Here is a 55,634-nt window from a genome sequence, read left to right as displayed (position 1 = left end):
CAGCAGCGAAATCACCACCATCGCGCCGATAGCCCACAGCCACGGCCAGCCGCTGGCGGGCGGCAGCGCGGCGGGCAGCACCGGTTTAAGCATCAGCAGCAGGGCTTTTTCCAGCAGCAGCCCCATCGCGCCCCCCGCCGCAACCGCCAGCATCAGCAACATTAGCCACTGACCGACGATAAGTTTACGCAGCTGCGCCCGCCCGGCGCCTAAGGTTTTGAGAATAGCGACCAGATCGTAGCGGCTGCGGCAGTAATGCCCCATCGCGACCGCCACCGCGGCGACCGCCAGCAGCAACGTTAGTAACGCGGACAGCAGTAAAAATTGCTGCGAGCGCTCCAGCGATTTACCCAACGCGCTATCATCCTGCTCCAGGCCAATCCAGCGATGTTCCGCACCGAGCTTCGGCAATAGCCACCGCTCGTAGGCCGCCAGCTGCTGCGCGCTACCGGCGAACTTATAGCGCCAGGAGACGCGGCTGCCGGGCTGTACCGCGCCGGTTTTCGCCACATCGGCGATATTCATCATTAGCCGCGGCGCCATCTGGAAGGGGTTGAAGCCGGCGTCAGGCTCCTGAATGACCTCGCCGGCGATGCGCAAGGTAGCGTCGCCAACATCAATGTTATCGCCGGTTTTTAGATTCAGCAGCGCCATCAGCCTCGGCGCCAGCAGGACGCTGCCGCGCTGCGGTTTTAATCCCGCCGGAGAGGTCTCCAGCGTGCCGTACAGCGGATAAGTATCATCAACCGCTTTGACATCCGCCAGTTGCGGAGTATCTACAGCGAAAGTCATGGTGGCGAAGCTCAGCTGTTCGCCCACGGTTAACCCGAGCGCGCGCGCCTCAGCGATCCACTCGGCGGGCACTTCGCGTGAACTGCGCAAGGTGCGATCCCCGGCCATAAATTCGCGGCTTTGCTGGCTCAACCCTTTTTCCATACGGTCGCTGATTGAGCCCAGCGCCAGCACGCAGGCCACCGCCATGCTCAATGCCAGCCAGACGATGAGCAGTGAAGGCGAGCGCCATTCGCGCCAGAACCAGCGGGCTATCATGCTTCCTCCTGCAACTTGCCATCCACCAGGCGTAAGCGACGATCGCAACGCGCCGCCAGCAGCGGATCGTGGGTCACCAGAATTAGGGTGGTGCCGTGTTCGCGGTTGAGTGAGAACAACAGATCGGCGATTTTATCGCCGGTGTGACGGTCGAGATTACCGGTCGGCTCATCGGCAAATAGCAGCGCCGGACGGCCGTTAAAGGCGCGGGCCAGCGCCACTCGCTGCTGCTCGCCGCCGGAAAGCTGCGCCGGCAAATGGTGCAGGCGTTTGCCAAGTCCCAGCTGTTCAAGCAGCGCGCGCGCATCGCCACGGCTTTGGCTATCGCTGGCGCCGCGCAGCAAGGCCGGCAGCTCGACGTTCTCCAGGGCATTTAGCGTCGGAATCAACATAAACGATTGAAAGACAAAGCCTACGTGCTTCGCGCGTAACGTCGCCCTCGCCTCTTCATCCATCTGATGCAGCGGCTGCCCCAAAAGAAACACTTCGCCGCTGCTGCCGTCGTCGAGCCCGGCAAGTATCGCCAGCAGCGTGGATTTCCCGGAACCGGACTCGCCAATCAGGGCGATGGTTTGCCCCGGTTTGACAACCAGCTCAACTCCGGTAAGGATGGACAACTGATGCTCTCCCTGACCGACGGATTTCTTAAGATGATGAACTTCAAGTATGTTTTCCGCTGGCATTTGCCTTTCCTGTTTATGGTTCTGTTTACCTGCCGCGCGATGGCGGCGGATACGCTGTTAGTGCTTGGCGATAGCCTGAGCGCCGGCTATCGAATGGCGGCCAATACGGCCTGGCCTGCTCTGCTCAACGACAAGTGGCAGGCCAAAACGACGGTGGTCAACGCCAGCATCAGCGGCGATACATCGCAGCAGGGCCTGGCGCGCTTGCCGGCGCTACTGAAGCAACACCAGCCGCGCTGGGTGCTGGTGGAACTGGGCGGCAACGACGGGCTGCGTGGTTTCCCGCCGCAGCAAACGGAGCAGACGCTGCGCACCGTTATTCAGGATATCAAAGCGGCGAAGGCCCAGCCGCTGCTGATGCAAATACGCCTGCCCGCCAACTATGGGCGCCGTTATAATGAAGCCTTTAGCGCGATATATCCGCAACTGGCCAAAGAGTTCGATATTCCTCTGCTGCCCTTTTTTATGGAAGAGGTTTATCTCAAGCCACAATGGATGCAGGACGACGGCATTCATCCTAATCGCGATGCGCAACCGTTTATTGCCGACTGGATGGCAACCCGGTTGGCTCCCTTAGTTAATCATGACTCCTGAACGCCGGGAGTCATTCACAGGTAAAGTTATGCAAAAATCGGTTTTAGTTACAGGATGTTCCAGCGGAATTGGCCTCGAAAGCGCGCTCGATTTAAAACGCCAGGGCTTTCGGGTACTGGCCGCCTGCCGTAAGGGGGAGGATGTCGCCCGTATGCAGGAACTGGGTCTGACCGGTATTTTGCTGGATCTCGATGACCCGCAAAGCGTCGAAAACGCCGCCGCCGAGGTCATCGCGCTGACCGGGAACCGCCTGTATGGCCTGTTCAATAATGCTGGCTACGGCGTCTACGGTCCGCTCACCACCATCAGCCGTCAGCAAATGGAACAGCAGTTTTCCGCCAACTTTTTCGGCGCCCACCAGCTCACCATGCTGCTGCTGCCCGCTATGCAGCCGCACGGCGAGGGCCGCATCGTGATGACCTCTTCGGTGATGGGGCTGATTTCCAGCCCCGGCCGCGGCGCCTATGCCGCCAGTAAATACGCGCTGGAGGCGTGGTCCGATGCCCTGCGCATGGAGCTCCGCCACAGCGGCATTAAAGTCAGCCTGATTGAACCTGGGCCGATACGCACCCGCTTTACCAACAACGTTAACCAGACCGGCGACAAGACGGTAGAGAACCCAGGCATTGCCGCGCGCTTTACGCTCGGCCCGGAGGCGGTGGTGGAAAAAGTGCGTCACGCCTTCGTCAGCGACAAGCCGAAACTGCGCTATCCGGTGACGCTGGTCACCCACGCGGTAGGCTGGTTAAAACGCCTGCTGCCGGCCCGTGCGATGGACAAAATTATCCAGGGCTGAGTTGAAGCGCTGAATGTCGCCCCCATCTAAAACAGAAATCGACTAACGAGATACGCCCATGTCCGAACAGAATATTGTCAATATTACCGAAGCCAACCTGCAGCAGACGCTGCAGCAATCCATGAACGCGCCGGTGCTGTTTTATTTCTGGTCCGCCCGCAGCCAGCACTGCGAACAGCTGACGCCGGTGCTTGAGCGCCTGGCCGCCCAATACCACGGTCAGTTTACGCTGGCGAAGGTAGATTGCGACGCGGAGCAAATGCTGGCTTCGCAGTTTGGTCTGCGCGCGATACCGACGGTGTATCTGTTCCAGAACGGCCAGCCGGTAGATGGTTTTGAAGGCCCGCAGCCGGAAGAAGCCATCCGCGCCCTGCTGGATAAAGTACTGCCGCGCGAAGAAGAATTGAAAGCGCAAGAAGCGCTGGCGCTGATGCAGGAAGAAAAATACGCCGACGCGCTGCCGCTGCTGAAAGACGCCTGGCAGTTGTCTAACCAGGATAGCCAGATTGGCCTGTTGCTGGCGGAAACGCTCATTGCCCTGCAGCGTTCCGATGAGGCTGAAAGCGTGCTGAAAACCGTGCCGCTGCAGGATCAGGACACCCGTTATCAGGGGCTGGTGGCGCAGATTGAGCTGCTTAAACAAGCGGCTGATACCCCGGAAATCCAGCAACTGCAGCAGCAGGTCGAGCAGAACCCGGACGACGCGGCGCTGGCGTCTCAGCTGGCGTTGCAGTTGCACCAGGTCGGGCGCAACGAAGAAGCGCTGGCGCTGCTGTTCACGCATCTGCAAAAAGATTTAGGCGCTGGCGATGGCCAGGTTCGCAAAATGCTGCAGGAGATTCTCGCGGCGCTCGGTACCGGAGACGCCCTGGCGGCGAAATACCGCCGCCAGCTGTATTCATTGCTGTACTAATCAGAGGCGCTGACCCGGATAGCGCTACGCTTATCCGGGCTACAGATTACGCCGTGGTAGCCCGGGTAAGGCGTAAGCCGCTACCCGGGAATGCTTACAGGATTAACACAAAGCACATGTTTTTCCCCAAGCAAAACAGTTGCATACCGATAACAGTATCTGCAGCCCTGTGGTAGCCCGGGTAAGGCGTAAGCCGCTACCCGGGAATGCTTACGGGCGCTTTTTCAACTGCGTCACCACCAGTTGATGACGGGTATTGAAGAACTTCCGGTAGGTCAGATAGCCGGCAATAATCGTCGACAGGCTGGCGGTCGACAGCAACATAAACGTGACCATAATCTGATACTTAATCGCCTTCACCGGGTCAATGCCGGCGAAAATCAGTCCCGACATCATCCCCGGCAAACTCACCAGTCCGACCGTTTTCGCTGAATCTACCGTGGGAATCAACGAAGCGCGTATGCTGTCGCGGATCAGCCGCGCGGAGGCCATCTTCGGCGTAGCGCCGAGGCTTAGCTTCTCCTGAATCTGCTGCTGTTCGCTATTAAAGCGCTGACCCATATTGTTGTAGCACAGCCCTACCGCCACCATAGCGTTACCGGCCACCATGCCGGCAATCGGAATAACCTGCATCGGCACAAAGGCGATCGACCCCGAGAAGACCAGCACCGCCAGGGTTAGTCCGGCGCCGGTGGTAATAGCGATAAACGATGAGACAAAAGCTTTGTCGATATATTTACTGCGCTTCTTCGCATTCCACGCCGCGTTAAAGCAGATGAACAGCACCATCAATAGCGTTAACACCGCATGGTTAACATTAAAGATATATTTCAGCACGTAGCCGACGATGATGAGTTGCACTATCGCCCGGCAAATGCTCCAGATAATATCTTTTTCCAGCGCCAGCTTTTCCCGATAGCTCACAACGATCGCCACCAGCACCAGCACCATCGAGAGCGCCAGCGATTCGTTAGTAATATTATGCCCGTTCATTTTTCCCCTCCTGCATTTTCCCGCCAGCAGGCTGTAGCGTAATCACTTCATCAGCGTGGGCAATTTCGTTCTGGTCGTGAGTGACCCACAGAATGGCTATTCCTTTTTCCGTCGCGTAGCGATGAATAATCTCGTTAACGTTGCGCTTATTGCTCTCATCCAGCGCGCTGGTAATTTCATCCAGCAGCAGCACCTGCGGCAGAAACTGCAGATTACGAATGAGCGAGACCCGCTGTTTTTCGCCGCCGGACAATTCGTTAATCGATTTCTCCAGCGTATTATCCGCCAGCCCGAAGCGTTCGAGATCGGCAATCAGCGCTTTAGGATCCGGCTGTTTGTTGCGGATCTGCCATGGGAAAACCAGGTTGTCGTAGACCGAATCGCCGAATAGCGCCGGAGTTTGCGCGCAATAAGAGACCTGCTGGCGATAGTTTTCCGGCGACAGCGTAGTGATATCGGTATCGTTGAAAAAAATCTCTCCGCTGGTCGGGCTCAGCAGAGAGGCGATGATTTTCAGTAACGTACTTTTGCCGCATCCGGATGGCCCGGTAATTAACTTAAACTCTCCAGCCCTAATCCGGAGATCGATATTATTCAGGATGACCGCGTCGTCGGTTTTAAAACCAACGCCCTCGAGGCGCAAAATCGCGTTATTTTCCTTCATTATATGTCCAATTAATTTCCTAAAACGCAGACAGTTTACTCCAGTTTTCTTTCACCGGAACAAGGAGAAAGTTATACTCTGTTTAAATCTGCGCCATTTCGCTGCGGCGCCCATCAGGCAACAAGACAGGAGGTTTTTGATGCTGATTTTTATCCCCGTTCTTATTTTTGTCGCACTGGTCATTGTGGGGGCGGCAGTAAAAATCGTGCCGCAGGGTTATCAATGGACCGTCGAACGCTTTGGCCGCTACACGCAGACGCTGCAGCCGGGCTTAAGTTTAGTGGTACCGTTTATGGATCGCATCGGCCGCAAAGTGAACATGATGGAGCAGGTACTGGATATCCCTTCGCAGGAAGTCATCTCCCGCGATAACGCCAACGTCACCATTGACGCCGTCTGCTTCATCCAGGTGATCGATGCGCCAAAAGCCGCCTATGAAGTCAGTAATCTTGAGCTGGCGATCGTCAATCTGACGATGACCAATATTCGTACCGTACTCGGCTCGATGGAGCTGGATGAAATGCTCTCCCAGCGCGATAGCATTAACACTCGCCTGCTGCATATCGTCGACGATGCCACCAATCCGTGGGGGGTGAAAATCACCCGTGTCGAAATCCGCGACGTTCGCCCGCCGGCGGAGCTTATCTCCTCGATGAACGCCCAGATGAAAGCTGAGCGAACCAAACGCGCTTATATCCTCGAGGCGGAAGGGGTGCGTCAGGCGGAAATCCTCAAAGCCGAAGGTGAAAAGCAGTCGCAGATCCTCAAAGCCGAAGGCGAACGGCAGTCGGCCTTCCTGCAGGCGGAAGCCCGCGAACGTTCCGCCGAAGCGGAAGCCCGTGCCACCCAGATGGTCTCATCGGCGATTGCGTCAGGCGACATTCAGGCGATTAACTACTTCGTGGCGCAGAAATATACCGACGCGCTGCAGCAGATTGGCGCCGCCAACAACAGTAAAGTGGTGCTGATGCCGCTGGATGCCAGCAGTCTGATGGGCTCGATCGCCGGGATCGGCGAACTGCTGAAAGAGAGTAGCGCCGAGCGGAAAAAATCATGATCGCCCTGATCCTCGCCCATCCGCATATTTTCTGGCTGACCCTTGGCGGGCTGTTGCTGGCGGCAGAGATGCTCGGCAGCAATGGCTACCTGCTGTGGAGCGGCGTAGCTGGCGTGGTTACCGGCCTGCTGACCTGGGTTATTCCATTTAGTTGGGAATGGCAAGGGACGCTGTTTGCCGTCCTTACCCTGCTGGCGGCGTGGCTGTGGTCAAAATGGCTGCGTAAACGCATGAGGCAGCAGCGCCCCGCCGACGCGCAGCTTAACCAGCGCGGCCAGCAGCTGGTTGGCCGTCGTTTCACACTCGACAACGCGCTGGAAAACGGTCGCGGCCACGTCCGCGTCGGCGATAGCTCCTGGCCGGTGATTGCCGATGAAGACCTCGCGGCGGGCAGCAAGGTTGAAGTGGTCGCCGTCGAAGGCATTACCTTGCGGATAAGAGCCGCCGTCCGCTAAGCCTGCGCTTTGCGGTGACAACAGCCGGAAAGATTATCAATAATCGGGCAATCCGCGCTCTCATCGCCGGGGCAGGCGTCCGCCAGCGCCAGCAGATGCGCGCGCATGTTTTGCAACTCGCGGATATGGTTCTCAATATCCGCGACTTTCTCCAGCGTTCTTTTTTTCACATCGGCGCTGTGCCGCGACGGATCGTTGAATAACGCCACCAGCTCGCGGCACTCCTCCAGATTAAATCCCACCTGCCGCGCCTGGCGCAGCAGCGTCAGTTCATCCAGATGCTTTTGACTATAGGTACGGTAGCCGTTATCGCTACGCAGCGGCGCCGTCACCAGCCCTTTCTCTTCGTAAAAACGAATCGCTTTGCTGGTTAAGCCGGTTTTTTTCGCCACATCGCTAATATTCATTTTTCCCCCTTGACCTTCCCCTTGCTGGAAGGTTTAACCTTCTTAATACTCGATGAAAGAGTGTGTTCGGTCAATCATTAACCGGAAATTATTCAGGAGTTATTTATGTCTAACACTATCGACCTGACGCTTGATGGCCTCTCCTGCGGCCACTGCGTTAAACGCGTGAAAGAGAGCCTCGAACAGCGTCCCGACGTTGAACAGGCGGAGGTTACCGTTACCGAAGCCCACGTTACGGGCAGCGCCAGCGCTGAAGCCCTGATTGAGACCATCAAACAAGCCGGATACGGCGCGGAGCTCAGCCACCCAAAGGCTAAACCGCTGGCAGAATCATCAATCCCGTCGGAAGCACTGACAGCGGCCACTCCCGAGCTTCCGGCAGCCCATGACGAGGATGACAGTCAACAGCTGCTGATCAACGGCATGAGCTGCGCCAGCTGCGTTTCCCGGGTACAAAACGCGCTTGCCGCGGTGCCGGGAGTCTCACAGGCGCGGGTAAACCTGGCGGAACGCACTGCGCTGGTGATGGGCAGCGCGTCCGCCGCAGAATTAGTGCAGGCGGTGGAAAAAGCCGGCTACGGCGCGGAGGCTATCGAAGACGATCTGGAACGCCGCGAACGGCAGCAGGAAACCGCCATCGCCACCATGAAACGTTTTCGCTGGCAGGCGATTGTCGCCCTGCTGGTCGGCGTGCCGGTCATGGTCTGGGGCATGATTGGCGATAACATGATGGTCAGCGACGACAATCGATCGCTGTGGCTGGTCATCGGCCTCATCACCCTCGCGGTGATGGTCTTCGCTGGCGGTCACTTCTACCGCAGCGCCTGGAAAAGCCTGAAAAACGGCACCGCCACCATGGATACGCTGGTGGCGCTGGGAACCGGGGTGGCCTGGCTGTACTCCATGAGCGTCAACCTGTGGCCGCAGTGGTTCCCGATGGAAGCGCGCCACCTGTATTACGAAGCCAGCGCGATGATCATTGGTCTTATCAACCTCGGCCATATGCTGGAAGCCCGCGCGCGCCAGCGCTCCTCGAAAGCGCTGGAAAAACTGCTCGACCTGACGCCGCCTTCGGCACGCGTCGTGACGGCTGAAGGCGAGAAAGATCTGCCGCTCGCGGAAGTTGAGGCGGGGATGACGCTGCGTCTGACCACTGGCGATCGCGTTCCGGTTGACGGCGTGATAAGCCAGGGCGAAGCCTGGTTTGATGAAGCCATGCTCACCGGCGAACCGGTACCGCAGCAAAAAGGCGATGGCGACGCCATTCATGCCGGTACCGTGGTGCAGGACGGCAGCGTGCTGTTTACCGCCAGCGCCGTCGGCAGCCAGACCACGCTGGCGCGGATTATTCGCATGGTGCGCCAGGCGCAAAGTAGCAAACCGGAAATCGGCCAACTAGCAGATAAAATCTCTGCGGTATTTGTTCCGGCAGTGGTAGCCATTGCGCTGATTAGCGCCGGTATCTGGTACTTCTTCGGCCCGGCGCCGCAAATCGTCTATACCCTGGTCATTGCCACCACGGTACTGATTATCGCCTGTCCATGCGCATTGGGCCTGGCGACGCCGATGTCGATTATTTCCGGCGTCGGCCGGGCGGCGGAATACGGCGTGCTGGTGCGTGACGCCGATGCTCTGCAGCGCGCCAGTGAACTCGACACCCTGGTGTTCGATAAAACCGGTACCCTGACCGAAGGCAAGCCGCAGGTGGTGGCCGTGAAAACCTTCGCAGGGTTTGATGAAAAAACCGCGGTGCGTCTTGCCGCCGCGCTCGAGCAAGGCTCAAGCCATCCGCTGGCGCGGGCGATCCTCGATAAAGCCGCCGACAGCACTTTACCGGAAGTAAGCGGCTTCCGTACCCTGCGCGGGCTTGGCGTCAGCGGTGAAGCGGAAGGTCATCGACTGCTGCTCGGCAACCAGGCGCTGCTTAACGAGCAGCATATCGCCACCGCGGAACTGGAAAGCGAGATGACGACACAGGCCTCGCGCGGCGCCACGCCGGTACTGCTGGCGATCGATGGTCAGGCCGCGGCGCTGTTCGCCATCCGCGACCCGCTACGTGAAGATAGCGTCGACGCGCTGGCGCGCCTGCATCGGCAGGGCTATCGTCTGGTAATGCTCACCGGGGATAACCCGACCACCGCCAATGCCATCGCCAAAGAAGCGGGCATTGATGAAGTGATCGCCGGCGTGCTGCCGGACGGTAAAGCCGACGCCATTAAACGCCTGCAGAGTCAGGGACACAAAGTGGCGATGGTCGGCGACGGTATTAATGACGCCCCGGCGCTGGCGCAGGCGGATGTTGGTATCGCCATGGGCGGCGGCAGCGATGTCGCCATTGAGACCGCGGCGATCACCCTGATGCGCCATAGCCTTAACGGCGTGGCCGATGCTTTAGCGATTTCGAAAGCGACGTTACGCAACATGAAACAGAACCTGCTGGGCGCATTTGTTTACAACTCACTGGGCATCCCGATTGCCGCCGGGATCCTCTGGCCGCTGACCGGTACCCTGCTGAACCCGGTAGTCGCCGGCGCGGCAATGGCGCTGTCGTCAATCACCGTGGTCAGTAACGCTAACCGCCTGCTGCGCTTTAAACCGAAAGATTAGCGCAGTCACCGGAAAACGGGCGCTGAGGTTACTCAGCGCCCGTTTATTTCCTGGCGACAATAAAAAACCGCGGGAAAGATGACGGCCACCACCATATGCGCTAGCATGAATGCCTCACACTTCGGAGCGCGTATGGGCCTGTTAAACCGAATAAAAATGCTGTGGCGAGCCGCCGTCGGCTCGTCTTATTCCTGGCCTGCAATGGATATCGTCCTGCCCGGCGAACGTTATTTACACCTCGTCGGCAGCATCCATATGGGCACCCGCGACATGGCGCCGCCGCCGGCTAAGCTACTGAAAAAAATACGTCAGGCCGACGCCTTAATCGTCGAAGCGGACATCACCGGTAATGAAACGCCTTTCAGTAATCTCCCCTCTTATCCACCGCTGGCTGAACGTCTGAGCGAAACACAATTAGCAGAATTACGCTCACGCGCCGGCGAGCTGGGTTTATCGGTCGATCTTTTCGATAGCCAGCCGCTATGGCAGGTAGCGATGGTGCTACAAGCTACTCAGGCGCAAAAGCTAGGGTTACGCCCCGATTACGGTATTGATTACCAGTTGCTGATGGTCGCTCGCGAGAGCAACATAAGGGTGATGGAGCTGGAAGGCGCCGATAGCCAAATCGCGCTCCTGCGCAATCTGCCAGACGGCGGTAAGGCGCTGCTGGAAGATACGCTGACCCACTGGCGCACCAACGCCCGTTTACTGCAGGTCATGATTGGCTGGTGGCTGGAGCAACCGCCGTCGCGCGGCGCGGAAACGCTGCCGACGACCTTCAGCCAGTCCTTATATGATGTGTTGATGCATCAGCGCAATGTGGCCTGGCGCGACACGCTGCTTGCCCTGCCGCCGGGGCGTTACGTGGTCGCCGTCGGCGCGCTGCATCTGTATGGCGAAGGGAACCTGCCGGATATGTTGACGTAAAAAAATGGCCAATATTGCTATTGGCCCGTCAAAGAGGAATTTCATCATTATTATTATCCCGGGATATACATCCCGGATCGTCTGATTGTCGCTCAAAGTGACCATCACTGCCAATACTATTGCGCAAGATGGTACTATTTTTTATACAACCCTCACGCGTATGCTGGTCATACGTTAGGTCGGTTGGTAAGAAGGATTACTATGACTCCCGCCGTTAAATTACTCGAAAAAAACAAAATTACCTTTCAGATCCACAGCTACGAACACGATCCTCAAGAGACCAATTTTGGCGATGAAGTGGTTCGCAAGCTGGGGCTCAATGCGGATCAGGTTTACAAGACGCTATTAGTGGCCGTTAACGGCGATATGAAACATCTGGCGGTCGCCGTCACCCCGGTTGCCGGACAGTTGGATTTGAAGAAAGTGGCCAAAGCGCTGGGCGCCAAGAAGGTAGATATGGCCGACCCAATGGTCGCGCAGCGGATCACCGGATACCTGGTCGGCGGCCTCAGCCCGCTTGGGCAGAAAAAGCGCCTGCCGACGGTGATTGATGCCCCGGCGCAGGAGTTTGCCACCATCTATATTTCCGGCGGCAAACGCGGGCTCGATATCGAACTGGCGGCAAGCGATCTGGCGAAGCTTCTGGACGCGAAGTTCGCCGATATCGCCCGCCGCGATTGAGCACACTATCCCGGATAGCGGCGCACGCGCCTTATCCGGGCTACCCAACGGGTAGCCACGGTATGAATAGCCAACCTGAAGCCCAGGCTTACTGCCAGCTGACCTCGCCTTTCGGCTCGTAGGCTGCCGCATCCAGAGGCGAGTTCTTCTCGATGTACTCTTTCAGCACCTCGGCATCGATAAAGCCGGTATTTACGTATCCCGGTTTATTATCGATGTGCGGGTAGCCGTCACCGCCGGTGGCGTTAAAGCTCAGCGTCGCCATACGGTAAGTTTTCGCCGGATCCACCGGTTCGCCTTTAATTTTCAGATCGTTAAGCTTGCCATCTTTGGCAACGAAACTAACGTTGGCGAACTGCGGATAAGCGCCGGAATCCGGCTTCATCTGCGCGACGGCGGTCAGGTACTCAATCACCTCTTTACCGCTCATATCGACGTAAGTCAGCACGTTGCCGAACGGCTGCACTTTCATCACGTCTTTATAGGTAATATCACCCGCTTCGATAGAGTCGCGAATACCGCCGCCGCTCATCACCGCGAAATCAGCATTGCTGCGCGCCATCTGCGCCGCCAGCAGCAGGCGTCCCATATTGGTTTGTACGAAGCGAACTTTGCTGCGATCGCCTTCAAGATGGCCGTTGACGCTGCCTATTTTCACCTGTAACTGCGCCTTGCCTTTATTCTGGAACGGCGTTAACAGCGAGAGCATCTGCGGGTTTTCGGCAATCTGCGGCGTATACAACACGCGCTCGCTCTGACCGTTATCCCAGGTGACTTTTTTCTTCAGGTTGACCGGGATCAGCTGATAGTGCACCAGCTTCATCTCACCGTTGCGGAATTCAAAATCGGCGCGGCCGACATATTTCCCCCACTCGTGAGCCTGCACGATCCAGATGCCATTCTGGCGATCCGGCGCGCACGGGGTACCGGGGACATAATCGACCTGCTTTTTATTCTCCGACGCCATGCAGACCGGATCCTGCGAATGGCCGCCGACGATCATCGCCAGCGATCCCGCTGGTAAACTCCGCGCCATTTCAACGTCTCCCGGCGCGTTAGAGCCATGATTACCGTTGTCATAGTGGCCCATGTGGGTGGTCGCCAGAATCACGTCCGGCTTTTCATTTTGCTGCAGTTCCTGAATCACCAGCTTGGCTTCCGCCGCCGGATTACGGAATTCGATATCGGTGAAATATTCCGGGTTGCCGATTTTCGCCGTATCGTCGGTGGTTAAGCCAATCACCGCAATGTTCAGCCCGCCGCGCTTAAACAGCGCCCAGGGTTTAAACAGGCGCTCGCCGGTGCTTTTCTGATAGATATTGGCCGACAGGAACGGGAACTTCGACCACTTCTCCTGCTGGCGCAGCACGCTGAGCGGGTTATCAAACTCATGGTTGCCCACCGCCATGGCATCGTAGCCAATCAGATTCATGCCGCGAAAATCGGGTTCAGCATCCTGTAAATCGGATTCTGGCACCCCGGTATTGATATCGCCGCCGGACAGCAGCAGGACGCTACCGCCTTCGGCCGCCACCTCTTTGCGAATACCGTCCACCAGCGTCTTCTGCGCCGCAAGGCCATATTCGCCGTAGTCGTTGCGCCAGAAATGACCGTGGTGGTCGTTGGTGTGCAGGATGGTGATTTTATAGGTTTTGTCCTGCTCATAGGCCTGCGCTGACAGGCTTCCCAGCGATAAGGCGGCGAATAACGCCAGCGCCACGCCGCGTTTTAAATAATGCATGTTTCACTCCCTGACTTAATAACAAGTGCCGAAAGTATAGCGAGTCAGCCGCTTTGACAAATATGTTTTCAGAATTGCGACTTCCTTCAAACCTTGGGGACAGGTATGTTAGTCTGATAATAATTCTACCCGTCATACTTCAAGTTGCATGTGCGTTGGCTTTCCTCGCTCACCCCAGTCACTTACTAGAGTAAGCTCCTGGGGATTCTCTGTGTCGCCGCCTTCTTGCAACTCGAATTATTTAGGGTATCAACCTGCATTCTCTACAACAAATAGAACTCGCTGAAGTGAACCTATGACAACCAACCAATCCGCTCAATCCTTACCCGGTACCGGCGCGCCGCCGCAAAAAGCGCGCACCTCATTTGGCATCCTGGGGGCAATCAGCCTCTCCCATCTGCTAAACGATATGATCCAATCGCTCATCCTGGCGATTTATCCGCTACTGCAGGCGGAGTTCTCGTTAACCTTCGTGCAGATCGGCATGATCACCCTCACCTTCCAGCTGACGTCATCGCTATTCCAGCCGGTGATTGGTTACATCACCGATAAACGCTCGATGCCGTGGTCATTACCGGTAGGGATGTGTTTCACCCTCTGCGGCTTAATTCTGTTAGCGCTGGCCGGTAGCTTCGGCATGGTGCTGCTGGCCGCCGCGCTTGTCGGCACCGGCTCTTCGGTCTTCCATCCGGAATCCTCGCGCGTGGCGCGGATGGCCTCCGGCGGCCGTCACGGTCTGGCGCAATCGCTATTCCAGGTTGGCGGCAACTTCGGCAGCTCGCTGGGGCCGCTGCTGGCGGCGGTGATTATCGCCCCCTACGGCAAAGGCAACGTCGCCTGGTTCGTGCTGGCCGCGCTGCTGGCGATCGTCGTGCTGTCGCAAATCAGCCGCTGGTACGCCGCGCAACATCGGATGAATAAAGGCAAGCCGAAGCCGGTTATCGTTAATCCTCTGCCGCGTAACAAGGTCATCCTGGCCGTTTGCATCCTGTTAATGCTGATTTTCTCCAAATACTTCTACATGGCGAGTATTAGCAGCTATTACACCTTTTATCTGATGCACAAGTTCGGATTATCGGTGCAAAACGCCCAGCTTCACTTGTTCGCTTTCCTGTTCGCGGTGGCCGCAGGAACGGTGATTGGCGGGCCTGTTGGCGATAAAATTGGTCGTAAATATGTAATTTGGGGCTCTATCCTCGGCGTGGCGCCATTTACCCTCATTTTACCGTACGCATCGCTCGAATGGACCGGGATCCTGACGGTGATAATTGGTTTTATCCTCGCATCAGCCTTTTCCGCTATTCTGGTCTATGCCCAGGAGCTGTTGCCGGGGAGAATCGGTATGGTTTCCGGCCTGTTCTTCGGATTCGCGTTTGGCATGGGCGGCCTTGGCGCCGCGGTGTTGGGGTTGTTAGCCGACCATACCAGCATCGATCTGGTCTATAAAATCTGTGCTTTCCTGCCGCTTCTCGGCATTCTGACGATATTCCTGCCTAATAACCATCAAAAAGCCTGAGTATCTGGCGGCCAAAGTGAAAGTTTGGCCGCCGCAATCCCTTATCCCATCAGCATTACCTCACCATGACCTGCCGCCATTTTCCTGTCTGTGCTTTTTTCTGCCGTAATTCCAATTTTTCGCAAATTTCAATAATTATTCATAAACAAAACGAGCAAAAGTGTCATAAACTATTAATCGGTTTTTTGCTTTAAGTAGCGAAAATGGATCGGCTCACCACACGCAAGGAGACGGAATGCATCACGCAACACCGCTAATCACCACCATTGTCGGCGGCCTTGTGCTCGCCTTTATCCTCGGCATGATTGCCAATAAGCTACGTATTTCACCACTGGTAGGATATTTATTAGCGGGCGTGCTGGCCGGTCCATTTACTCCTGGTTTTGTTGCTGATACTAAACTTGCGCCTGAACTGGCCGAACTCGGCGTCATCTTGCTGATGTTTGGCGTCGGGCTGCACTTTTCGCTGAAAGATCTCATGGCGGTAAAGTCGATAGCCATTCCCGGCGCCATCGCCCAGATAGCCGTGGCGACGCTGCTCGGGATGGCGCTCTCTTCCCTGCTCGGCTGGTCGCTGATGACCGGCATCGTCTTTGGCCTGTGTCTTTCCACCGCCAGTACCGTGGTGCTGCTGCGCGCGCTGGAGGAACGGCAGCTTATTGATAGCCAGCGTGGGCAAATCGCCATCGGCTGGCTGATCGTTGAAGATTTAGTGATGGTACTGACGCTGGTGCTGCTGCCCGCTATCGCCGGGATGGTCGAAAAAGGCGATGTCGGGCTGGCGTCGTTGGCGCTCGACATGGGCATTACCATCGGTAAAGTGGTCGCCTTTATCGCCATTATGATGCTGGTGGGACGCCGTCTGGTGCCGTGGATCATGTCGCGCAGCGCGGCAACCGGCTCCCGCGAACTGTTTACCCTGTCGGTGCTGGCGCTAGCGCTCGGCATCGCCTTCGGCGCCGTTGAGCTGTTCGACGTGTCCTTCGCCCTCGGCGCATTCTTCGCCGGGATGGTGCTTAACGAATCCGAACTCAGCCACCGCGCCGCTCACGATACGCTGCCGCTACGCGACGCTTTCGCGGTGCTATTCTTCGTCTCCGTCGGGATGCTGTTTGACCCGATGATTCTGGTCGAACAGCCGCTGGCGGTGCTGGCAACGCTGGCGATTATCATTTTTGGTAAATCCGCCGCCGCCTTCTTCCTGGTACGTATGTTCGGCCACTCGCCGCGTACCGCCCTGACCATCGCCGCCAGCCTGGCGCAAATCGGGGAATTCGCCTTTATCCTTGCCGGTCTCGGCATGGCGCTGGATCTGCTGCCGCAGGCCGGGCAGAACCTGGTGCTGGCCGGGGCGATAATTTCGATTATGCTCAACCCGGTGCTGTTTACCCTGCTGGAAAAATATCTCGATAAAACCGAAACCCTCGACGAACAGACGCTGGAAGAGGTGCTGGAAGACGAAAAACAGGTGCCTGTGGATATCTGCAACCATGCGCTGCTGGTCGGCTTTGGCCGCGTCGGCAGCCTGCTTGGCGAGAAACTGATGGCCCAGGGGATCCCGCTGGTAGTAATTGAAACCTCCCGCACCCGCGTGGATGAGCTACGCGAACGCGGCATCAGCGCCGTGTTGGGCAATGCCGCCAACGAAGAAATCATGAATCTGGCGCATCTCGACTGCGCCCGCTGGCTGCTGCTGACCATTCCTAACGGCTATGAAGCCGGTGAAATTGTCGCCTCGGCGCGGGAAAAATGCCCGAACATTGAGATTATCGCCCGCGCCCATTACGACGATGAGGTCGATTATATTACCGAACGCGGAGCCAATCAGGTGGTGATGGGGGAACGCGAAATCGCGCGGGCGATGTTACGTCTGCTGGAAACGCCGCCAGCTGGCGAGATTGTTACCGGTTGATACGACGCCCCGCTCGCGGGGCGTACTCTTATCGCGGGATTAACGGTCCCAGTAGGCCTCTTCCAGGCTATCTTCCCGCTCCGGCAGGCCGCGGGTTAAACGCGGTGAATGCTGATTCAGCACCTGATAGCTGACGCGGTTGGCGTATTTGCACACCTGCGCCAGCGATGAGTAGGTCAGCCATTTGCACTTATGTTTGCTGGAGTTCGGCACGTTATTACGATGGTAGTTATTGGCGGTGATATCATGCAACAACGCCGCCAGCGCGCCGTCCCCTGCGCCATTGGTGTTCATGATCTTCTCCGGGCCGCCCATATAAGGCGCGATGTGCGAATAGATACGCAGCGGATTAACGCAATCCTGATGGCGCATCGCACGGCTGAATTCATACTGGTTGAACTCGGCAATCGCCCCCGGCAGGAGCGGATGCTGCGTTTTACGCTTCGCTTCCTCTTCGGTGAAGCTCGCCATATACAGGCCCGCCGGACCTGCGGTGCACAGCACCAGGTCGACCCAGTCCAGCGCTTTATCCGCCGCGGTGAGCGGGTCGGCGATACCGGTCAGCGCTTCCGCTTCCTCTTCATTCATCGCCAGAATCGAAACGTGTTCCTTGAGGAACTGCTGCCACCATTGCGGGTTGTCGGCAATCACGTATTTCGTGCCCAGCGTCAGCACCACCGGCACGTCATGCTTTTTGGCATACTCAATGGCTTTCATCGTCGCGTCCGGCATCGGCTCGCCCGGCTTACAGCGCACCAGGTAGGAGGTCAGCACCAGCGCGGAAGCGCCGGCGATCACCTCTTCCGGAATGCTTTCCGGACGCAGTTTGTTCATGTGGCCAGGACTGATGGCAAAGGTACGTTCGCCGCTATCGCTAATCAGCGTAAAACAGCGGCCAATAGCGCCATCGACGCCCTGCAGGTAGTTGAGATCGGTACGGCTGGAGGTATTGCACAGGTAGCGATAAGCGTAGCCGCCGATCTCAATATTGCTGCACATCACGCCGAGCAGCACCGAGCGGTCGTCAGCCAGTACCGAGTAGTTGTGCATGGTATTGCCAATGGTGCCACCGGCAAATTGATGGGTGATCAGGCCGTCGCGTACCAGTTCCTGATACAAAGCTTCGGCGACATCATCTTCAATCACCAGCGAATGACCGGCGCTCAGACCGTAGCGTACGATAAACGCCTCATCCACTTTCGCTTCGATATCCACCAACGTCTGGTCGATGCCAACCACCCAGGAGACGTTGGACTCATTTTCTGGCTGAATTTGTTGCAGCAGCGGATCGCGAGCGCTAACGGGGAAATAGTGTTTAGATTTGCGTTTACCGGGAAATTTCATAGTGGCGATTTAATGACAGGGAACAAGCGGGGAATAGTAGCATATTCCCCGCTACGCGCGCGATCAGCGATACGACGCGGTCAGGTTCACCATCATTTCAATATGCGCCTGATCGGCATTAAGCGCCGGAATATACTCATATTGCTTACCGCCAGCCTCAAGGAAAATTTCCCGGTTTTGCACCGCGATTTCTTCCAGCGTTTCCAGACAGTCAGCGGAGAAGCCCGGACAGATAACCTGAACGTGCTGTGTGCCCTTTTCGCCAAGCATTTTTAGCGTTTCGTCGGTGTACGGCGTCAACCAGGGTTCGCGGCCAAAGCGCGACTGGAAGGTCATCATCACCCGCTCCGGCGGCAGCCCGAGCACTGAGACCAGCTCGCGAGTGGTTACCCGGCAGCGCTGCGGGTAATCATCGCCCTCATGGGCGTAGCGTTGCGGAATACCGTGATAGGACAGCAGCAGCACATCCGGTTCGCCGTGAACGGCGAACGAAGCGCGCACGCTGGCCGCCAGGGCGTGGATATAGTCAGCGTTATCGGCATAGTCGCGGATAAACGAAACGCCCGGAATAGCGCGCTTTTTCGCGAGGATCCGCGCCAGCTCATCCCATACCGCCGCCACGGTAGAACACGAATATTGCGGATACAGCGGCAATACCACGATATGGTCAACATCCTGGGCCAGTAGCTCATCGACAGCGCTTGCCAGTGATGGCGAGCCGTAGCTCATCCCCAGGGCCACCGGGACATCCGGTAATCTGGCCGCCAGCGCCTGCTGCTGCTGACGGCTATACACCATCAACGGCGAGCCTTCCGCCATCCATACGGACTGATAGAGCTTCGCCACGCGGGGAGCGCGAATCGGCAGTATGATGCCGCGCAGCAGCGGCCACCACAGCAGACGAGGCGTATCCACTACCCGTTTGTCGCTAAGAAATTGTCGCAGATAGCGCTTCACCGCGTCGGGCGTGGGCGCATCGGGAGTGCCTAAATTGGCTAGCAAAATACCTGTTTTCGTCTGATGCATTACCGCCTCTTAACCATTTGAATCGCTGACAATTGTAGCGTAAATGGCGTTAAACGGAACCAATCATAGCAAAAGGTAGAAATGAGAGGTGTTCTCATCCTGCCGCAGCAGGATGAGAAAGGGCTTAATTAGCCGAGGATTTTTTCCAGATCGGCGCGCACGTCAGCCACCGCTTTAGTGCCGTCGACTTTCGCGTACTGGGTGTTACCCGCCTGCGCTTCTTTCTGATAGTAGCCGATCAGCGGCGCAGTCATCTGATGGTATTCCACCAGACGCTTACGTACGGTTTCTTCCTGATCGTCTTTACGGGTGGTCAGCTCTTCGCCGGTCACGTCGTCTTTACCTTCCACCTTCGGCGGGTTGAATTTGATGTGATAGACGCGGCCGGAAGCGGCGTGTACGCGGCGGCCCACGATACGATCGACGATCAGTTCGTCCGGTACCGCGAACTCCAGAACGTAGTCAACGGCGATGCCGGCTTCTTTCATAGCGTCAGCCTGCGGGATAGTGCGCGGGAAGCCGTCCAGCAGGAAACCGTTACGGCAATCTTCCTGGGCGATACGCTCTTTCACCAGCGCGATGACCAACTCATCGGTCACCAGTTTGCCGGCATCCATAATGTCTTTCGCTTGTTTACCGAGCTCGGAGCCGGATTTTACCGCGGCGCGCAGCATGTCGCCGGTGGAGATTTGCGGAATACCGTATTTCTCCATGATGAACTGAGCCTGAGTTCCTTTACCCGCGCCCGGAGCGCCAAGCAGAATAATACGCATTACGAAAATCCCCTCAAATGTCGTTTCAATTTTTCAAAAAACGCTAAACCATACCACCAGAACGGCCATGGCTCAAGGAAGGCGGTGCGGCTGAAACGGTTAATGGTGAGATATTTTACGGTTGGGGAAGATTAAGGCCCTCACCCCGGCCCTCTCCCGCAGGGAGAGGGAGAAAAGCCCCCCAGCTGGGAGCAGTCCCCTCTCCCTTTAGGGAGAGGGTTAGGGTGAGGGTAAAGCTTAGGACGCCAGCAGCTGGTTCATACGACGGATGAACTGGTTAGGATCCTCCAGCGTACCGCGTTCCGCCAGCAGCGCCTGATCCAGCAGCAGCTCAACCCACTCGCCAAACTGCGCGTCGTCCTGGGTATCGGCGGCGCGTTTGACCAGCGGATGCGCCGGGTTCAGCTCGAAGATGTATTTCACTTCCGGCGCCGCCTGACCGGCAGCGGCGAACAGCTTCGCCATCTGGGTGCTCATTTCGTCGGCATCGGTGGTGACAATCGCCGGAGTGTCGGTCAGACGATGCGTTAGACGCACCTCTTTCACACGCTCGCCCAGCAGGCCTTTCACGCGCTCAACGAACGGCTCCAGCGCTTTTTCAGCTTCTTTGGCGGATTCGTCAACTTCGTCCGCCAGTTTCTCCAGCGACTCGTCGGCTTTAGCGACCGACTGGAACGCTTTACCGTCGAACTCGGTCAGGTAGCTCATCATCCACTCGTCAATGCGATCGGACAGCAGCAGAACTTCGATACCTTTCTTACGCAGCAGCTCGAGATGCGGGCTGCTCTTCGCCGCCGCATAGCTGTCGGCGGTGATGTAGTAGATCTTCTCCTGCCCTTCTTTCATGCGCGAGACGTACTCTTCCAGCGACACGGTCTGCGCGGAAGAATCGGTATGAGTAGTGGCGAAGCGCAGCAGCTTAGCAATGGCTTGCTGGTTGGAGGCATCTTCCGCCGGGCCTTCTTTCAGCACCAGGCCGAACTGTTTCCAGAAGGTCTGATATTTTTCGGCGTCGTCTTTCGCCAGTTTTTCAAGCATCTGCAGCACGCGTTTGGTCAGCGCGGTACGCAGGTTGCGGGTGACGTTGCTATCCTGCAGGATTTCACGCGACACGTTCAGCGGCAGGTCGTTGGAGTCTATCAGGCCGCGCACGAAACGCAGGTAGTTCGGCATAAACTGCTCGGCGTCATCCATGATGAAGACGCGCTGCACGTACAGCTTCAGGCCGTGCTTATGATCGCGGTTCCACATATCCCATGGCGCCTGCGACGGAATATACAGCAGGCTGGTATACTCCTGCTTACCTTCGACGCGGTTGTGGCTCCAGGTCAGCGGATCGCTGAAATCATGGGCAATATGCTTATAGAATTCTTTGTATTCGTCATCGCTGACTTCAGACTTGCTGCGGGTCCACAGCGCCTGCGCCTTGTTGATTTTCTCCCACGAAATAACGGTTTCGCCGTCCACTTCTTCGCGTTTTTCAATCTCAACCGGCAGCGCGATATGATCAGAATATTTGCTGATGATCGAGCGCACGCGCCAGTCGTTGAGGAAGTCGTCTTCGCCTTCACGCAGATGCAGCGTAATTTCAGTTCCGCGATCGGCTTTGGTGATATCGGCAACGGTATATTCGCCTTCGCCAGCGGATTCCCAGAACACGCCGTTCTCCGGCTTGTCGCCCGCGGCGCGGGTGCGCACGGTGACTTTGTCGGCAACGATAAAGGCCGAATAGAAGCCGACGCCGAACTGGCCGATCAGCTGGCTGTCTTTCGCCTGATCGGAGCCCATCGATTCGAGGAACGCCTTGGTGCCGGATTTGGCGATGGTGCCGAGATGGTCAATAACCTCATCGCGGTTCATACCAATACCGTTATCGGCGATGGTCAGCGTGCGGTTGTCTTTATCAAACGATACGCGTACGCGCAGCTCGCCGTCGCCTTCATACAGATCCGGCTGGGACAGCGCGCGGAAACGCAGCTTATCCGCCGCATCCGAGGCGTTAGAGATGAGCTCGCGCAGGAAGATTTCTTTGTTGGAATAAAGAGAATGGATCATCAGGTGCAGAAGCTGTTTCACTTCTGACTGGAAACCACGGGTTTCTTGTCCTTTCATGTAAGTCGACCTCAACAATGCCATTTATTATTAATGGAAATAACGTGTTGGGGAGGAGATGGGGATAGAGGTGGGATTTTTCAAGCGGAGGCGGCGAACGCAGCCTCCATTTGTTCAGAAAATAATCTTGTGGCGGCCTGCGAGAGAGTGCGACAGCGTGGTGCCGTCGACCATTTCCAGCTCCCCGCCAACCGGTACGCCGTGGGCGATGCGGCTGGCGTCAACGCCATACTGCGCGCAAAGCTCAGCGATGTAGTTGGCCGTCGCCTCGCCTTCAACGGTTGGGTTGGTGGCGAGGATCAGCTCGCTTATCGACTCCGCTTCAAGACGCTGTTCGAGGCGATCGAGCCCGATGTCATCCGGCCCGATACCGTCAAGCGGCGACAGGTGGCCCATCAGCACGAAGTAGCGGCCGGAATACTGCCCGGTCTGCTCAATGGCGTAAATGTCCGCCGGACTCTCCACCACGCAGATCTGACCGTTTTCCTGACGACGCGGATTGCTGCAAATATTGCACACCTCCTGCTCGGTGAAGGTGCGGCAATCGGCGCAGTGGCCGATTTCCGACATCGCGCGCGTCAGCGCCTGCGCCAGACGCATACCGCCGCTGCGATCGCGCTGCAGTAGCGTAAACGCCATGCGCTGCGCCGACTTCGGGCCAACGCCCGGCAGACAGCGCAGCGCTTCCATAAGCTGAGTTAACAGCGGGCTGGTTTGCATCAGAACGGCATCTTGAAGCCTGGCGGCAGCTGCATGCCGGCAGAAACGGAGGCCATTTTCTCTTTCTGGGTCTCTTCAATGCGGCGCGCGGCATCATTGAACGCGGCAGCCACCAGATCTTCCAGCATCTCTTTGTCGTCTTCCAGCAGGCTTGGGTCGATTTCCACGCGACGGCAGTTGTGCGCGCCGTTGATGGTCACTTTTACCAGACCCGCGCCGGACTCACCGGTCACTTCCAGCTGCGCGATCTCTTCCTGCATTTTCTGCATTTTGTCTTGCATCTGCTGGGCCTGTTTCATCAGGTTACCCAGGCCGCCTTTTCCACCAAACATAGGCTTCTCTCTCAGTAAGTCATCGTTAAGGTACCGATCGCCAGTCCGACTGGCGATCAAATGGGTCGGATACTCTCTTCATCCAGATCGGCATCGAAGAATCTCCGCAGGGTCTGGATGTTGTTATCCGCAATAATCGCCTCGCGCGCCTGCGCGAGCTTCTCTTCATAAATTGCCTGCCGCCACTCCAGCGGCGTGCGCATCGCCAAATTATCGTCTTCAACGATGGTCAATTCAACCGGCGCGCCGTACAACACGCCCAGCGCTTCAGCCAGTTTCTGCTGTGCGCCGGCGGAATTAAGATGCCGCTGACTGGGGCGCAGATGCAGGCAAATGCGATTGCCGTCCTGCTCTTTCCACGCGTTCAGCGCGACCTGCTCAACCAATTTCGGTACCGCCAGTTGGCTCACTTCCGCCGCCCAGCTATCGCGCTCGACCGCTTCAACCGCCAGTTTCGCCGCCAGTTCTGGCGTTTTTTCATGCTCCAGCGCCTTTTTCAGCGCTTTCGGCGTGGCGACCTCGACTAAGGTTTCTTCAACCGGCGCCGTCGATTTCCAGCGGTAGGCTTCTTTCTTCGCCGGGGCCTGCTCAAGCGCGGCCGCCGCCGGACGAGCCTGTACGCGCTCGGTAATCGAACTCAGTCGTTCCAGCGCAGCGTTATTCACCGGCCGCGCGCGGGATGCGGCTGCCGGTTCACTCTTTTTTGGGGTGGTCGCTCCCGGGGTTCGCTGCAGCCGACTGCGCGCCGCCAGCACCTGGCTGGTGCTTTGCGGCAGATTCTGCGGCGGCGCTGATGGCGACGATACGGGCGGTGCCGCTTGTTGTACCGGCGCAGAGGTTGGAACCTGAACGGGCTTCACTTCCGGCTCTGGCAGCGGCTGGCGAGGATGAAACGCCAGCGCGCGCAGCAGCGTCATCTCAACGCCCATACGCCGGTCCGGCGCATAAGGCAGCTCTTTACGGCCAATCAGCAGCGTCTGATAGTAAAGCTGAACGTCGGCCGGCGGCACGGTACGCGCCAGTTCGCGCATTCGTAGCTCGACGGCGGCCATATCCGCCCCCAGCGCCGATGGCGAGAGTTGGACCATCGCGATACGGTGCAGCAGACTTTGCATTTCCACCAGCAGCGCTTCCCACTCAACGCCGCGCGCGGCGGCGTCGCTGACGCCTGCCATCACGCGCTCGCCGTCGGCGGCCACCAGCGCTTCTATCAAGGATAGTGCCTGATCGTCGTCGAGGGTGCCGAGCATTTCGCTGACGGACTGTGCGCTTAAGCGGCCATCGCCGCTGGCGATCGCCTGATCGGTCAGGCTTAACGCATCGCGCAGGCTGCCATCCGCGGCGCGCGACAGCAGCTGCAGCGCGCGCGGCTCAAACGCGATCTGCTCTTCGCCAAGAATGTGTTCAAGCTGATGGCGGATCTGTTCGACATCCAGCGCCTTGAGGTGGAACTGCAGGCAGCGGGATAAAATCGTCACCGGCAGCTTTTGCGGATCGGTAGTCGCCAGCAGGAATTTGACGTGCGCGGGCGGCTCCTCCAGCGTTTTTAATAACGCGTTGAAGCTGTGGCGCGACAGCATGTGCACTTCATCGATCAGGTAGACCTTGAAGCGGCCGCGGGCCGGCGCATACTGAACGTTATCCAGCAGATCGCGGGTGTCTTCCACTTTGGTGCGCGAGGCGGCATCGATCTCGATCAGATCGACAAAGCGGCCTTGTTCTATTTCGCGACAGTTGTCGCAGACGCCGCACGGCGTCGCGGTAATACCGCTTTCGCAGTTTAACCCCTTCGCCAACAGCCGGGCGATGGAGGTTTTCCCTACTCCGCGGGTGCCGGAAAAGAGATATGCGTGATGGATGCGCCCTAACGATAAGCCGTTCGCCAGTGCGGTCAGCACATGTTCCTGGCCGACGACGTCAGCAAAGGTTTGTGGGCGCCATTTACGGGCTAAGACCTGATAACTCATGGGCTGGCTCTGAAACGCTGGAAGGTGAATTCACGAGGGGGTAATGCTATCACAGCCCCGCCGGATCGGCGAGGCTATGTGTCGGGATTTGCTTAGTGGCCCGGGAAAGGCACCAGGCTAAAGCAATTGATGCCCAGTTTTTCCAGGCGCTGTTCGCCGCCCAGATCGAAAAGATTGATAATAAAAGCGGCATCGTGAACTTCGCCGCCCAGGCGACGAATCAGCTTCACGGTGGCGTCAATGGTGCCGCCGGTCGCCAGCAGGTCGTCAACGACCAGCACTTTATCGCCTTCTTTAATGGCATCAACGTGGATTTCCAGCTGATCGGTGCCATATTCAAGCTCATAGCTTTCGGCGATGGTTTCGCGCGGCAACTTGCGCGGCTTACGAACCGGAACAAAACCAACGCCCAGCGCCAACGCAACCGGGGCGCCGAACAGAAAACCACGCGCTTCGGTCCCCACCACTTTGGTGATGCCGGCGTCTTTATAACGCTCGGTTAGCAGTTCAATGCTAAGCGCGTAGGCTTTAGGGTCTTCCAGCAAGCTGGTGACATCGCGGAAAAGGATGCCCGGTTTCGGATAATCCTGGACGCTTTGGATGCTGTTCTTCAGATATTCAAGCTGCTGTGCAGTTGCGGTCATAAGTTTATGCCTGATTGAAACGGTGTTACCCACGGGCGTGCAAAATGGGCCAAAGAAACATTTGTTTAACCTTTGACCAGGCTTACCCGCGCTCGAAAACGCCAGAATTTACTGGCTGTCGCCAACAATTGCAACAGGCATTATTGCGCATCAGTGCTTTTGTTGCTTTGCGTCAACCACCGGAATGCGCCACATAAATATCAGCAGGCAGGCGAGGATCGCCAGCAGCAGGATGCGCACCCACATAAGCTTAACCAGCCACAGAGAAATGGCAAAGGTCAGTAAAATCATGATAATGGCTCGCGGCTTGGCCCCCGGCGGCATCGCCCGGTACTGCTGCCAGTGGCGAAGATAGCCGCCAAACCACGAGCGATAAAGTAGCCAGTGGTGAAAGCGCGGCGACGAGCGGGCAAAACACCACGCGGCAAGTAGAATAAATGGCGTTGTTGGTAACAGCGGTAAGAAGACGCCCAGCGTCCCCAGCACTACCGCCAGCCAGCCAATGATGATTAAAATAATACGTGGCATAATGCGAATCGTTATCAAGCAGATGTCGCTACTGTAGCACAGTTGCTGAGTAGGGAATGGAGGAGTTATTTGAAAACAACCCGGCTTTTACAAACGCTGGAAAGTCAGCTGGCCGAGCTGGCGCTTCAGGTGGCGCCGTTCGCCAATCACGCCACGCTGAGCCCGCGTTTCGACCGCCAGCTGTTCCGTACCCGCGACACGCAGATGCAGGCTTACCTTGACGAAGCGCGGCATAATTTTACCGAGCTCCAGCATGCCGTCGAGCATCAGCATCTACCGCAGGTCGCCTGGCTTGCCGAACAGCTGGTGGCGCAGATTGCCGCCATTAGCCGCGAGACGGCGACCTGGTCGTTACGCCACTGGGATAGCGCCTCGCCGACGCTAAACCGCTGGCAACGCCGCCGCCTGCAGCACCAGGAGTATGAGCGCCGCCTGCTGGCGATGCGCAACGATCGCCAACGTCAGCTGGCGTCGGCAACAACCCTTGCCGAACAGCAGCGGCTGACCAAAGAGGTCGAGGCCTATGCCGGCCGCCTGGCCCGCTGTCGCGATGCGCTGGAAAATATTGAAAACGTACTGGCGCGTTTAACGCGCTAACAGGAGAGGATTATGTCGCTGGAAAATGCACCAGACGAAGTCAAACTGGCCGTCGATTTAATCATGTTGCTGGAAGAAAACCGGGTCAGCGCAAAAACGGTGCTGGGAGCGTTGGATATTATTAAGCGCGACTATGAAAACAAACTGAAAAACGCCCAACCTGACGCGCCTTTGTCTGAAGAATAAAACGATTCGGGGCGGCATATGCCGCCCCGATTAGCGATTATGCGACGTCTGGCGCCGTATCATCCCCTTTATTATCGCGCTTCACTTCCGTCACTTCATCTCCCTTCTCGTTACGCAGATGAACTTCCAGCTGGTTGAAGGCAATATCGATATTGTTTTCACGGCACAGGCGATCGATCGAACGGTTCAGTTCGTCCACCGCGTAGCTGCGATCGCGCAGTTCACGCACGTAGAGGCGCAGTTCATGATCCAGCGTGCTGGCGCCGAAGGTGGTAAAGAAGACCGATGGCGCCGGTTCCTGCATCACTTTCGGATGTTCATGCGCCGCCTGCAGCAGCACCTCTTTCACTTTATCGAGATCGGATCCGTAGGCCACGCCCAGGCGGATCACCACGCGGGTGATGGTATCGGAGAGCGACCAGTTGATCAGCCGTTCGGTCACGAAGGCCTTGTTCGGAATGATCACCTCTTTGCGATCGAAGTCGGTGATGGTCGTCGCGCGAATGCGGATCTTACTGACGGTGCCGGAGAAGGTGCCGATAGTCACCGTATCGCCGATACGCACCGGGCGTTCGAAGAGAATGATCAGACCGGAAACGAAGTTACCGAAGATCTCCTGTAAGCCGAAACCTAAACCAACCGACAGCGCTGCGGCCAGCCACTGCAGTTTATCCCACGATACGCCTAACGAGCCGAATACCGTCATCGCGCCGATGGCGATAATCGCGTAGTTAAGGATCGTCGTTATGGCATAGGAGGCGCCCTGGCGCATATTAAGACGCGACAGCACCAGCACTTCCAGCAGGCCCGGCAAGTTGCGAATCAGCGCCCAGGCGACCATCGAGGCGACAATCGCAAACAGCAGGCTGCCCATGGTCACGCTTTTCACCACGCTGGCCCCGGCCTCGGTGCCGTTGTAGTGCCAGAGCGTAATGCTGTCGAGATAGGCGAACACGGTAATCAGATCGGACCAAATCGCCCAGAACATCACCGCGAACAGCGCCACCATCACCAGCATGGTGATACGTAGCGTTTGCTGGTTAACCTGTTCGAGCGCGATCGTCGGCTCTTCCTGCGGTTCGGCGCCCTCCGCCCCTTCTTTCACCAGATGCTGGCGACGCGCCAGCGCCCGACGCCAGGCAATACGCCGCGCCGCCACGCTCAGGCCGCGCAACACGGTCTGGTACAGCAGGTTCCACATCATCACCAGATAGACGGTCTCAATCCAGCGGCCAGCCAGACGCAGCGTGGTATAGAAGTAACCGGTCGCCGTGAGGACCATCAGCGCGACGGGCACAATCGACAGCACGGTCACCGTTAGCAAGCGCAGGCTATGCGACTCTTTGTCACGCCAGCTTTCGCGGCACATCGGCCACACCAGCACCGCAATCAGCAGCAGGTTGACGAAAATAACGAACTGCCCCAGTACGTCGTCCATCAAATTAAGCGGAGAGAGCTCAGAGACGACCGACCAGAAATTCAGCGGCAGCAGCGCCAGGCTGACGCGGACGATCTGCCGCCGCCAGTGGCTGGTCAGCTGCGCGGGCATATTGAAATGCTTCACCGCCACGCCATCTTTTTCCAGTACCTTCCAGCACAGGCCGAACACCAGCCAGAACATTGCCAGTTTCTTACTGTAAGCCCACAGCAGGTTGCTGACATTCAGCTGCATGGTCAGCAGGATAAGCCCGACGGCGAGGATGAGCAGCACCACCGGCAGCGCTCTGATCAAATCAATCAGGATCGCTTTTGGCGTGTTGAGCTGGGTATCGTTGCGTAACTGACCTACCTGAGAGGCCAGCTTCGCCTGGTAATCGCGCAGCCACTGCAGGCGCCAGCGGATCAGACCGGCAATCAGTAGCAGCGGCAGCCCGGCAAGGAATGCGATAAACACCGCCGGCCAGGCTTTTTCCCAGTTGACGGTGATTTTCATCGATTTGAACTGGCCTTTCAGCGCTTCCGGGAAGGATTTAATCCACTCCCAATCCATCGGCTTATTGCTGTTCACCCAGAAAATCTGCTGGGTCAAGATCGATTTCAGATTGCTGGAGACGCTCATCAACTGCTGCTGGTTAATCTGCAGGTTGATGGCCATCATCAACTGGTTCCCCAGCTGTTTGTTAAACTGGTCGAGCAATTCACGGCGCATGTCCACCACTTCCAACAGGGCGTCGTGAACTTCCGGCGTGACTTCGCTGCTATGGCCTTCTTCCAGCTTTGCCACAAAGGCATCGCTCTGGAATAACGCATCGCGCTGCTGGTTAACCTCAAACTGCTCCAGGCGCAGATCGGCAATGCGGTTGGTCATATCCTGCAGCTCGTCTGCTGATGGCAACGTTTGCTGCTGCTGATAGAGGATACGCGACAGCAGCAGGCTGCCTTTCAATACGGAAATCTGCTCTTTGATATCGCGTTCGGACTGCAGCGCGCGGTCGAGCCAGTTTTTCACTCTGATATTACGCTGCACCAGCTGGTTGCCGTTTTCCGTCGCCTGAATCAGCTTTTCGCTGAGCTGGTGGTTAACTTCAAGCTCCTGCTTGACCAGCGGGTTATTTTGGATCCGCGAGGTCTCCTCCGGCGAGACCGCTTCCTGAGCGGTTTTCTCGGTGAGCGTCAGTCGCTTGCTGTTCACCGCTTCCTGCAACAGTTGCAGCTGATGTTCCAGCCGGTTGCTATGGGCGGTGACGTAGTCGCGCTGTTTCTGCAGCGTATCCTGCAGGACGGTATTGCCTTCCAGGCTCTTACGCTGCTGTTCGATTTCCGCGTTCAGCAACGCCTGCTGCGCCAGCAACAGCCCCTGCTGCGTCGGGCGCAGCGTCTCTTCGCCCGGCGCGGTGCCGTTGAGACGGTTACGAATTTGCTGTAATTGCTGAGAGGCGGAATACATCGCGTTCTGCACGCGTTCCGGCTGCGTCTGCAGCGAGACCAACTGGCTGTTGTAGGTCGCCAGATCGTTCTGCGCGCTTTGCAGGTCGTCGAGCGCCTGCGACACGCGCGACTCTAGCTGTCGCAGCGACAACGTGCTCAGGGTTTTACGGGTGACTTCATCATCAGGAACGTCGCTCAGCGCATTCAGGCTGTCGACCGCCTGACGCATTTTCGCCGGCGCCTGTTCAACCTGCTGACGCAGTTGCACAGTTTCAGACTTTATACGTTCAATCTTATCGAGCGTTTCTAAAGTCTGGGTCAGGTCCTGCTGAACTAATTTTTCCTGCGGCGTGAGTTCTTTTTGCTTATTTAACGTAGTGAGCTGGCTTTGAATGTCAGAACGGTCAGGTAAATCTGCAGCCTGAACCTGGCTGAAGCTCAGAGTGCCAACTATAAGGACCAGTGCAAAGACAATGGTGGAAATAGCATGAGGCCAACGATTTGTATGCTGCATAGTATTAACATGAATGGTTGCAAATGCCGGAGAATACCGGGGGTCGTCGCAGCGCGCAGAATAGCACTTCTCCCAGCGCGCGAATAGCGGCAGAGATAAGTAAAATTTACCTTTATTTACTCCCGGTCGTCAGGCCACAATTGCAGACGGGCTACGCAACGATGGACAGGTTTGATACATCTCAATGAGCGTGTCTACATAAGCGCGAGCTTCCGCATGAAGATTAAAGGTCTCAGGCGCGAAAAGCCAATTCTCCATTAATCCGGAAAGATAACTACGCATCAGAATTGCCGCACGGCGAGTGAGTAAATTCGCAGGTAATTGTTGAGCAGTGATACACTCTTTTAATGTTTGCTCAATACGATCGTAGCTTTCAAGCCATAAACTGCGCTGTGCTTGTTGGACAACGGCCATTTCTCCGACAAATTCGCATTTATGGAAGATGATTTCCATCATCAGGCGTCTACGCTCCTCTACTACCGTCGCTTCGAGGATATAGACCAGTATTTCGCGAACAACTGACAGTGGATCGTTAGGGAATTTTGCCCGATACTCAACTTCGAGATCGCTAATGCTGGCGTCCGAAAGACTCCATATTTCATTAAACAGATCGGATTTGTTTTTGAAATGCCAGTAAATCGCGCCCCTGGTCACTCCGGCAGCTTTTGCAATCGCGGCCAACGAGGTAGATGATACGCCTTGCTGCGAAAACAAACGCAGGGCAACGTCAAGAATCAGTTGCCGGGTTTCAAGTGCCTGTTGTTTGGTTTTTCGTGCCATAGGTTGATGACTTTACAGAGGTTGCGTTTACATACATTTATGAATGTATGTACCATAGCATGACCATAATAGAAAGACTGAAGTGGGTTTGTGGACGTTTGAGCCACTGAAAATTTGAAATTGGACACTCGAGGTTTACATATGAACAAAAACAGAGGGTTAACGCCTCTGGCGGTCGTTCTGATGCTCTCAGGCAGCTTAGCGCTAACAGGATGTGACGATAAACCGGCTCAACAAGGAGCCCAGCAAATGCCGGAAGTTGGCATTGTCACGCTCAAATCCGCACCTCTACAAATCACCACTGAACTTCCTGGCCGTACCAATGCTTATCGTGTCGCAGAAGTCCGTCCTCAGGTAAGTGGCATTATTCTGAAACGTAACTTCGTTGAAGGCAGCGATATTCAGGCGGGGGTGTCTCTTTATCAGATCGATCCGGCAACCTATCAGGCCAGCTATGAAAGCGCCAAAGGCGACTTAGCGAAAGCCCAGGCCGCCGCAAACATCGCTCAGTTGACGGTCAAACGTTATCAGAAACTGCTTGGCACGAAATACATCAGTCAACAAGACTACGACACTGCCGTTGCCGACGCTCAGCAAAGCAACGCCGCCGTCGTCGCGGCAAAAGCCGCGGTTGAAACCGCGCGCATCAACCTGGCTTATACCAAAGTGACTTCGCCAATCAGCGGCCGCATTGGTAAATCCGCGGTCACCGAGGGCGCGCTGGTGCAAAACGGGCAAGCTACCGCGCTGGCGACCGTTCAACAGTTAGATCCTATTTATGTTGACGTTACCCAATCGAGCAACGATTTCCTGCGTCTGAAACAGGAACTGGCAAACGGTAAACTGAAGCAAGAAAACGGCAAAGCGAAAGTCGAACTGGTGACCAACGACGGTCTGAAATACCCGCAAGACGGCACGCTGGAATTCTCTGATGTCACCGTTGACCAGACCACCGGTTCTATCACGCTGCGCGCGATCTTCCCGAACCCGGACCACACCCTGCTGCCAGGGATGTTCGTCCGCGCACGCCTGGAAGAAGGTATTAACCCGGATGCGCTGCTGGTTCCGCAACAGGGCGTTACCCGTACCCCGCGCGGCGATGCCAGCGTGATGGTGGTTGGCGAAGGCGACAAAGTTGAAGTTCGCCAGGTCACCGCGACTCAAGCTATCGGCGATAAGTGGTTAGTGACCGAAGGTCTGAAATCCGGCGATCGCGTGATCGTCGCTGGCCTGCAAAAAGTCAAACCAGGCGTACAGGTAAAAGCGCAGGAAGTAGCTTCAGACAACCAACAGCAAACCGCCGGTAACGCGAACGCTCAGTCTGAACAAACCAAGTCTTAACTTAAACAGGAGCCGTTAAGACATGCCTAATTTCTTTATCGATCGCCCCATATTTGCATGGGTGATCGCCATAATCATCATGTTGGCCGGGGGGCTTTCGATTATGAAACTCCCCGTGGCGCAATATCCAACGATTGCGCCGCCAGCAGTGACGATCTCGGCCACCTACCCGGGGGCTGATGCGAAAACGGTGCAGGATACCGTGACACAGGTTATCGAACAGAACATGAACGGTATCGATAACCTGATGTACATGTCCTCAAACAGTGACTCCACCGGTACGGTGCAGATCACCCTGACCTTCCAGTCCGGTACTGACGCAGACATCGCCCAGGTACAGGTGCAGAACAAGCTGCAGCTGGCGATGCCGCTGCTGCCGCAGGAAGTACAACAACAGGGCGTGAGCGTGGAGAAATCCTCCAGTAGCTTCCTGATGGTTGTCGGGGTTATCAACACTAACGGCACCATGACGCAGGAGGATATTTCCGACTACGTGGGCGCCAATATGAAGGATGCCATCAGCCGTACCTCCGGCGTCGGCGACGTTCAGCTGTTCGGTTCCCAGTATGCGATGCGTATCTGGATGGACCCCACGAAGCTGAACAACTTCCAGTTGACTCCGGTAGATGTCATCAACGCTATTAAAGCGCAGAACGCCCAGGTCGCGGCGGGCCAGTTAGGCGGTACGCCGCCGGTGAAAGGCCAGCAGTTGAACGCCTCGATCATCGCCCAGACTCGTTTAACCTCCGCAGATGAATTCAGCAAAATCCTGCTGAAAGTCAATCAGGATGGTTCACAGGTTCGTCTGCGCGATGTGGCGAAAGTTGAGCTCGGCGGCGAAAACTACGACATCATCGCGAAGTTCAACGGCCAACCGGCTTCCGGTCTGGGGATTAAACTGGCGACCGGCGCTAACGCCCTGGATACCGCCAACGCCATCCGCGCCGAGCTGGCGAAGATGGAACCGTACTTCCCGTCAGGCCTGAAAATCGTCTACCCGTACGATACTACCCCGTTCGTGAAGATCTCTATTCATGAAGTGGTAAAAACGCTGGTGGAAGCGATCATCCTGGTGTTCCTGGTCATGTATCTGTTCCTGCAGAACTTCCGCGCCACGCTGATCCCGACCATCGCGGTTCCGGTGGTATTGCTCGGGACATTCGCCATCCTGGCGGTATTTGGCTTCTCGATAAACACCCTAACGATGTTCGGGATGGTGCTCGCCATCGGCTTGCTGGTGGATGACGCCATCGTGGTGGTAGAAAACGTCGAGCGCGTGATGGCGGAGGAAGGATTGCCGCCGAAAGAAGCGACCCGTAAGTCAATGGGTCAGATTCAGGGCGCGTTGGTCGGTATTGCGATGGTGCTGTCTGCGGTATTTATCCCGATGGCCTTCTTCGGCGGTTCAACCGGCGCGATTTATCGCCAGTTCTCGATTACTATCGTGTCCGCGATGGCGCTGTCGGTACTGGTGGCCCTGATTCTGACGCCAGCGCTGTGCGCCACCATGCTGAAACCGATTCAGAAAGGCGGCCATGGCGAGCACAAAGGCTTCTTTGGCTGGTTTAACCGCATGTTCGATAAGAGCACGCACCACTACACCGACAGCGTAGGCAACATTCTGCGTAGTACCGGTCGTTACCTGGTGCTGTATCTGATTATCGTCATCGGTATGGCTTACCTGTTCGTTCGTCTGCCAAGCTCCTTCTTGCCGGATGAAGACCAGGGCGTATTCCTGAGTATGGCGCAGCTTCCGGCGGGCGCGAGTCAGGAACGTACGCAGAAAGTCCTCGATGAGATGACTGAGTACTACCTGACCAAAGAGAAGAACAACGTTGAATCGGTGTTCGCGGTTAACGGCTTTGGTTTTGCGGGTCGCGGTCAGAACACCGGTATCGCCTTCGTGTCGTTAAAAGACTGGAGCCAACGCCCGGGTTCAGAAAACAAAGTTGAAGCGATTACCGGTCGCGCGATGGCCCGTTTCTCGCAGATTAAAGATGCGATGGTCTTCGCCTTTAACCTGCCGGCGATCGTCGAACTGGGTACCGCTACCGGCTTTGACTTCCAGCTCATCGATCAGGGTGGTTTAGGGCATGAGAAATTAACTCAGGCGCGTAACCAGCTGTTTGGTATGGTCGCTCAGCATCCTGACCTTCTGGTTGGCGTGCGTCCTAACGGCCTGGAAGATACGCCGCAGTTCAAGATCGATATCGATCAGGAAAAAGCGCAGGCGCTTGGCGTTTCAATTAGCGACATCAACACTACCCTTGGCGCGGCCTGGGGCGGCAGCTACGTCAACGACTTCATCGACCGCGGTCGCGTGAAGAAAGTGTACGTCATGTCTGAAGCGAAATACCGTATGCTGCCAGAAGACATCGGCAACTGGTATGTACGCGGCAGCGATGGTCAGATGGTGCCGTTCTCCGCCTTCTCCACTTCCCATTGGGAATATGGTTCACCGCGTCTGGAGCGTTACAACGGTCTGCCATCGATGGAAATCCTCGGTCAGGCCGCACCGGGACGCAGTACGGGTGAAGCGATGGCGATGATGGAACAGTTGGCAAGCAAACTGCCTTCTGGCGTCGGCTACGACTGGACCGGTATGTCCTATCAGGAACGCCTGTCCGGCAACCAGGCCCCGGCGCTGTACGCCATTTCGCTTATCGTCGTCTTCCTGTGTCTGGCGGCGTTGTACGAAAGCTGGTCGATTCCGTTCTCCGTCATGCTGGTGGTACCGTTGGGTGTTGTCGGCGCGCTGTTAGCGGCAACCTTCCGCGGGCTGACTAACGACGTTTACTTCCAGGTCGGCCTGCTGACGACCATCGGTCTGTCGGCGAAGAACGCGATACTTATCGTTGAATTCGCCAAAGACCTGATGGAAAAAGAAGGCAAAGGCCTGATTGAAGCGACGCTGGAAGCAGTACGTATGCGTCTGCGTCCAATCCTGATGACCTCTCTGGCGTTTATCCTTGGGGTAATGCCGCTGGTTATCAGCTCCGGCGCAGGTTCCGGCGCGCAGAACGCCGTCGGTACTGGCGTAATGGGCGGGATGGTGACCGCGACGGTTCTGGCCATCTTCTTCGTGCCGGTATTCTTCGTGGTGGTTCGTCGCCGCTTCAGTAAGAAAACTGAAGATATTGAGCATAACCATCCGGTTGAGCATCATTAATCTTGCTTAAGCTAAGGGCCGCATTTGCGGCCCTTTTTCTTTAGGGGTTTTTAAACGCACACATTGTTATTGTTTATTTTACGTTCTGACATATAATATACATTGATGAACGTTGTTCTATCTTTATTAAGATTTCCGTTATTGGCTTCACCATCAGGCTTCATTCAGAATATTCTTAATTACCAACAACCTCCCAACAACCTTTTCGCTGCAGGCAGGCGTCAATCAGATAACCTGATGATATATAAGGCTGACGTTCCAGTTTCGCCAAACATAAAAGGAATTCGTATAATAGGATCTGTTTTTTTAAGATAAATTAACCGTATTTATTGTAATTTTTCGTAATAGCACGGTGAAATGTTTTTGAGACTGGATTATAGTTAAATCACAGGATTACAATGTTTGAGCCTGGTCTTCATCCCACAACGGTGTTTGTTAGTCGTCGTTTAAACCACTTACAAGGGGATGTGTTATGGACGAGTACTCGCCAAAAAGACATGATATCGCGCAGCTTAGATTTCTCTGCGAAACCCTGTATCATGACTGCCTTGCAAACCTGGAAGAGAGCAACCGCGGCTGGGTTAACGATCCCACTTCGGCGGTGAATCTTCAATTAAATGAATTGATCGAGCACATAGCAACTTACGCGCTTAATTATAAAATTAAGTATGCTGAGGATAATAAGCTGATTTCTCAGCTTGACGAATACCTGGATGACACTTTTATGCTGTTCAGTAGCTATGGCATAAACACAAGCGATCTCCAAAAATGGCGTAAATCCGGCAATCGCTTATTCCGGTGCTTTGTGAACGCCAGCCGGGAGAACCCGGTAAGTCTTTCTTGTTAGAATTATTACATTCAAAAGGTGAAATGATGTCTGGTAAACCATTAACTAAAACAGACTATTTGATGCGTTTACGCCGCTGTCAGACAATTGATACGCTGGAGCGCGTAATTGAAAAGAATAAATATGAACTTTCCGACAATGAATTGGCGGTATTTTACTCAGCAGCCGATCATCGCCTTGCTGAATTGACCATGAATAAGCTATACGACAAAATCCCAACTTCAGTATGGAAATTTATCCGCTAGTTCATTTTCTGTCATTAATACCACGGCGCGTCAACAGGGATCACTCGGGATATTAAACGCCTGAGTCCCATATTGCTGCATATGAAACCGGTTTCGCTTTATACTGTTTCTTCTTTAACCAGGAGAAGACCATGAGCGAAGAAAAAAGGAAAATGATCGCCGGCGAACCTTACCTTGCTGGAGACGCAACGCTAAAAGCAGACCGCCTGTATGCAAGGCAGGTACTGCACCGCTATAACCACTCTGCTCCGGATGAACGCGAATCGCGTGCGGCACTGCTGAGCGAACTATTTGGCAAGCCCACCGACGCGTATATCGAGCCCACTTTCCGCTGCGATTATGGCTATAACATCAGCCTCGGCGCCAATTTTTACGCTAACTTTGACTGCGTAATGCTTGATGTTTGCCCGATTCGGATTGGTGATAACTGTATGCTGGCGCCGGGCGTTCACATCTATACCGCGACCCATCCGCTCGATCCGACGGAGCGTAATAGCGGTATCGAGTATGGAAAACCGGTGGTTATCGGCCATAACGTGTGGATTGGCGGCCGGGCGGTCATCAACCCCGGCGTCACCATCGGTGACAACGCGGTTATCGCATCCGGTGCCGTGGTGGTAAAAGATGTGCCGGCCAATGCGGTAGTCGGCGGTAATCCTGCACAAATCATCAAGCTGCTATTAACCGAATAATAGTAACTGTTATGCTTTTCTGTAACTGATCTGTTACTTTAACCCTAGTCTCCGGCAACATAAAATAACCGCCAAACTGAGCCGTAGAGCCTGAAATGCCGGGCTCTGCGAAGAATTCGGGGACTAAAATGACAGAAATACAGCGCCTGCTAACCAACACCATTGAGGAACTGAACGAAAAAGAAAAACGCGATAATCGCCCGCGTTTTAGTATCAGTTTTATTCGCAATCACCCGTGGCTATTTGTCGCCATGTACGCCGCCTTTTTGGCCACGCTCGTCGTCATGCTGCGCTCTGAGACGCTGGTTGATTCCGTATGGCTACTGGTCGTCCTGTTTGTCCTGTTGAATGGCTTCTTCTTCTTTGACGTCTACCCGCGCTACCGTTATGAAGATATCGACGTGCTCGATTTTCGCGTCTGTTATAACGGTGAATGGTATAACACCCGCTTCGTACCTGAGCAGCTAATTGACGGCATTCTGCAATCGCCGCAGGTCGGCCATGAACAGAAAGCCCAGTTGCAGAAAATGATCGCTACCAAAGGGGAACTCTCGTTCTACGATGTCTTCACCCTGACCCGCGTTGCTGCCTGATTAGCCGGTTCAACGTCCGCAGCGACGCGACGAAATGCGCCGCGGACGTATTACCATAACCCAATACCAGGCCGCTACGCGCGGTCTGTGGGTTAAGATAAAAGCGGCTTAGCGCCGCTGGCGCCATTTGATACCGTCGCGCCTGCTCGACAATTTGCACATCGTCGATGCCATCAATGGCGACGGTTAAATGCAGCCCGCCCTCTCCGCCCCAAATCTCATTCGCCAGCTCGAATTCGCTTGCGACCGCCTCGCGTAACAGCTGCTGACGCCGACGATACAATCGGCGCATTGAAGCCAGATGGCGCGCATAATGCCCCTCTTCGATGAACAGCGCCAGCGCGCGCTGTTCCAGTCGATGGCCGCCGCGCAACAGCGCGCCGATCGCCTCCTGCGCCGCCTCGGCCAACGCAGGAGGCATTACCGCAAATCCTATTCTCAGTGACGGGAAAAGCGTTTTACTGAAGGTGCCAAGATAAACCACCGGCGCCTGCGTCACCATGCCGAGCATCGCCTGAATGGGTTCGCCGCTGTAGCGAAACTCACTGTCATAGTCGTCTTCAATAATCCACACGTTATGCTGGCGGGCATACTCCAGCAACGCCAGACGGCGGCCGGCGCTCATCACCGCCCCGCTCGGGTACTGGTGCGAAGGTGAGGTAAAAATAAGCCGTGGCGGCGGCTCGTCCGCGATATCTGGCCGCATGCCATCGCTATCAACCGCAATCCCTTTTATTTGCAATCCGGCTTTAATAAACACGCTTTTGGCGCCGAAATAACCGGGTTCTTCGACCCAGGCGGTATCCCCCGCCTCGCTCAGCAGATGCGTGCAAAGATTAACCCCCTCCAGCGCGCCTTCAGTAATCACAATTTGCCGCGCTGTGCAGCGTATGCCCCGGGATAAGGTCAGATGACGGGCAATCGCCTCGCGCAGCGCTGGTTCACCGGCCGCCTCCCCATACCCAAGAATCGTACTGCCGTTCTCGCGCAGTACCCGATCGAGCAAACGACGCCAGATAGCCAGCGGGAAGTAGTTCACCGCGGGCATTCCGGTAGTCAACAACAGTGCCGGAGAATCCCGTCGACCCGGCTGCGGTAGCGTGCGCAAGCGCTCAGGTAAAACAAACGTTGGCGGCGTCGGCTCGCTTTCCGCCAGCATATTGAGCGCCGCGACATACGTCCCCTGACGACTGCGGTTCAGATATCCCTCTATCGCCAGCTGCTCCAGGGCGCTGTTTACGGTATTGCGCGATACGCCAGCACGTTGAGCAATAACGCGGGCGCCCGGCAACCGGCTATGGCTAAGTAATTCGCCCTGTAAAATGGCCTCGCGCAGCGTCTGATACAGCGCGCGCTGTAGCGTCGCGTCTCCCCGCTGCTGTATCCCGCGCGTCAGCAAGGCAAAAAAAGCATCGTCCGGTATATTCATCATTGCTCCTCGTGGCACCATGAAAAGATACCAGGATGGCACTTTTTATGGAACCAGCAGACGTTTAATCTCAGGACTCTTCCCGCAAACAGGACTTGACTGATGACGCAATACAACCAATTTAACCAACTCGTTGGCGACGCTTTACCTGACTGGCAGCCACGCCCATGGCCGCAGCGCCAGACCTTACAAGGACAGTCATGCCGCCTGGAACCGCTTGCCGTTAAACACGCGCAAGCGCTGTTCAACGCCTATCGACAGGCGCCTGATACCCGCGCCTGGACCTGGCTTTTGCGTGAACCGGAAAACAGCGTTGCCGAGTTCAGCGCCTGGATTGCCAGCATCAGCGAGCTTAACGACCCGCTTCACTTCGCGGTAATTGATGAACAGAGTGGGCAGCCGGTCGGATCGTTAGCGCTAATGCGTATTGACGCCAAAAACGGCGTCGTTGAAGTCGGCCATGTTCACTTTTCGCCGCTGCTGAGCCGCAAAGCGATGGCCACCGAGGCACAGTGGTTGCTGATGCGTTATGTCTTTGAGTCGCTCGGCTATCGTCGCTATGAGTGGAAATGCAATAGCCTGAATGAACCATCGCGGCGCGCGGCGCTGCGCTTAGGCTTTCAGTTCGAGGGGCGCTTTCGACAAGCGCTGGTGATAAAAGGCCACAATCGCGATACCGACTGGTTTTCCATTATCGATAGCGAGTGGCCGCAGGTGGATAGCGCGATGCGCCAGTGGCTGGCCGCCGGTAATTTTGATGCCAACGGCCAGCAATATCGCACGCTGGAGAGCTTCCGCAAGCCTACGAATTAACGCCGTTTTTTACGTCCCTGCACCGCTTTAAAACGCGGATTGCTTTTGCAGATAACGTACAGCCGCCCTTTGCGTTTCACTATCTGGCAATCCGGGTGGCGCTGTTTAGCGCTACGCAATGAGTTCAGTACCTGCATATTTAGCTCCTTTTGGCATCAATAAAACCACCGAAGCGCTGACGGAAACGAGCGGCGCTACCTTCGGTGGCATGCGTTTTCTGCTTACCGGTGTAATACGGATGGGATTTAGACGAAACATCTAAGGTGACATACGGATAGGTCACGCCATCCAGTTCAATCTCACGCTCGGTTTTAATAGTGGATCCCACTTTGAAGTACTCGTTCACGCTCGTATCGTGGAAAACGACGGTACGGTAGTGCGGATGAATATTAGCTTTCATAGTGAACCTCAATCAATATGTTATAACATAACAATTAAGGTACACCGTTGAACGCCAAAGATCAACCACAGGAAATTAGCGGTTTCAGCAAGAACCACGCGGTGTCTCAGGAGGCGATGATTTACCCCCTTCTCCCAAATCGCGGCATTCGCGATCCGGGTCTTTTTTTCGCTTTCGCGTATACTCAGAGCAATTCCCCGTTAAAATAAGGACATACCCATGACGACTCGCCATTTAATGAGTCTGGTTACAGGGGTACTTATTCTCGCCATCGTGCTGCCCATCGCCTTAAGTATCTGGCTGGCAATGCGTCAGGCGCAGGCGCAGTTTTATAGCGAGCTCGACCACTACTCAAAACGCATTGTGATGCGCGTGGAACAGGTCGCCGCTCAGGCCAAAGAAGCATTACAAGAAGCCGATGCGCATAGCGCCACCGCCTGTTCACCAGAACATCTGTTGAATATGCGCCGCATTGCCTACACCCATCGCTATGTGCAGGAAGTACTCTGGCTGCGTAATTCGGTACCGATGTGCTCATCGCTTGAGGATCACCAGGTCTCAGTCACGTTTCCGCCCCCCGACCACGTGACTGCCGACGGTTACAGCACCTGGCTTACCTCGATCAATGACCTCGGCCTGCAGCATCGCATGACCGCTTTCGGCAATAAAAATCATATTGTGATGATCGACCCGGTGTCGTTTATTGATGTTATCGCCACCGGTCAGGAAAAGATCCACACGATATTATTCGGCACCGAGCACGATCAGGTGGTGATCAGTAGCCAACCGATCGATCCCGCGGTTTGGACGCGAATTAAAAACCTCCATAGCGAGACGCTGACGCTGAATGACACCGTCTATCGCGTGCATATCATCCCTGAACTGGGTCTTGGCGTCGCCAGTTGGTCGTCCACGCAGCCACTGGATGCGCGCCTTCGCCAGCAGCTACTGCTATGGCTACCGATTGGGCTCTTTACCAGCCTGTTGACCTCTTTTTTACTTCTGCGCCTGCTGCGCAGATTACGCTCGCCGCGTTATGGCATGCTGGATGCGCTACAGTCTGATGCCATCCAGGTTTACTATCAGCCGATCGTCTCGCTGGAGGATGGTAAAATCGCCGGCGCCGAAGCGCTGGCCCGCTGGCAGCAGCCGGATGGGACCTTTTTATCACCGGATATTTTCATCCCGCTAGCCGAGCAAACCGGGCTTATCACCCGGTTGACCGAGGATATTGTGCGTAAAATCTTTTCCGATCTCGGTCCCTGGCTGCGCCATCATCCGCAGATGCACATTTCTATTAATCTGTCGGTGGATGACCTACGCTCGCCCACGCTACCCAAACTACTCAAGGAGCAGCTGGCGCGCTGGGGAATCAACGCGGAACAGATCCCCCTTGAGCTTACCGAACGCGGCTTTGTCGATCCGCAAACCACCCTGCCGGTGATTATTGGCTATCGCCAGGCGGGACACCGGATCTCGATTGATGATTTCGGCACCGGTTATTCCAGCCTCAGCTACCTGCAGACGCTGGATGTGGATACGCTGAAGATCGATAAGTCATTTGTCGATACCCTGGAATATAAACCTCTCACGCCACATATCATTGACATGGCGAAGGCGCTGAATCTGGCGATCGTCGCCGAAGGGGTGGAAACCCCCGCTCAGCGCGACTGGCTGCGCGCGCATGGCGTCAATTACGCGCAAGGCTGGCTGTACTGTAAGGCGCTGCCGAAAGAGGAATTTATTCAGTGGGCGGAAAATAATATTAAAGCGCATTAATATCATGTGCGGCGCGCTGGCAACCAGTCGCGCCGCCGGATTTACTCGTCAAGAATCGGCGCAAAACCGCCGAAGATCATGCGCTTGCCGTCAAAGGGCAAGCTATCGCTAAGCGCTTTGATCCGCGGGTCGCTCATCATTTTCGCATTGGCCGCGTCCCTGATCTCTTTAGACGGGTACTCGATCCAACTGAATACCACTTCCTCATCCGCCTGCGCTTTAACCGACATGCGGAAATCCGTCAGCTTCCCTTCCGGGACATCATCCGACCAACACTCCACCACGCGCGTGGCGCCAAACTCTTTAAACAACGGCGCCGATTTTGCTGCCAGTTCGCGGTATGCCTCCTTATTTTCCGCAGGGACGGCAACGACAAAACCATCAACATACTTCATGAGTGAGTCTCCGAAGTGAACAGCGCCGGCGGCATATCCGTCGGCGTCTGAGTGATAAGTTTAGTCGCTGCTATTGCGAACGGCGATTTCAGGACGCCAGTTCACGGCTTTTAGCCGCCGCACTGACTGGCCGCGGTTGACGGAACCAGGGCAAAAATAGCTGGATCAGCGGGCCGATAGCAAAGGCGTAAACCACGGTGCCAACCCCGACTTTACCGCCCAGCAGCCAGCCAATTAGCAGCACCGAGACTTCGATGGCGGTACGGATACCACGCAGCGACCAGCCGGTCCGCGCGTGCAATCCGGTCATCAGGCCATCGCGCGGTCCGGGGCCAAAACCGGCGCCGATATACATCCCGGTCGCTATCGCATTCATCACCACCGCGCCGGCTAGCAGCAGGCTACGCGCGGGCAGCGATTCCAGCGGCGGAAGTACCGCGAGCGTGGCATCGGCCGCAAGGCCCAGCACGATGACATTGCTAATGGTGCCGAGACCCGGCATCTGGCGCAGCGGGATCCACAGTAGCAGCACCGCGGCGCCGGTCACAATAATCACCGTGCCGAAACTGATATTAAGCTGTTTCGCCACCCCCAGATGAAACACATCCCACGGATCGGCCCCCAGGTTGGCATGGACGAATAACGCCGTCGACACGCCATAGAGAACCAGACCGATATAAAGTTGTAGCAAACGACGGACCATAAACACCTCAGTATGTATTGCGAATACCCCCATCATCAGCAAAAATGGATTGGTAATTAATGGCCAGTTTTTGAAAAGTGGATCGCTATGTCAGTACGTCGTTTTGGAACACAATCGCTGGTACGCCTGCTCGGCAACTGGCAGGCCCCTTCCTCGCGCGCGCCGCTGTGGCGGCAGCTGGCGGAAGCGCTGCGTCTGTTGATCCTTGATGGACGGCTGGCGCTGGAGACCCGTTTGCCCGGCGAACGAGAACTGGCGACGGCGCTAAATGTTAGCCGCACCACTATCGCCAGCGCGCTGGGGTTATTGCGAGAAGAAGGCTATCTGCAAAGTCGCCAGGGGAGTGGTTCACGCATTGCGCTACCTGCAGGCCCTCTGCTGCCCGGTGAACAGACGCTTTCGGCGCCTTCGGTCAATCTCGCCACCGCCGCCCTCAGCGCCGGACCGGAAATTCATCAAGCCTACAGCCACGCGCTGACGCTGATGCCGCAGTATTTGTCCTATACCGGGTACGATCAGCAGGGGTTAGTCGATTTACGCACGGTGATTGCCCGCCGCTATAGCGAACGCGGACTGCCGACGCAGGCAGATGAAATCATGATCGTAAATGGCGCGCTGAGCGGATTTGCCCTGGTACTGCGTTTGTTAACCGGGCCAGGCGACCGGGTGGTGGTTGACGCTCCCTCCTATCCGATGGCAATTAACGCCATTCGCGGCGCCTCCTGCCGGCCAGTAGGCGTGGCGTTACCGGAAAAGGGCTGGGACTGCGACGGACTGGCGGCAACCATTGCGCAAACCTCGCCGCGGCTGGCCTTTATGATGCCGGATTTTCATAATCCCACCGGCCGCTGCATGGATAGCGAGACTCGACAGCGCGTCGCCAATCTGGCCGCCAGCACGCGAACGACGCTGGTCGCCGACGAGACGATGGTGGATTTATGGTACAACGCCCCGCCGCCGCCGCCGCTGGCGGCTTTCAATCCTGAAGCGCCGATAATCACTATTGGTTCCGCGGGGAAAACGTTCTGGGGTGGACTGCGAGTTGGCTGGATCCGCGCGCCCGCGTCGACTATCGCCTCGCTCATCCAGGCGCGGGATACGCTCGATCTCGGCTCGCCGCTGCTGGAGCAGCTGGCTTGCCGTTGGCTACTGGAAAACGAAAAGGCGTTATTGCCGCAACGGCGTGCGATGCTGGCCGCGCGTCGCGATATGTGCGCCGCATTAATGGCGGAATATTTTCCCCACTGGCGCTTTTGCGTCCCCGAGGGCGGGCTGTCATTTTGGGTCGAGCTGCCGGAAATGTTAGCGACACAGTTCTCAGTACGTGCGGAGAATGCCGGCATTCATATCGGTACCGGTACGCGTTTCGGCCTGGAGGGGGCCTTCGATCGTTATTTACGTTTGCCTTTCACACTGCCGGATACGGAATTGCGCAACGCCTTCAGCATTTTACAACCGCTGTGGCAGTCCCTTACGCAACAGAAAGAAATGACGCGAATGCGTAAAATAATATAATAAAATATCGACGGGCTGGAATCAGCCCGTCAAAAACCACCATCCATGATGAATATGAGATGTTTTATAAAATTGCAGTGCCATCTTGCCTACGCCGCATGTCATTAAAATGACAACCGCGTAATCATTTCATTAATGCTGGCGCGGAATGGGAATACCTTTTAGCGAAATAATAAAGCCATCGTCATCTTTTTTTATTTTTGCGCCGGTTTCACACCAGTCGGAAGCAATGCGAAAAAACTCATCACTACCGATATTCCAGTTCAGGCGCACGTGCTTAACGTACCCGGAACGCAGCAGGTCACAGGCTTCACTGTAACTGCTGGCTGTAGAGAATTGTTGTTTCATCTTTTCTTCTTCAGAAGTTTGCGTAATGCTTTGATTTCTTTAGGGGTTAACGGCGACGCTTCCTCTTCGGTATGCTGGTTATCAATATCCTCATGCGAAACCCCCGCCTCGTCTGCTGAATCAATGGCCGCCAGCGCCAATTGCAGCAGCTTCTCCGTTGCCGTGCCTAAATTCTCGTTATTGACTTCCGCATAATGACGCAGTTTATCTTTTAACTCTGCGTCAATTTTCACATTCAGAACTACTGTGGTCATGATCACGCTTCCCGTGCAATAAAATCATCATAATTAATACACGAAGTTAACATCTTGATCCAGAGATATTATTTATCCTTAATAATATCTGGTAATTCCAGGAAATAATTTGCCCATTATATATGACATGAAGATGACATTAGTATGTCATTATTATTTCACATTTATGACAATGCACAATTAAGGAATGAAAAAGCGTCGTTTTAGTAACGTAAAACAATAAATGAAGTGAGATTGCTTATAATAGTAGCAGAGAATAAAAGCACAGCAAATGAAGGGAGATTAAATCAGGGTACCCGGAATTGGGTGGGGGCCCTGCCAGCTACATCCCGGCACACACGTCGTCTGCTCTGGCTGCTTCCTTCCGGACCTGACCTGGTAAACAGAGTAGCGTTGCGGGAGAACCAACAGAGCCCCCATTGAGAGCGTTGATAACCAACGCGCTGGCGCATTATCCCTATAGCACTCCTGAATTGCAAGCCACTCGCGTCCAGCTGCTGGTTTATTATGCAAAACGTCGGATTTCCCGGCAAATAGTGCCTTTACCCGGCCTAACGCCCCAGCAATGAGAGAGATTGCGAGCCCCATCGCGGCACAGTTTACCGCAACCCGCCATACTTGTTCGTCCTGTGTCTTTTCAACGTGTTGTCGCTACGGTAATCGCATGACTCAATCGCCACGCCCCACCACCACCTTGCCCATGCCCGCCATTGATGGCGTAACCGTCCCCTTTCACGGCATGAATTTTCTACGCCCCGAGCTGCTGCTGGATTTCGTCAGCATCAGTAGCGCGCCGCTGCTGTCGGTGACCCCCGTTGCCCTGCTCTTTTCCACGGTGGGCGTGTTGCAACACGTCGAGCTGCGTAAGCTGCCCGTTGAGGTCAAAGGCCGGGTGGTCTATCCCATCTCATCGCTCAAATACCCGACGCTGCGCGGCAAGCTCATTATCAATGCGCAATCGCAGCGGCTAAAATTCCTCGAAAGCCTGATCGCCACCAGCCCGCATGACAATATTCACGGTATGCAGATCCTCGGGCTGGCGCTGGAATTCACCGTCCTGTGACGGCTGTACAGCACGCGGTCAAGCGCTTATTCTGAGCTTTTCTCGCGTGAAGGAGTGATGATGGAGGACGCCCACGACAGCTTTCCCCAGCGGGTCTGGCAGATAGTCGCCTCAATTCCGGAAGGGTATGTCACCACCTACGGCGATGTCGCTCTGCTGGCGGGTTCGCCGCGCGCGGCGCGACAGGTAGGCGGCGTGTTAAAGCGCCTACCGGAAGGCTCAACCCTGCCATGGCACCGGGTGGTGAATCGCCACGGCGATATTTCGCTGACCGGCCCCGACCTGCAGCGCCAACGTCAGGCGCTGCTGGCGGAAGGCGTCCAGGTCTCCGGCAGCGGGCATATCGACCTGCAACACTATCGCTGGGTTTATTAAGGGCAAAAAAATGCCCCTGAACAGGGGCATGAAGACGTTTATTGCGCCATCGGCGCCATATCATTAGCCACCGGCACTGGCGCATGCTGCACCGGCACCAATACCAGATCGGCGCGGTTACCGCCCTGGGTTACCACGGTCTGCACGGTATCGGTAATAAACATCAGCTGGCCATTTACGGTGATCGCCGAACTCAGCAGGATCCGCGCGTTCGGTTTGATATCCGCCTGGTTATACGGCAGAACAAAGTTGAACGGCGCCTGCTTACCTTCTGTGCGGACCGCTTTTTGCGACAATACGCGGGCTGGCGCATCGGCAAGCGACGCATCAGACAACGTCACGGTCAGTACCGCATCCGGCGGTAACGCTACCCGTTGGCGAATATTGATAGTCCCGGAAACATTAGGCTGTTGCTGCGAGGAGCTCAGTGAGGCAATGCCGTAAGGATCGGGTGCCGTCGTCTGATGAGCGGCGTTGCTGTTCGAATTATTCGCACAGGCGGATAAGGCCGCAGCAACGGCGATAGCACTTAACATATAGGCAAATTTCATTATGTTCTCCTTTTCATCCCTTTAGTCACAGGAGTACGTCCTGCCATCACGATGGCTAAGACATTAGTATCGTGAATAAGTGTGGCACAGATCTCAGAATAATTCCCGGAAAGGGGCATTTATTCAGATTATTACACCCATCGGACCACTTGAGATTCCAGGTTATACTTGCCCTCAATATGCGCTGCGTCAGCGCCGCTATCATTAATTGAGGGTATCTATGAGTCAGGCTCTAACCAATCTGCTGGCATTATTAAATCTGGAAAAAATTGAAGAAGGGCTGTTTCGCGGGCAGAGCGAAGATCTCGGCTTACGTCAGGTCTTCGGCGGTCAGGTGGTCGGTCAGGCGCTGTATGCCGCCAAAGAAACCGTGCCTGAGGGCCGCCTGATTCACTCCTTTCATAGTTACTTTCTGCGTCCTGGCGATAGCCAGAAACCTATCGTTTATGATGTTGAAGTACTACGAGACGGCAACAGCTTCAGCGCTCGCCGGGTGGCGGCTATCCAGCACGGTAAACCCATCTTTTACATGACCGCCTCGTTCCAGGCGCCGGAACCGGGCTACGAACATCAAAAAGCAATGCCGGCAGCGCCTTCGCCGGAAGGTCTGCCCTCTGAAACCGATATCGCCCGTAAGCTGGCGCATTTGTTGCCGCCGCAGGCGAAAGAGAAGTTTCTCAGCGACAAACCGCTGGAAATTCGCCCGGTAGAGTTCCATAACCCGCTGAAAGGCCACGTTGCCGAACCCACCCGCCAGGTGTGGATCCGCGCCAACGGCGTAGTGCCGGATGATATTCGTGTCCACCAGTCGCTGCTGGGCTATGCATCTGATTTTAATTTCCTGCCGGTTGCGCTGCAGCCGCACGGCGTCGGCTTCCTTGAACCAGGTATGCAGGTCGCCACCATTGACCACTCAATGTGGTTCCACCGCCCGTTCAACATCAACGAATGGCTGCTGTACAGCGTCGAAAGCACCTCTGCCTCCAGCGCCCGCGGCTTTGTTCGCGGCGAATTCTATACCCAGGACGGTATTCTGGTCGCCTCGACGGTGCAGGAAGGCGTCATGCGTAACCGCAATAACTAATTCGCGACGGGCCCACAACGGGCCCGCTTACCTTTAACGGCCAAGCAATTCGCGCGCATCGGCAATAAAATCCCCCAGCAGTCCGTTGCGACTCTGCCGCCGCCAGCATAACGTGAGCGTCGTTACGGCAAAGGTCTCTTCTAACAGGCAATAACTGACTTCCGACACCAGCATGGCGCTTTGCGTCTCGGGCACCAACGTCACCCCCATCCCCATCGATACCTGGCCAATCGCCGTGGAGACATCACGCGTGTACTGAATCTTACGGGGTGTAAAACCCGCCTGCCGACAGGCGCTGATGGCTGACCATCCCAATCCGACGCCGCTGGGATCCTGCTGAATGAAAAACGTCTCTTCCGCCAGCGCCGCGAGTGGAATTGCGCGCCTGCTGGCGAGCGCATGATGGCGAGGCACCACCGCCACCAGCGGCCGGGTCGCAATATCCAGCGACTCCAGTTCATCATATTGCGCGCCTGGCGAGCGGATAAACGCCAGGTCGACCGTTTCGCTTAATAAACCGGTTATCAGGTCGTTAACGTTATGCTCTTCAATTAGCAAATCGGCTTCGGGTTGGCGTTGACGATAATTTCGTATTAACACGCTCAGCGCCGGGTCAAAAATAGCCGAGCCAACGTAGCCAATTTTCAACTGCCCTTTACGCCCCTGTCGCAAACTGCGCGCATTCTCGCGAAATTTATCGCAGTGGCCGAGAATCATTCGCGCCTCGGCCAGTAAAAATTGCCCTTCGGCGGTCAGGGCGACGTTGCGTCGATCGCGAGTGAACAGCGGTAGCTCCAGCGCGCTTTCGAAACTTTTAATCTGCTGGGTCAGCGCTGGTTGCGTGATATGCAGACGCTGCGCCGCCCGGCCAAAGTGCAACTCTTCCGCCAGAACCGTAAATGCCTGTAGTTGTCGATAATCCATCACGCCCTCCCGAAAACACTGATAATAATCTCTTATTAAAATAAGGGGAAATGTGATTGGACTCTTATCGGTATCTGGTGAGAATTAATAGCCATTGCCAGAAAACTGAAGGAAGCACGATGTCTGAACAACATGTAAAAGTAACCGATCTGCGTTCTGCTTTGGCGCTATTAAGTCAGTACGATAATGAACTGATCTACACCGACGAACCCGTCGACCCCATTGCCGAACTCTCCGGCGTATATCGCTACGTTGGCGCCCACGGCACCGTTCAGCGCCCGACCCGCGTTGGCCCGGCGATGATCTTTAACAAGGTCAAAGGCTATGATGATGTCAGGGTGCTCATTGGCCTGCTGTGTTCGCGGCAGCGCGTTGCGCGCCTGTTTGGCACCACGCCGGAAAATCTGGCGTTTATGCTCAAAGACTCCGTAGCGAATCCTATCGCGCCAATCACTATCCCGCGTGAACGAGCGGCCTGCCAGGAAGTGGTGCATCTGGCAAGCGATCCTGATTTCGATATTCTCAAAATATTACCCGCGCCGACTAACACCCCGGAAGACGCCGGCCCCTACTTTACCCTCGGTATGTGCTATGCCGCGGATCCGGAAACCGGCGATCATGACGTCACCATCCACCGCCTGTGCGTACAGAGCAAAGACGAAATCTCAATGTATTTCGTACCGGGTCGTCATCTCGACACCTTCAGGCAAAAAGCCGAGGCTGCCGGGAAAGCGTTGCCCATCTCGATTAGCATCGGCGTGGATCCGGCGATTGAAATTGGCGCCTGCTTTGAACCACCGACCACTCCTCTCGGGTTTGACGAACTCTCTATCGCCGGCGCTCTGCGTAATCAGGCGGTCGAGCTCAGCGAATGCGTGAGCGTCAACGCCCGCGCCATCGCCAATGCCGAAATCGTTATTGAAGGTGAACTGCTGCCTGGCGTGCGGGTACGCGAAGACCAGAATACCAACAGCGGCAAAGCCATGCCGGAGTTCCCCGGCTACACCGGTAGCGCTCAGGCGGAAGTGCCGGTGATAAAAGTTAAAGCGATTACCCACCGCCGCCACCCGATTCTGCAAACCTGTATCGGGCCGAGCGATGAGCATACCAATCTGGCCGGGATCCCGACCGAAGCCAGCATTCTGCAAATGGTAGAGCGCGCGCTTCCAGGCTTCGTACAAAACGTCCACTGCCCCTCTCCGGGGACGGGTAAATATCTCGCCGTGCTGCAGGTGAAGAAACGCACGCCAAGCGATGAGGGCCGTCAGCGCCAGGCGGCGCTACTGGCCTTTTCCGCCTTCTCTGAGCTGAAGCACGTGATGCTGGTCGATGAGGACGTCGATGTATTCGACATCAACGACGTCATGTGGGCGATGACCACCCGCTATCAGGGCGATGTCAGCACCGTGTTTATTCCCGGCGTACGTTGCCATCCGTTGGATCCATCATCCGACCCGGCCTTCAGCCCATCGATTCGCGATAGCGGTATTGCCTGCAAAACCATTTTCGACTGCACCGTTCCGTGGAATATGAAAGCCCACTTCCAGCGCAGCCAGTTTATGGAAGTGGATGTTGATCGCTTTATCCCTGGCTTCAGTAAGAAATAAATTCCACGCAAAGAAAAGCCTCCCGGACGGGAGGCTTTGACGCTTATGGAGATTGCTCGCTTTATCAGGCGTTGTAGGCGTTTTCGCCGTGGCTGTTGACGTCCAGCCCTTCGCGCTCCTGCTCTTCCGGCACGCGCAGGCCGACGGTCATCGCCGCCACTTTGAAGCCGATATACGCGACGACGGCGGACCACACCACGGTAATGCCGATACTTTCCAGCTGTACCAGTAACTGATGCCCCATCGTTACGCCTTCCGCATAGCCGACCCCGCCAAGGGTGGTAGAGGCGAAGATGCCGGTCAGGATACAACCGATGATGCCGCACACGCCGTGAACGCCAAACACATCGCATGGGTCATCGACGCGCAGCCAGCGTTTCAGCACCGTGACGCCCCACAGCCCGGCCAGGCCGGCGATGATACCAATAATCAGCGAGCCGCCAACGCCAACGTAGCCGCACGCCGGAGTAATGCCGACAAGGCCGGCAATCGCGCCGGAGCAGGCACCCAGCAGCGACGGTTTACCGCGAGTGGCCCATTCGCCGAAGGTCCAGGCCAGAATCGCGCCAGCGGTCGCCACGACGGTATTCACGAAGGCCAGCGCGGCAATTTCGTTGGCCGCGCTTGCGGAACCGGCGTTAAAGCCGAACCAGCCAACATACAGAATCGCCGTACCGGTAAAGACCATCGGCAGGTTATGCGGTTTAAACGCTTCTTTGCCAAAGCCCACGCGTTTGCCCATCATATACGCGCCCACCAGCCCCGCCACCGCGGCGTTGATGTGTACGACGGTACCGCCGGCGAAGTCCAGCGCGCCATGGGTCGCCAGCAGGCCGCCGCCCCACACCATATGCGCAATCGGCACGTAGGAGAGCGTGAGCCAAACCACCACAAAAATCAGTACCGCGGAGAAACGAATACGTTCCGCCAGCGCGCCGACGATCAGGCCCACGGTGATACAGGCGAAAGAGCCCTGGAAAGCGACATGGATATACTGATAGAACGACCCCATTAACGCTTTCAGTTCAATATTTTTCAGCATGACCCAGTCGAAGCTGCCAAAGAAGCTACCGCCGCTTCCGAAGGCAAGCGTATAGCCATAGATAACCCACAGCACGCAAACCAGGCCAAAAGTCACAATGACCTGAGTCAGCATTGAGAGCACGTTTTTACCGCGAATCAGGCCGCCGTAGAACAACGCAATGCCGGGGATTGTCATAAACAGCACCAGCGCGGTGCAAATCATCATAAAAGCGTTGTCGGCTTTATCCGCCACCGCCGGTTCGGCCGCCAGCGCCAGTCCCGGAAGCAGCGCCAGCGCTCCCAGAGCCGTTTTCATCGTCGTTCTCATCATCTCTTCATCCCCATCGCTGTGTGGTCAGGCAATTACAGTGCCGCTTCGTCGGATTCGCCGGTACGAATACGAATCACGCGCTGCAGTTCGGCGACAAAAATTTTGCCGTCGCCAATTTTTCCGGTCCAGGCGGCCTTGCCTATCACCTCGACAACCTCGTCCAGCTGATCGTCGGCAATCGCAATATCAATTTTTACTTTTGGCAGGAAATTGACGCTGTATTCGGCGCCGCGATAGAGCTCAGCATGGCCTTTCTGGCGGCCGAAGCCTTTCACTTCCGTGACCGTCAGGCCCTGAATGCCGATGGAGGACAACGCTTCGCGAACGTCTTCCAGTTTGAATGGTTTGATTACCACGGTAACCAGCTTCATAAATCCCCTCCAGTCAGTATTTGATAGTGGCCGCTGCTAACACAGGAGATAAAGCAAGGGATATGCCAAAAATGAAAACGGGCCGTGAATCGGCCCGTTTACGGAGAAAAAAACGCGAGGATGTTACTGGCGAGACGGCAAATGACCGCTAATGCGCAAAAATGCACCAATACGGTGCGCCCTTAGTGAGCAAATTGCACCACTTCATGTCACCCCTGCACCAATGCCTGCTGATGGTGCATCAGGCGCTCAGCGACTCCTCCTCAACGCTGGCGGCTAGCTCTTCGCCAGCCAGCTGTAGCTGGTACATCTGCCAGTAGCGGCCCTTCGCCGCCAGCAATTGCTGATGGTTTCCGCGCTCGACGGCCTGGCCACGGTGCAACACCAGGATCGTATCAGCCTCGACGATAGTCGACAGACGGTGGGCGATGACGACCAGCGTGGTGTGCTCGCGCACTTTCGCCAGCGCCTGCTGGATAGCCTGCTCGGTACCGGAGTCGATATTCGCTGTCGCTTCATCGAGGATCAGCACCTGTGGCGTTTCCACCAGCACGCGAGCCAGCGCCAGCAGCTGTTTCTGGCCCACCGACAGGTTGTTGCCCTGCTCGCCCAGTTGGGTATAAATCCCGTCGCTCATTTCGCGGGCAAGGTCAGCGAGCTGCACCGCCTCCAGCGCTTCCCAGACCTGCGGCTCGCTGATATCGCGCCCCAGCGTCACGTTGGCATAGAAGGTATCGGCTAATACCACCGGATCCTGTTGCACCATCGCGACGCCCCGACGTAAAGCGCTGTGGCTTAACGACGACAGCGGGCGGCCATCGAGGCGAATTTCGCCTTTAGTCAACGGGTAGTAGCCCATCATCAGGCTGGCCAGCGTGCTCTTGCCGCTACCGGTATGGCCAACCAGCGCCACAAAACCGCGCGAAGGAATATCCAGATTGATATCCTGCAGCACCAGCCGGTCGTCGCGATAGGCGAAAGAGACGTTATCAATCGCCACCGCGCCGCTGCGTAACGGCGCGGTATCGCTACCCCAGCTCTGGCGCGGACGGTCCATCAGTTCAAACACGCGCTCGCCCGCCACTACCGCCTGCTGCAGCATCGACTGCTGGGTGGTAAGTTCGATCAGCGGTTCGTTCAGGCGTCCGAGGTAGCTAATGAAGGCGTATAACACCCCGACTTCGATACTTCCGGAAGCGCTAAAACCAAACAGCATCAGCAGGCCGCAGAGGATCAGCGATGAAAACAGGCTTAACAGCGGGCGCAGCAGAAAACCATCCAGACGCAGCGTCTGCATGCGCGCCAGATAGTGACCGTAGCTGGCTTCACGCATCCGCTCGCCGAATCGCGCCTGCTGGCGGAACTGCTGAATAACGCCCATGCCGTTGATGACTTCGTTGAAGCCATCATTGATATCGGCAAGCCAGGCGCGCATGCGACGCACGATCGGCGTGCTGTAGCGCTGATAGATAGCCATGACAATCAGCACCGCCGGGAAGATAGCCACCGCCACCAGCGCCATTCGCCAGTCGAGACTAAACATCGCCACCAGCATCGCGCCAATCAGCGCCGCGCTGCGCAGCACTGTCGCCACGACCGTCACGTACAGGTCGCGAATCACTTCGGTGTCGTTGGTAACGCGCGAAATCAGTTGACCGACCGGTTGTGTATCAAACTCGCTGAGCGGTTGGCGCAGCGCGGCGTCCATCACATCGCTGCGCAACTGCTGCACCACGCCGACCGCCGCCCGGTTAAACAGCAGCGCCTGGTTATAGTGCAGCGTAGCGGCAAGGATCTGCAGACAGATATAGGCCGCCGCCAGGCCGCTGACCAGCTTCACCGGCAGCGATTGTTTCGCCACCATGTTATCAATGAAATAGCTTATCAGCAGCGGGCCGCTGACTTCCGCAGCCGCCGCTATCCACATCATGATGACCGCAATGATAAGCGGCTTACGCCACGGCGAACCGTAGGCCAGCAGACGTTTAAGGGTCGGCCAGAGATGAGCGAAATTACGCATCAACCGCCTCCTCATCCTGCGGCGCATCGTCAAGCGCCGCTTCCAGTTGCTGATAGCGATACATATCGCGATACCATCCCGTCTGGACGACAAGCTGCTCGTGGCGGCCGCGCTGCGCGATATGGCCGTGTTGCAAAACCAAAATTTCACTGGCTTCGGTTAATGCTGAGAGGCGATGGGCGCTGATGATCACCGTCCGCCCCTCCCCCCACTGGCGCAGGTTATGCAAAATATCATGCTCCGTCCGTCCATCAACCGCCGACAGCGCGTCATCGAGGATCAGGATTTCCGCCTCCAGCAGCAGAGCGCGGGCAATGGAAATTCGTTGTTTCTGACCGCCGGAGAGCATCACCCCGCGCTCGCCGACTTCCGTTT

At 56.2% G+C, this 55,634-nt stretch carries 55 protein-coding genes, 1 other RNA gene and 1 other annotated feature (2 of these 57 running past the window's edge); of the genes, 25 read left to right on the top strand and 31 right to left on the bottom strand.

Going from position 1 to position 55,634, the window contains the following annotated elements; genetic code table 11:
* A protein-coding gene (gene ybbP, locus AC22LX_RS14580; RefSeq protein WP_487334042.1) for a putative ABC transporter permease subunit YbbP crosses the window boundary here: on the bottom strand, nt 1-1,050 show its 5' end (the start). It extends 1,353 nt beyond the left edge of the window; the window shows 1,050 of its 2,403 coding nt (coding positions 1-1,050); its start codon is at nt 1,048-1,050; its stop codon lies beyond the left edge, outside the window.
* Nucleotides 1,047-1,733, bottom strand: a complete 687-nt coding sequence (ybbA, locus tag AC22LX_RS14575; RefSeq protein ID WP_045393483.1) for a putative ABC transporter ATP-binding protein YbbA — start codon at nt 1,731-1,733, stop codon at nt 1,047-1,049. The genes ybbP and ybbA overlap by 4 nt, the downstream gene beginning before the upstream one ends.
* On the opposite strand from ybbA, the gene tesA reads away from it, so the two are divergent.
* Genes tesA through AC22LX_RS14560 form a run of 3 tightly spaced genes read left to right on the top strand, consistent with a single transcriptional unit; the run spans nt 1,701 to nt 4,036 of the window.
* Entirely contained in the window at nt 1,701-2,327 is a 627-nt protein-coding gene (gene tesA / locus AC22LX_RS14570) for a multifunctional acyl-CoA thioesterase I/protease I/lysophospholipase L1 (RefSeq protein ID WP_015704624.1), read from the top strand. The two genes, ybbA and tesA, sit on opposite strands and share 33 nt — an antisense overlap.
* On the top strand, nt 2,317-3,123 hold the full coding sequence (locus tag AC22LX_RS14565) for an SDR family oxidoreductase (protein WP_161801889.1): 807 nt from the start codon (nt 2,317-2,319) through the stop codon (nt 3,121-3,123). Before tesA ends, AC22LX_RS14565 begins: the two co-directional genes overlap by 11 nt.
* A 58-nt stretch (nt 3,124-3,181) precedes the next feature.
* Nucleotides 3,182-4,036, top strand: a complete 855-nt coding sequence (locus AC22LX_RS14560) for a co-chaperone YbbN (protein ID WP_015367889.1) — start codon at nt 3,182-3,184, stop codon at nt 4,034-4,036.
* Between the two features lie 210 nt (nt 4,037-4,246).
* Here AC22LX_RS14560 and fetB read toward each other — a convergent pair whose 3' ends face one another.
* Both fetB and fetA read right to left on the bottom strand, forming a co-directional pair.
* The gene (gene fetB / locus AC22LX_RS14555) at nt 4,247-5,029 is read right to left on the bottom strand and encodes an iron efflux ABC transporter permease subunit FetB (protein ID WP_045393489.1); all 783 of its coding nucleotides are present in this window, start codon (nt 5,027-5,029) and stop codon (nt 4,247-4,249) included.
* The gene (fetA, locus tag AC22LX_RS14550; RefSeq protein WP_063448008.1) at nt 5,016-5,693 is read right to left on the bottom strand and encodes an iron efflux ABC transporter ATP-binding subunit FetA; all 678 of its coding nucleotides are present in this window, start codon (nt 5,691-5,693) and stop codon (nt 5,016-5,018) included. Before fetA ends, fetB begins: the two co-directional genes overlap by 14 nt.
* Nucleotides 5,694-5,832: 139 nt before the next feature.
* Here fetA and AC22LX_RS14545 point away from each other — a divergent pair, with 139 nt between their 5' ends.
* Nucleotides 5,833-6,750 carry an SPFH domain-containing protein gene (locus AC22LX_RS14545; protein WP_020079443.1) on the top strand — a complete coding sequence of 306 codons (918 nt, stop codon included), beginning with the start codon at nt 5,833-5,835 and terminating at the stop codon, nt 6,748-6,750.
* The gene (locus tag AC22LX_RS14540) at nt 6,747-7,205 is read left to right on the top strand and encodes an NfeD family protein (RefSeq protein ID WP_045393498.1); all 459 of its coding nucleotides are present in this window, start codon (nt 6,747-6,749) and stop codon (nt 7,203-7,205) included. The genes AC22LX_RS14545 and AC22LX_RS14540 overlap by 4 nt, the downstream gene beginning before the upstream one ends.
* Here the strand turns inward: AC22LX_RS14540 and cueR are convergent.
* Entirely contained in the window at nt 7,202-7,612 is a 411-nt protein-coding gene (gene cueR, locus AC22LX_RS14535) for a Cu(I)-responsive transcriptional regulator (protein ID WP_045393501.1), read from the bottom strand. The genes AC22LX_RS14540 and cueR overlap by 4 nt on opposite strands.
* Nucleotides 7,613-7,717: 105 nt before the next feature.
* Between cueR and copA the strand changes: the two genes are divergently transcribed.
* The 3 genes from copA to ybaK all read left to right on the top strand — a co-directional run bounded on the left by copA (nt 7,718) and on the right by ybaK (nt 11,827).
* The gene (gene copA / locus AC22LX_RS14530; RefSeq protein ID WP_487334041.1) at nt 7,718-10,219 is read left to right on the top strand and encodes a copper-exporting P-type ATPase CopA; all 2,502 of its coding nucleotides are present in this window, start codon (nt 7,718-7,720) and stop codon (nt 10,217-10,219) included.
* Between the two features lie 132 nt (nt 10,220-10,351).
* Nucleotides 10,352-11,146, top strand: coding sequence for a TraB/GumN family protein (locus tag AC22LX_RS14525; protein WP_045393507.1), 795 nt, complete (start codon nt 10,352-10,354; stop codon nt 11,144-11,146).
* Nucleotides 11,147-11,347: 201 nt separating this feature from the next.
* Nucleotides 11,348-11,827, top strand: a complete 480-nt coding sequence (ybaK, locus tag AC22LX_RS14520) for a Cys-tRNA(Pro)/Cys-tRNA(Cys) deacylase YbaK (RefSeq protein WP_487334040.1) — start codon at nt 11,348-11,350, stop codon at nt 11,825-11,827.
* 88 nt (nt 11,828-11,915) lie between these two features.
* Here ybaK and ushA read toward each other — a convergent pair whose 3' ends face one another.
* Nucleotides 11,916-13,568, bottom strand: coding sequence for a bifunctional UDP-sugar hydrolase/5'-nucleotidase UshA (gene ushA, locus AC22LX_RS14515; RefSeq protein ID WP_045393510.1), 1,653 nt, complete (start codon nt 13,566-13,568; stop codon nt 11,916-11,918).
* Between the two features lie 295 nt (nt 13,569-13,863).
* On the opposite strand from ushA, the gene AC22LX_RS14510 reads away from it, so the two are divergent.
* Together AC22LX_RS14510 and ybaL are read left to right on the top strand one after the other, a co-directional pair.
* Complete coding sequence (locus AC22LX_RS14510) at nt 13,864-15,084, top strand: MFS transporter (RefSeq protein ID WP_045393513.1); 1,221 nt, start codon at nt 13,864-13,866, stop codon at nt 15,082-15,084.
* Nucleotides 15,085-15,319: 235 nt separating this feature from the next.
* Nucleotides 15,320-16,996 carry a YbaL family putative K(+) efflux transporter gene (gene ybaL / locus AC22LX_RS14505; protein ID WP_015367901.1) on the top strand — a complete coding sequence of 559 codons (1,677 nt, stop codon included), beginning with the start codon at nt 15,320-15,322 and terminating at the stop codon, nt 16,994-16,996.
* A gap of 39 nt (nt 16,997-17,035) precedes the next feature.
* Here the strand turns inward: ybaL and AC22LX_RS14500 are convergent, their stop codons facing one another.
* The 9 genes from AC22LX_RS14500 to AC22LX_RS14460 all read right to left on the bottom strand — a co-directional run bounded on the left by AC22LX_RS14500 (nt 17,036) and on the right by AC22LX_RS14460 (nt 26,442).
* On the bottom strand, nt 17,036-18,340 hold the full coding sequence (locus AC22LX_RS14500) for an inosine/guanosine kinase (RefSeq protein WP_015367902.1): 1,305 nt from the start codon (nt 18,338-18,340) through the stop codon (nt 17,036-17,038).
* Nucleotides 18,341-18,403: 63 nt separating this feature from the next.
* Entirely contained in the window at nt 18,404-19,366 is a 963-nt protein-coding gene (hemH, locus tag AC22LX_RS14495; protein ID WP_045393516.1) for a ferrochelatase, read from the bottom strand.
* A gap of 128 nt (nt 19,367-19,494) precedes the next feature.
* Nucleotides 19,495-20,139 (bottom strand): adenylate kinase, encoded by a 645-nt coding sequence (adk, locus tag AC22LX_RS14490; RefSeq protein ID WP_015367904.1) that lies wholly within the window; start codon nt 20,137-20,139, stop codon nt 19,495-19,497.
* A gap of 237 nt (nt 20,140-20,376) precedes the next feature.
* Complete coding sequence (htpG, locus tag AC22LX_RS14485; RefSeq protein WP_045393519.1) at nt 20,377-22,251, bottom strand: molecular chaperone HtpG; 1,875 nt, start codon at nt 22,249-22,251, stop codon at nt 20,377-20,379.
* Nucleotides 22,252-22,365: 114 nt separating this feature from the next.
* Nucleotides 22,366-22,971, bottom strand: a complete 606-nt coding sequence (gene recR, locus AC22LX_RS14480; protein ID WP_015367906.1) for a recombination mediator RecR — start codon at nt 22,969-22,971, stop codon at nt 22,366-22,368.
* Nucleotides 22,971-23,303 carry a YbaB/EbfC family nucleoid-associated protein gene (locus AC22LX_RS14475; RefSeq protein ID WP_008805448.1) on the bottom strand — a complete coding sequence of 111 codons (333 nt, stop codon included), beginning with the start codon at nt 23,301-23,303 and terminating at the stop codon, nt 22,971-22,973. Before AC22LX_RS14475 ends, recR begins: the two co-directional genes overlap by 1 nt.
* A gap of 56 nt (nt 23,304-23,359) precedes the next feature.
* Complete coding sequence (gene dnaX, locus AC22LX_RS14470) at nt 23,360-25,270, bottom strand: DNA polymerase III subunit gamma/tau (protein WP_045393520.1); 1,911 nt, start codon at nt 25,268-25,270, stop codon at nt 23,360-23,362.
* Nucleotides 23,963-24,027: a sequence feature (DnaX frameshifting element), on the bottom strand. It overlaps the preceding gene by 65 nt.
* Nucleotides 25,271-25,362: 92 nt before the next feature.
* Nucleotides 25,363-25,914, bottom strand: a complete 552-nt coding sequence (gene apt / locus AC22LX_RS14465; RefSeq protein WP_015367908.1) for an adenine phosphoribosyltransferase — start codon at nt 25,912-25,914, stop codon at nt 25,363-25,365.
* Nucleotides 25,915-26,064: 150 nt separating this feature from the next.
* A complete protein-coding gene (locus tag AC22LX_RS14460) occupies nt 26,065-26,442 on the bottom strand; it encodes a DUF454 family protein (RefSeq protein ID WP_015704615.1) in 378 nt (125 codons plus the stop codon).
* Between the two features lie 69 nt (nt 26,443-26,511).
* Between AC22LX_RS14460 and priC the strand changes: the two genes are divergently transcribed.
* Entirely contained in the window at nt 26,512-27,039 is a 528-nt protein-coding gene (priC, locus tag AC22LX_RS14455) for a primosomal replication protein N'' (RefSeq protein WP_487334039.1), read from the top strand.
* Between the two features lie 12 nt (nt 27,040-27,051).
* The gene (gene rsmS / locus AC22LX_RS14450; RefSeq protein ID WP_015704613.1) at nt 27,052-27,225 is read left to right on the top strand and encodes a pleiotropic regulatory protein RsmS; all 174 of its coding nucleotides are present in this window, start codon (nt 27,052-27,054) and stop codon (nt 27,223-27,225) included.
* Between the two features lie 37 nt (nt 27,226-27,262).
* On the opposite strand, the gene mscK is transcribed toward rsmS, so the two are convergent.
* Together mscK and acrR are read right to left on the bottom strand one after the other, a co-directional pair.
* Nucleotides 27,263-30,607: a mechanosensitive channel MscK gene (mscK, locus tag AC22LX_RS14445; RefSeq protein ID WP_045393525.1), complete on the bottom strand. Its 3,345-nt coding sequence runs from the start codon at nt 30,605-30,607 to the stop codon at nt 27,263-27,265.
* 129 nt (nt 30,608-30,736) lie between these two features.
* Entirely contained in the window at nt 30,737-31,387 is a 651-nt protein-coding gene (acrR, locus tag AC22LX_RS14440; protein WP_045393528.1) for a multidrug efflux transporter transcriptional repressor AcrR, read from the bottom strand.
* A 141-nt stretch (nt 31,388-31,528) separates the two neighbouring features.
* Between acrR and acrA the strand changes: the two genes are divergently transcribed.
* The 6 genes from acrA (at nt 31,529) to AC22LX_RS14410 (ending at nt 38,274) form a co-directional block, all read left to right on the top strand.
* The gene (gene acrA / locus AC22LX_RS14435; protein WP_045393531.1) at nt 31,529-32,728 is read left to right on the top strand and encodes a multidrug efflux RND transporter periplasmic adaptor subunit AcrA; all 1,200 of its coding nucleotides are present in this window, start codon (nt 31,529-31,531) and stop codon (nt 32,726-32,728) included.
* A gap of 22 nt (nt 32,729-32,750) precedes the next feature.
* Nucleotides 32,751-35,897, top strand: a complete 3,147-nt coding sequence (gene acrB / locus AC22LX_RS14430) for a multidrug efflux RND transporter permease subunit AcrB (protein WP_045393534.1) — start codon at nt 32,751-32,753, stop codon at nt 35,895-35,897.
* Nucleotides 35,898-36,369: 472 nt separating this feature from the next.
* On the top strand, nt 36,370-36,744 hold the full coding sequence (gene tomB, locus AC22LX_RS14425; RefSeq protein ID WP_045393536.1) for an Hha toxicity modulator TomB: 375 nt from the start codon (nt 36,370-36,372) through the stop codon (nt 36,742-36,744).
* 26 nt (nt 36,745-36,770) lie between these two features.
* On the top strand, nt 36,771-36,989 hold the full coding sequence (locus AC22LX_RS14420; protein ID WP_015367918.1) for an HHA domain-containing protein: 219 nt from the start codon (nt 36,771-36,773) through the stop codon (nt 36,987-36,989).
* Between the two features lie 131 nt (nt 36,990-37,120).
* On the top strand, nt 37,121-37,681 hold the full coding sequence (gene maa, locus AC22LX_RS14415; RefSeq protein ID WP_045393539.1) for a maltose O-acetyltransferase: 561 nt from the start codon (nt 37,121-37,123) through the stop codon (nt 37,679-37,681).
* Between the two features lie 128 nt (nt 37,682-37,809).
* Complete coding sequence (locus AC22LX_RS14410; RefSeq protein ID WP_047047056.1) at nt 37,810-38,274, top strand: YlaC family protein; 465 nt, start codon at nt 37,810-37,812, stop codon at nt 38,272-38,274.
* Here AC22LX_RS14410 and pdxR read toward each other — a convergent pair.
* Nucleotides 38,249-39,703 (bottom strand): MocR-like pyridoxine biosynthesis transcription factor PdxR, encoded by a 1,455-nt coding sequence (gene pdxR / locus AC22LX_RS14405; protein WP_487334096.1) that lies wholly within the window; start codon nt 39,701-39,703, stop codon nt 38,249-38,251. The genes AC22LX_RS14410 and pdxR overlap by 26 nt on opposite strands.
* A 102-nt stretch (nt 39,704-39,805) precedes the next feature.
* Here pdxR and AC22LX_RS14400 point away from each other — a divergent pair, with 102 nt between their 5' ends.
* Nucleotides 39,806-40,516, top strand: a complete 711-nt coding sequence (locus tag AC22LX_RS14400) for a GNAT family N-acetyltransferase (RefSeq protein WP_045393548.1) — start codon at nt 39,806-39,808, stop codon at nt 40,514-40,516.
* On the opposite strand, the gene ykgO is transcribed toward AC22LX_RS14400, so the two are convergent.
* Complete coding sequence (ykgO, locus tag AC22LX_RS14395; RefSeq protein ID WP_003859006.1) at nt 40,513-40,653, bottom strand: type B 50S ribosomal protein L36; 141 nt, start codon at nt 40,651-40,653, stop codon at nt 40,513-40,515. The two genes, AC22LX_RS14400 and ykgO, sit on opposite strands and share 4 nt — an antisense overlap.
* 2 nt (nt 40,654-40,655) lie before the next feature.
* A complete protein-coding gene (locus AC22LX_RS14390; protein ID WP_015367923.1) occupies nt 40,656-40,916 on the bottom strand; it encodes a type B 50S ribosomal protein L31 in 261 nt (86 codons plus the stop codon).
* Nucleotides 40,917-41,135: 219 nt separating this feature from the next.
* Between AC22LX_RS14390 and AC22LX_RS14385 the strand changes: the two genes are divergently transcribed.
* Nucleotides 41,136-42,695: an EAL domain-containing protein gene (locus AC22LX_RS14385; protein ID WP_045393551.1), complete on the top strand. Its 1,560-nt coding sequence runs from the start codon at nt 41,136-41,138 to the stop codon at nt 42,693-42,695.
* A gap of 41 nt (nt 42,696-42,736) precedes the next feature.
* Here AC22LX_RS14385 and AC22LX_RS14380 read toward each other — a convergent pair whose 3' ends face one another.
* Together AC22LX_RS14380 and yczE are read right to left on the bottom strand one after the other, a co-directional pair.
* Nucleotides 42,737-43,090: a DUF1428 domain-containing protein gene (locus tag AC22LX_RS14380; RefSeq protein WP_015367925.1), complete on the bottom strand. Its 354-nt coding sequence runs from the start codon at nt 43,088-43,090 to the stop codon at nt 42,737-42,739.
* Nucleotides 43,091-43,178: 88 nt separating this feature from the next.
* Nucleotides 43,179-43,793 (bottom strand): membrane protein YczE, encoded by a 615-nt coding sequence (gene yczE, locus AC22LX_RS14375; protein ID WP_045393554.1) that lies wholly within the window; start codon nt 43,791-43,793, stop codon nt 43,179-43,181.
* Nucleotides 43,794-43,880: 87 nt separating this feature from the next.
* Between yczE and yczR the strand changes: the two genes are divergently transcribed.
* Entirely contained in the window at nt 43,881-45,308 is a 1,428-nt protein-coding gene (gene yczR / locus AC22LX_RS14370) for a MocR-like transcription factor YczR (protein ID WP_045393557.1), read from the top strand.
* Nucleotides 45,309-45,440: 132 nt separating this feature from the next.
* Here yczR and AC22LX_RS14365 read toward each other — a convergent pair whose 3' ends face one another.
* The 3 genes from AC22LX_RS14365 to ffs form a co-directional block, all read right to left on the bottom strand.
* The gene (locus tag AC22LX_RS14365; protein ID WP_045393560.1) at nt 45,441-45,656 is read right to left on the bottom strand and encodes a hypothetical protein; all 216 of its coding nucleotides are present in this window, start codon (nt 45,654-45,656) and stop codon (nt 45,441-45,443) included.
* Nucleotides 45,653-45,910: a hypothetical protein gene (locus tag AC22LX_RS14360; protein ID WP_015367929.1), complete on the bottom strand. Its 258-nt coding sequence runs from the start codon at nt 45,908-45,910 to the stop codon at nt 45,653-45,655. The genes AC22LX_RS14365 and AC22LX_RS14360 overlap by 4 nt, the downstream gene beginning before the upstream one ends.
* A gap of 313 nt (nt 45,911-46,223) precedes the next feature.
* An RNA gene (gene ffs / locus AC22LX_RS14355) (signal recognition particle sRNA small type) lies at nt 46,224-46,320 on the bottom strand.
* A 254-nt stretch (nt 46,321-46,574) separates the two neighbouring features.
* On the opposite strand from ffs, the gene AC22LX_RS14350 reads away from it, so the two are divergent.
* Nucleotides 46,575-46,973, top strand: coding sequence for a hypothetical protein (locus AC22LX_RS14350; RefSeq protein ID WP_045393563.1), 399 nt, complete (start codon nt 46,575-46,577; stop codon nt 46,971-46,973).
* Nucleotides 46,974-47,033: 60 nt separating this feature from the next.
* Nucleotides 47,034-47,348 (top strand): MGMT family protein, encoded by a 315-nt coding sequence (locus tag AC22LX_RS14345; protein ID WP_015367931.1) that lies wholly within the window; start codon nt 47,034-47,036, stop codon nt 47,346-47,348.
* Between the two features lie 38 nt (nt 47,349-47,386).
* Here AC22LX_RS14345 and AC22LX_RS14340 read toward each other — a convergent pair whose 3' ends face one another.
* Nucleotides 47,387-47,899, bottom strand: coding sequence for a YbaY family lipoprotein (locus tag AC22LX_RS14340; RefSeq protein WP_045393566.1), 513 nt, complete (start codon nt 47,897-47,899; stop codon nt 47,387-47,389).
* A 220-nt stretch (nt 47,900-48,119) separates the two neighbouring features.
* On the opposite strand from AC22LX_RS14340, the gene tesB reads away from it, so the two are divergent.
* Nucleotides 48,120-48,983, top strand: a complete 864-nt coding sequence (gene tesB, locus AC22LX_RS14335; protein ID WP_045393568.1) for an acyl-CoA thioesterase II — start codon at nt 48,120-48,122, stop codon at nt 48,981-48,983.
* Nucleotides 48,984-49,016: 33 nt separating this feature from the next.
* Here tesB and AC22LX_RS14330 read toward each other — a convergent pair whose 3' ends face one another.
* Nucleotides 49,017-49,907: a LysR substrate-binding domain-containing protein gene (locus tag AC22LX_RS14330; protein ID WP_045393570.1), complete on the bottom strand. Its 891-nt coding sequence runs from the start codon at nt 49,905-49,907 to the stop codon at nt 49,017-49,019.
* A 119-nt stretch (nt 49,908-50,026) separates the two neighbouring features.
* Here AC22LX_RS14330 and AC22LX_RS14325 point away from each other — a divergent pair, with 119 nt between their 5' ends.
* On the top strand, nt 50,027-51,514 hold the full coding sequence (locus AC22LX_RS14325; RefSeq protein WP_045393572.1) for a UbiD family decarboxylase: 1,488 nt from the start codon (nt 50,027-50,029) through the stop codon (nt 51,512-51,514).
* A gap of 64 nt (nt 51,515-51,578) precedes the next feature.
* Here the strand turns inward: AC22LX_RS14325 and amtB are convergent, their stop codons facing one another.
* The 4 genes from amtB to AC22LX_RS14305 all read right to left on the bottom strand — a co-directional run.
* Entirely contained in the window at nt 51,579-52,868 is a 1,290-nt protein-coding gene (gene amtB / locus AC22LX_RS14320) for an ammonium transporter AmtB (protein WP_045393574.1), read from the bottom strand.
* Between the two features lie 32 nt (nt 52,869-52,900).
* A complete protein-coding gene (glnK, locus tag AC22LX_RS14315; protein ID WP_015367937.1) occupies nt 52,901-53,239 on the bottom strand; it encodes a P-II family nitrogen regulator in 339 nt (112 codons plus the stop codon).
* A 241-nt stretch (nt 53,240-53,480) separates the two neighbouring features.
* Nucleotides 53,481-55,259: a SmdB family multidrug efflux ABC transporter permease/ATP-binding protein gene (locus AC22LX_RS14310; protein ID WP_213292726.1), complete on the bottom strand. Its 1,779-nt coding sequence runs from the start codon at nt 55,257-55,259 to the stop codon at nt 53,481-53,483.
* A protein-coding gene (locus AC22LX_RS14305; RefSeq protein WP_047050757.1) for a SmdA family multidrug ABC transporter permease/ATP-binding protein crosses the window boundary here: on the bottom strand, nt 55,252-55,634 show its end. Its footprint extends 1,387 nt past the window's final position; the window shows 383 of its 1,770 coding nt (coding positions 1,388-1,770); its start codon lies off the right edge, out of view; the stop codon is at nt 55,252-55,254. Before AC22LX_RS14305 ends, AC22LX_RS14310 begins: the two co-directional genes overlap by 8 nt.

The sequence above is a fragment of the Klebsiella sp. PK01 genome, from assembly GCF_057624675.1.
This window is presented reverse-complemented; position numbering and strand designations above follow the sequence as displayed.

What these genes read in the sequence shown, in the direction of transcription:
- AC22LX_RS14330 (WP_045393570.1), bottom strand. Translation starts at nt 49,907, where the DNA reads ATGGATTATCGACAACTACAGGCATTTACGGTTCTGGCGGAAGAGTTG.
- ybaL (WP_015367901.1), top strand. Translation starts at nt 15,320, where the DNA reads ATGCATCACGCAACACCGCTAATCACCACCATTGTCGGCGGCCTTGTG.
- AC22LX_RS14365 (WP_045393560.1), bottom strand. Translation starts at nt 45,656, where the DNA reads ATGAAACAACAATTCTCTACAGCCAGCAGTTACAGTGAAGCCTGTGAC.
- rsmS (WP_015704613.1), top strand. Translation starts at nt 27,052, where the DNA reads ATGTCGCTGGAAAATGCACCAGACGAAGTCAAACTGGCCGTCGATTTA.
- AC22LX_RS14390 (WP_015367923.1), bottom strand. Translation starts at nt 40,916, where the DNA reads ATGAAAGCTAATATTCATCCGCACTACCGTACCGTCGTTTTCCACGAT.
- yczE (WP_045393554.1), bottom strand. Translation starts at nt 43,793, where the DNA reads ATGGTCCGTCGTTTGCTACAACTTTATATCGGTCTGGTTCTCTATGGC.
- acrA (WP_045393531.1), top strand. Translation starts at nt 31,529, where the DNA reads ATGAACAAAAACAGAGGGTTAACGCCTCTGGCGGTCGTTCTGATGCTC.
- mscK (WP_045393525.1), bottom strand. Translation starts at nt 30,607, where the DNA reads ATGCAGCATACAAATCGTTGGCCTCATGCTATTTCCACCATTGTCTTT.
- ykgO (WP_003859006.1), bottom strand. Translation starts at nt 40,653, where the DNA reads ATGCAGGTACTGAACTCATTGCGTAGCGCTAAACAGCGCCACCCGGAT.
- recR (WP_015367906.1), bottom strand. Translation starts at nt 22,971, where the DNA reads ATGCAAACCAGCCCGCTGTTAACTCAGCTTATGGAAGCGCTGCGCTGT.
- dnaX (WP_045393520.1), bottom strand. Translation starts at nt 25,270, where the DNA reads ATGAGTTATCAGGTCTTAGCCCGTAAATGGCGCCCACAAACCTTTGCT.
- AC22LX_RS14565 (WP_161801889.1), top strand. Translation starts at nt 2,317, where the DNA reads ATGACTCCTGAACGCCGGGAGTCATTCACAGGTAAAGTTATGCAAAAA.
- AC22LX_RS14500 (WP_015367902.1), bottom strand. Translation starts at nt 18,340, where the DNA reads ATGAAATTTCCCGGTAAACGCAAATCTAAACACTATTTCCCCGTTAGC.
- fetB (WP_045393489.1), bottom strand. Translation starts at nt 5,029, where the DNA reads ATGAACGGGCATAATATTACTAACGAATCGCTGGCGCTCTCGATGGTG.
- amtB (WP_045393574.1), bottom strand. Translation starts at nt 52,868, where the DNA reads ATGATGAGAACGACGATGAAAACGGCTCTGGGAGCGCTGGCGCTGCTT.
- AC22LX_RS14325 (WP_045393572.1), top strand. Translation starts at nt 50,027, where the DNA reads ATGTCTGAACAACATGTAAAAGTAACCGATCTGCGTTCTGCTTTGGCG.
- pdxR (WP_487334096.1), bottom strand. Translation starts at nt 39,703, where the DNA reads ATGAATATACCGGACGATGCTTTTTTTGCCTTGCTGACGCGCGGGATA.
- AC22LX_RS14385 (WP_045393551.1), top strand. Translation starts at nt 41,136, where the DNA reads ATGACGACTCGCCATTTAATGAGTCTGGTTACAGGGGTACTTATTCTC.
- AC22LX_RS14400 (WP_045393548.1), top strand. Translation starts at nt 39,806, where the DNA reads ATGACGCAATACAACCAATTTAACCAACTCGTTGGCGACGCTTTACCT.
- AC22LX_RS14345 (WP_015367931.1), top strand. Translation starts at nt 47,034, where the DNA reads ATGGAGGACGCCCACGACAGCTTTCCCCAGCGGGTCTGGCAGATAGTC.
- ybaK (WP_487334040.1), top strand. Translation starts at nt 11,348, where the DNA reads ATGACTCCCGCCGTTAAATTACTCGAAAAAAACAAAATTACCTTTCAG.
- ushA (WP_045393510.1), bottom strand. Translation starts at nt 13,568, where the DNA reads ATGCATTATTTAAAACGCGGCGTGGCGCTGGCGTTATTCGCCGCCTTA.
- AC22LX_RS14510 (WP_045393513.1), top strand. Translation starts at nt 13,864, where the DNA reads ATGACAACCAACCAATCCGCTCAATCCTTACCCGGTACCGGCGCGCCG.
- AC22LX_RS14410 (WP_047047056.1), top strand. Translation starts at nt 37,810, where the DNA reads ATGACAGAAATACAGCGCCTGCTAACCAACACCATTGAGGAACTGAAC.
- AC22LX_RS14475 (WP_008805448.1), bottom strand. Translation starts at nt 23,303, where the DNA reads ATGTTTGGTGGAAAAGGCGGCCTGGGTAACCTGATGAAACAGGCCCAG.
- tesA (WP_015704624.1), top strand. Translation starts at nt 1,701, where the DNA reads ATGATGAACTTCAAGTATGTTTTCCGCTGGCATTTGCCTTTCCTGTTT.
- AC22LX_RS14380 (WP_015367925.1), bottom strand. Translation starts at nt 43,090, where the DNA reads ATGAAGTATGTTGATGGTTTTGTCGTTGCCGTCCCTGCGGAAAATAAG.
- hemH (WP_045393516.1), bottom strand. Translation starts at nt 19,366, where the DNA reads ATGCATCAGACGAAAACAGGTATTTTGCTAGCCAATTTAGGCACTCCC.
- AC22LX_RS14310 (WP_213292726.1), bottom strand. Translation starts at nt 55,259, where the DNA reads ATGCGTAATTTCGCTCATCTCTGGCCGACCCTTAAACGTCTGCTGGCC.
- glnK (WP_015367937.1), bottom strand. Translation starts at nt 53,239, where the DNA reads ATGAAGCTGGTTACCGTGGTAATCAAACCATTCAAACTGGAAGACGTT.
- acrR (WP_045393528.1), bottom strand. Translation starts at nt 31,387, where the DNA reads ATGGCACGAAAAACCAAACAACAGGCACTTGAAACCCGGCAACTGATT.
- AC22LX_RS14540 (WP_045393498.1), top strand. Translation starts at nt 6,747, where the DNA reads ATGATCGCCCTGATCCTCGCCCATCCGCATATTTTCTGGCTGACCCTT.
- maa (WP_045393539.1), top strand. Translation starts at nt 37,121, where the DNA reads ATGAGCGAAGAAAAAAGGAAAATGATCGCCGGCGAACCTTACCTTGCT.
- htpG (WP_045393519.1), bottom strand. Translation starts at nt 22,251, where the DNA reads ATGAAAGGACAAGAAACCCGTGGTTTCCAGTCAGAAGTGAAACAGCTT.
- ybbA (WP_045393483.1), bottom strand. Translation starts at nt 1,733, where the DNA reads ATGCCAGCGGAAAACATACTTGAAGTTCATCATCTTAAGAAATCCGTC.
- AC22LX_RS14360 (WP_015367929.1), bottom strand. Translation starts at nt 45,910, where the DNA reads ATGACCACAGTAGTTCTGAATGTGAAAATTGACGCAGAGTTAAAAGAT.
- apt (WP_015367908.1), bottom strand. Translation starts at nt 25,914, where the DNA reads ATGACCGCAACTGCACAGCAGCTTGAATATCTGAAGAACAGCATCCAA.
- tomB (WP_045393536.1), top strand. Translation starts at nt 36,370, where the DNA reads ATGGACGAGTACTCGCCAAAAAGACATGATATCGCGCAGCTTAGATTT.
- fetA (WP_063448008.1), bottom strand. Translation starts at nt 5,693, where the DNA reads ATGAAGGAAAATAACGCGATTTTGCGCCTCGAGGGCGTTGGTTTTAAA.
- cueR (WP_045393501.1), bottom strand. Translation starts at nt 7,612, where the DNA reads ATGAATATTAGCGATGTGGCGAAAAAAACCGGCTTAACCAGCAAAGCG.
- AC22LX_RS14460 (WP_015704615.1), bottom strand. Translation starts at nt 26,442, where the DNA reads ATGCCACGTATTATTTTAATCATCATTGGCTGGCTGGCGGTAGTGCTG.
- AC22LX_RS14350 (WP_045393563.1), top strand. Translation starts at nt 46,575, where the DNA reads ATGACTCAATCGCCACGCCCCACCACCACCTTGCCCATGCCCGCCATT.
- AC22LX_RS14545 (WP_020079443.1), top strand. Translation starts at nt 5,833, where the DNA reads ATGCTGATTTTTATCCCCGTTCTTATTTTTGTCGCACTGGTCATTGTG.
- copA (WP_487334041.1), top strand. Translation starts at nt 7,718, where the DNA reads ATGTCTAACACTATCGACCTGACGCTTGATGGCCTCTCCTGCGGCCAC.
- AC22LX_RS14420 (WP_015367918.1), top strand. Translation starts at nt 36,771, where the DNA reads ATGTCTGGTAAACCATTAACTAAAACAGACTATTTGATGCGTTTACGC.
- AC22LX_RS14560 (WP_015367889.1), top strand. Translation starts at nt 3,182, where the DNA reads ATGTCCGAACAGAATATTGTCAATATTACCGAAGCCAACCTGCAGCAG.
- tesB (WP_045393568.1), top strand. Translation starts at nt 48,120, where the DNA reads ATGAGTCAGGCTCTAACCAATCTGCTGGCATTATTAAATCTGGAAAAA.
- AC22LX_RS14340 (WP_045393566.1), bottom strand. Translation starts at nt 47,899, where the DNA reads ATGAAATTTGCCTATATGTTAAGTGCTATCGCCGTTGCTGCGGCCTTA.
- adk (WP_015367904.1), bottom strand. Translation starts at nt 20,139, where the DNA reads ATGCGTATTATTCTGCTTGGCGCTCCGGGCGCGGGTAAAGGAACTCAG.
- acrB (WP_045393534.1), top strand. Translation starts at nt 32,751, where the DNA reads ATGCCTAATTTCTTTATCGATCGCCCCATATTTGCATGGGTGATCGCC.
- AC22LX_RS14525 (WP_045393507.1), top strand. Translation starts at nt 10,352, where the DNA reads ATGGGCCTGTTAAACCGAATAAAAATGCTGTGGCGAGCCGCCGTCGGC.
- yczR (WP_045393557.1), top strand. Translation starts at nt 43,881, where the DNA reads ATGTCAGTACGTCGTTTTGGAACACAATCGCTGGTACGCCTGCTCGGC.